Source organism: Pseudoalteromonas arctica (assembly GCF_012927645.1).
Classification (GTDB): Bacteria; Pseudomonadota; Gammaproteobacteria; order Enterobacterales; family Alteromonadaceae; genus Pseudoalteromonas; species Pseudoalteromonas arctica_A.
In genome coordinates, this window is record NZ_JABBMT010000027.1 from 1 (window position 1) to 53,844 (window position 53,844).

Here is a 53,844-nt window from a genome sequence, read left to right on the forward strand (position 1 = left end):
TGATAGCTGATAGCTGATAGCTGATAGCTGATAGCTGATAGCTGATAGCTGATAGCTGATAGCTGATAGCTGATAGCTGATAGCTGATAGCTGATAGCTGATAGCTGATAGCTGATAGCTGATAGCTATGTTATAATTCGCGCAATTTTTTGGTATGAGTTAAACAGTAATGATCTTAGATGACATCCGCATTGTTTTAGTAAACACCTCGCATTCAGGTAACATCGGCTCAGCGGCGCGCGCGATGAAAACCATGGGCTTATCAAAACTGTATTTAGTTGATCCAGCGTGTGAAGTTGATAGCCACGCCAGCGCATTAGCGGCTGGTGCAACTGATGTGCTAGGTAATGCGGTAATAGTTGAGACAGTTGCTGAAGCGATTGCAGGTTGTGCTCTAACTATTGGTACTAGCGCACGTTCACGTACTTTATCATGGCCGATGGTTGAACCACGTGAATGTGGTGAAAAGCTAGTTGCCGAAGCTGTTACTGGTCCTGTTGCGTTAGTGTTTGGTCGTGAAAATAGCGGTCTAACTAACGAAGAGTTACAGTTGTGTAATTATCATGTATGCATTCCTGCTAACCCAGAGTACAGCTCGTTAAACTTAGCTATGGCAGTACAAACGCTATGTTATGAAACGCGCATGGCATTTTTAAATCAACAACCTAAAAAAGTAGAAGAAGACGAAGCGGTATACCCAAGCTCAAAACAAACCGAGTTATTTTACGAACATTTAGAACAAACTTTACTAGAAACTGGTTTTATTATTAAGCAGCATCCGGGCATGGTAATGACTAAGCTACGTCGTTTATTTAACCGTGCTCGCCCAGAAGACGCAGAGCTTAATATCTTGCGCGGTATTTTAACCTCAATAAATAAGTCTACTAAATAAGTGAAAGTTATAAGCTAATACTTGACTAAATTACTCAGGTAATTACAATGAACACAGTACTTGACTAAAACAGTCGGGTATTGAAGTAGAACTAGGAAGACAAAGGCGCTAGGAATAAAACTTGAGCATCTTTGACAGTAAAGTAAATGACTCAATACTGTTTTTGAGAACCTAGAACCTAGAACCTAGAACCTAGAACCTAGAACCTAGGCTTTTTAATACTTGACTATTGTACTCTGGTAATTAAAATTTGCACTCTTTAGTGTGGGGGCTCCATGAAGTTAACATCAAAAGGCAGATATGCCGTCACAGCGATGCTGGATGTTGCGCTACATACAAATGTAGGGCCAGTTCCCCTTGCTGATATTTCAGAACGACAAGAAATTTCTTTGTCGTATCTAGAGCAGTTATTCGCCCGATTACGTAAAAGTGGTTTAGTCAGCTCTGTGCGTGGTCCTGGTGGTGGTTATCTACTTGGTCGTGAAGCGCATGTTATTTCGGTTGGCGATGTGATAAACGCCGTTGATGAATCAATTGACGCAACCCGATGCCATGGCGCAACGGGCGGGTGTCAAAGCGGTATGCGGTGTTTAACTCACACCTTATGGTCAGATCTAAGTACCAGAATAGAAGACTTTTTAAACGGTATTACCCTTGCTGAATTGGTAGAAAAGTCAGATGTGAAGGAAGTTTCATCTCGCCAAGATAACAGCGTTAATAATGCACTCAAGCAATTGGAAAATATTCAAGTAAGCTGCCAACTATAAGTTGGCATCCCGCGGAGAAAGAAATGAAGTTACCGATTTATTTAGATTACGCAGCAACCACGCCAGTTGATGAGCGTGTAGCAAAAGAAATGATGCAATGCCTAACAATGGATGGCAATTTTGGTAACCCTGCATCACGTTCACACCGTTTTGGTTGGCAAGCTGAAGAAGCGATTGATCAAGCTCGTACTGATATCGCAGATTTAATTAACGCTGACCCACGTGAAATCGTTTTCACGTCGGGTGCGACAGAATCAAACAACCTTGCAATTAAAGGCGCAGCACAGTTTTATAAAAAGAAGGGTAAGCACGTTATTACCGCTAAAACTGAGCATAAAGCAGTGATCGACACCTGTCGTGAGCTAGAGCGTCAAGGCTTTGAAGTAACTTATATGGACGTTGAAGAAAACGGCCTACTTGATTTACAAAAATTAGCCGACACAATGCGTGATGACACAGTATTAGTGAGCATTATGCATGTAAACAATGAGCTAGGTGTAATTCAAGATATCGCGACTATTGGCGAAATGTGTCGTGAACGTAAAATCATGTTTCACGTTGATGCCGCACAAAGTGCTGGTAAAGTGTTAATCGACGTGCAACAGCTGAAAGTTGATTTTATGTCATTTTCGGCTCACAAAGTATATGGCCCGAAAGGTATTGGTGCATTATATGTTCGCCGTAAGCCACGTGCACGCCTTGAAGCGCAAATGCACGGTGGCGGGCATGAACGTGGTATGCGCTCTGGTACACTTGCAACACACCAACTCGTTGGTATGGGCACTGCATTTAAAATTGCTAAACAAGACTTTGAAAAAGATCATGCTCACATCAGTGCGCTTCGTAAGCGTTTAATTGATGGCATTATGGCTGATATGGATGAAGTGTATTTCAATGGTACACCGGATCAATCAGTACCAGGAATTGTTAACATCAGCTTTAACTTTGTTGAAGGTGAATCGTTATTGATGGCTGTGAAAGATATTGCTGTATCATCAGGTTCTGCCTGTACATCAGCAAGTTTAGAGCCTTCTTATGTATTACGTGCGCTTGGCCGCAACGATGAATTAGCACACAGCTCAATTCGTTTTAGTATTGGTCGTTTTACCACCGAAGAAGAGATTGATTATACCGTCAATTTAATGAAAAACTCTATCGGTCGCTTACGTGAGATGTCTCCTCTTTGGGAAATGCATCAAGAAGGTGTTGATTTAGATTCAGTTGAATGGGCACATCATTAATTGATGTGCATGTCCGCTAGCAGGTAGTGAGGATAGTATTATGGCGTATAGTGATAAAGTAATCGATCATGTTGAAAACCCACGTAACGTAGGTGTTTTAGACAAAAATGACCCATCAGTAGCAACGGGTATGGTTGGCGCACCAGCATGTGGTGACGTTATGAAGCTGCAAATTAAAGTATCAGCTGAGGGCGTAATTGAAGACGCTAAATTTAAAACATACGGTTGTGGTAGCGCAATAGCTTCATCATCACTTGTAACAGAGTGGGTTAAAGGAAAGACATTAGATGAAGCATCTATGATCAAAAACACTGATATCAGTGCTGAGCTTGAATTACCACCAGTGAAAATTCACTGTTCAATTTTAGCTGAAGATGCAATCCAAGCGGCAATTGCAGATTACAAAAGTAAACAAGCGAAGTAAGAGATAATCATGGCAGTGACATTGACAGAAGCGGCAGTAAACCGCGTAGAATCATTTTTAGCAAATCGCGGAAAAGGCTTGGGCCTGCGCGTAGGCATTAAAACGACGGGCTGTTCAGGTCTTGCATATGTTCTTGAGTTTGTTGACGAGTTATCTGAAGGCGACGAAGTATTTGAATCCCAAGGGGTTAAAGTAATCGTCGACGCTAAAAGCTTAGTTTATATTGATGGCACCGAGCTTGATTACACTAAAGAAGGTTTGAATGAAGGGTTTAAATTTATTAACCCAAATCAAGCTGATGAGTGTGGTTGTGGCGAAAGTTTCACAGTATAAATAGTAAAGTGATTGTACTATTAAGCCCTGCACCTGTAGGGCTTTGTTCTATCTGAATTTTAAGCCAATAGATTGTTGGCATGGTTGGAATTATGCGCTATTTTGAATTGTTTGCGATACCCGTTGATTACAATGTAGATTTGGCAAAAATAACTAAGAATTACCTCGAACTCCAGCGTGCCGTTCACCCAGATCGCCATGCCAATGCCAGCAGCCGTGATAAGTTATTAGCCGTACAAAATACCGCAGAAATTAATGATGCCTTACAAATTTTAAAGCATCCGGTAAAGCGTGCAGAATACATGCTGAGTGAATTGGGTGTTGATATTCGTGCCGAGCAGCAAACACTACAAGATCCACTCTTTTTAATGCAGCAAATGGAATTACGTGAAGAGCTTGAAGAACTAAGCATAAGTGATGATCCAGACACAGCGATTGCTCAGTTCGAGAAGCAAATAAAACAACTAGACAGCCAATACAGTGCGCAACTTGCTGAGCAATTGGCAAGTAATGACGAGCAGCAATGGCTGTTAGCCGCTGATAGCATTCGAAAATTAAAGTTCGTGTATAAATTACGAGATGAATTAGAACGTATTGAAGACAGTTTATTCGACGATTAATTATCTAACTTACTACACCATTGGTAAGTAAAACAAGAGTTAAAGATCATTATGGCATTATTGCAGATTGCTGAGCCGGGGCAGAGCGCGGCACCACATGAACATAAGTTAGCAATTGGTATTGACCTTGGTACTACCAACTCACTTGTTGCGACAGTACAAAGTGGCGAAGCCCGTACATTAACCGATGTTAATGGCGTAGCCATGCTACCGTCTGTTGTACGTTATACCGCTGCTGGTATCACAGTGGGTGAACTTGCTGCTCAAGCTGCAACACAGGATCCTGTAAATACTTTAATTTCAGTTAAGCGTTTTTTAGGCAAAACTCAAGCTGAAATAGAGCAAAGCTACGGTCAATTGCCGTATGACTTTTGTCAGCACGATGGCGCATTAGCGATTACCACCGCAGCTGGCAACATCAGCCCAATTACAGCTTCAAGCGACATACTAAAAGCATTAAAACAACGCGCTAAAGAAAGCTTTGCAGGGCAAGATATTTTAGGTGCGGTGATCACGGTGCCAGCATACTTTGATGATGCACAGCGACAAAGCACCAAAGATGCCGCAGAGCTTGCGGGCATTAATGTACTACGCTTATTAAATGAACCAACAGCCGCCGCCGTTGCTTATGGCTTAGATTCAGGCCAAGAAGGTATTATTGCGGTTTATGATTTAGGCGGCGGTACGTTTGATATTTCAATTTTGCGTTTAAACCAAGGTGTGTTTGAAGTGCTGGCAACTGGAGGTGACTCAAGCCTAGGTGGCGATGATTTTGACTCATTATTAGTGGAGCACTTTAAGCGTGAAACTGGAGTAATGGCACTATCACCCTCAAACTTACGCTTATTCATCAGCAAAGCGAAAGCTTGTAAAGAAGCACTAAGCCAATATGCTAAAGTGAACGTTTGCCTTGAGTTTGACGATGAAAAATACACGGTCGAAGTCACTCGCGACAAGTTTGAAGAACTAGCCATGGTGTTGGTGAAAAAAACACTCCGTTCGTGTCGCCGTGCAGTTAAAGATGCCGGCATTACCAACGATGAAGTACAGCAAGTAGTTATGGTCGGCGGCTCAACCCGTATGCCAATTGTACGTAATCAAGTGGCTGAATTTTTCAATAAAGAGCCACTTACTTCTATCGATCCTGATCGCGTAGTTGCACTGGGTGCAGCATTACAAGCTGATGTATTAATAGGTAATAAGCCTGATTCAGACATGTTATTACTTGATGTATTACCACTGTCTCTTGGCTTAGAAACGATGGGTGGCTTAGTGGAAAAGATTATTCCCCGTAATACCACTATACCGGTTGCGCGAGCACAAGAGTTTACTACTTTTAAAGACGGTCAAACGGCAATGTCTCTGCATGTATTGCAAGGTGAACGAGAGCTAGTTGATGATTGCCGTTCATTGGCTAAATTTAGCTTAAAAGGTATTCCACCAATGGCAGCCGGTGCGGCGCATATTCGTGTGACCTTTAAAGTCGATGCCGATGGTTTACTTAGCGTATCCGCAATGGAAAAATCAACGGGCGTACAAGCTGAAATCCAGGTTAAACCATCGTTTGGTTTGTCAGATGACCAAGTGGCTAATATGCTTAAAGAGTCGATGACTAACGCCAAAGGTGATATGCAAGCGCGTATGCTCAAAGAGCAACAAGTTGAAGCATTGCGTGTTATCGAAGCACTTTATGCATCATTAGCAACAGACAGCGCTTTACTTGCTGAACATGAATTAACTAACTTGAATGCAGAAATTGCGAAACTAGTTACAGTTCGTGAGACAGCTACCGAGCCAAATCAAATAAAAGCAACCATAGAGAAAGTTGATAACGCCAGCAGTAAATTTGCTGAGTTAAGAATGGATGCATCGATCAAAAAAGCACTGCAAGGGCAGTCAGTAGACAACGTTTAAAAGAGGTTAGAATGCCACAAATTATTTTTCTTCCCCATCCGGAGTTATGTCCTGACGGCGCTGCAATTGATGCACCAAGTGGTGAAACAGTTCTGAATGTTGCACTTAAAAACGGTATCAGTATTCCACATGCTTGTGAAAAGTCATGTGCGTGTACCACTTGTCATTTAGTTATTCGTGAAGGTTTTGACTCACTTGACGAAAGCGATGAGCTTGAAGACGACATGCTAGATAAAGCATGGGGTTTAGAGCCTGAATCACGCCTAGGTTGCCAAGCAATCATTCGTGATGAAGACTTAATCGTTGAAATACCTAAGTACAATCTCAATATAGTGAATGAAGAGCATTGATTTAAAGCGCAGCTATAAGTTTTAAGCTTTAAGGTTTATAGAAAACACCGCGCTCAATTTTGAGCGCGGTGTTTTTGTTTGTAGCAGCGACTTTATGTCACGTCTTTATTAAACGCGGAGTAAAACCGCTGCTACGGGTTCAACCATATTTCGGAGGTGTATTTTGAGTGATCTTATTTTTTCAGACTCGTTTATAAATGGTGAGTTTTATAAAACCGATACGCGATTTAGTGTAGATGATCCTGCAACCGAAAAAAGTATCATAGAAGTCAGCGATATTGACCAAACTGGTGTACAACAGGCCATCAACGCCGCTCACGGCGCATTTATTAAATTAAAAGCCACCAATGCCACAACGCGTAGTAATGTATTAATGCGTTGGTTTGAACTGGTTATACAACATAAGCAAACACTTGCAGAATTAATGACTAAAGAGCAAGGTAAACCATTAAAAGAAGCCCTTGGTGAAGTTGAATATGGGGCTGGATTTATTAAGTGGTACGCCGAACAAGCCAAACGTAGTTATGGTGATGTGATCCCCGCCACTGATGACAATCATCGTTTAACTAGTTTTAAACAGCCTATAGGTGTGGTTGCTGGTATAACCCCATGGAATTTCCCGATTGCTATGGTTACGCGTAAAGTTGCACCAGCTTATGCCGCTGGGTGTAGCTTTGTACTAAAACCCTCGGAACATACTCCTTTGTGCGCACTCGCGTTAGCTTATTTAGCTGATCAAGCTGGTTTTGAACAAGGTACATTTAATGTGCTGGTTTCTGAAAATGCTAAAATGGTCGGCGAATTACTCACTGAGTCAGGAGCTGTTCGTAAGTTTACATTTACCGGTTCAACGGGGGTGGGTAAGCAGTTACTTGCACAATGTGCTTCTACTATCAAGCGTACTTCAATGGAACTTGGTGGTAACGCGCCGTTTATTATTTTTGATAATGCCGATTTAGATGAAGCGGTAACAGGACTTATGGGGGCAAAGTTTAGAAATGGTGGGCAAACTTGTGTCGCCGCTAACCGTATTTTTGTACAGCGTAGCGTACTTGATCAAGTTGTCGATAAATTAGCTAAAACAGTTACAGCACTGAAAGTGGGTAATGGGCTTGATGACGCAACAGATATAGGGCCGTTGATTTATCCTGAAGCTAAGCAAAAAGTACAAGAGTTGGTTACAGATGCCAAAGCAAAAGGTGCAGTACAAATAGGTGATAATGTTGAGCTTGGTGGTAACTATCAAGCACCCGTGATTTTAACTGACGTTACCCCTGAGATGGATATTTACCATCAAGAAGTATTTGGCCCTGTGGTCAGCATTATCGCATTTGATGAAGAAGCCGAAGTACTCGCACTAGCTAATAACGTACCCTATGGTCTTGCCGCTTATTTTTATAGCCAAGATATAAAACAAATCTACCGCATAAGCGAAGCATTAGAGTTCGGTATGGTAGGGATCAACGAAGGGCTGATCTCCAACCCCGTAGCTCCTTTTGGCGGTGTAAAACAATCAGGTCTTGGTCGCGAAGGTGGCCATCAAGGGCTCGACGAGTACCTCGAAGAAAAATATGTGTGTATGAAAATTTAAAGCTAGAAGCTGATAGCTTTTATTTCAATTAATGATAGCGCTGTCATTTTATCTTTTATATGATGGAGGTGAATAAATAATAATAAATAACAGATTACGTGGGGGAAATGCGTAGTCTAGGGTATACAACGAGGAGAGAGCAATGGATTTTAAAAAGCGAACTTTAGCAAGTTTGATCGCGATGATGCCATTAATGGCGCAGGCGCAGTTTTCGCAAACTGATGTGAATAACTTTGCCAAAGAGACCAGCCTGACATTTGCTGTGGTTGATAACTTTCATAATAAAGCCGCTGGTTTTTTAGGGACAATTACACTAAACAACCAATCTGATGTTGCACTTCCTGCTGGTGAAAGTGATTGGCAGTTGTATATTCACTCAGTTCGTAAGATCACTACTGAGCTAGTTGCGGGTTTAAATATTGAACACGTAAATGGTGATTTACACCGCATTACCCCAACTAAAAACTTTACAGGGTTGGCTCCAGGTAAAAGCTTAGTGCTTGAGTTTGATGCTCAAGTTTGGGTGGTTGCCTACACTGACTTTATGCCACGTGCTTTTTTTGTCTCTGGTGATAATAAACCAGCTATTTTTGCAAATACTGATAGTGAAGACATGACCCAGTTTGTTGCACCGTTTGAGCGTGAAAATCAACTACGCCGTTATAACGAGCCAAAAGATTTAACGGTATTAGTTACTCCACAAGTTCGCTTTGAGCGTAATCAACAAACGACAAGTCAAGTATCGCAACAAGACGCATTAAAGCGGATCATTCCAAAACCACAAAAAATCGAATTTAATCGCGGTACTGCAACACTTGATAGCAGCTGGCAGATCAGTTTTCAAGGTCAGTTAAAGAACGAAGTCATGGTGTTTATGCAAGACTTGCAAGATGACTATGGCCTAACCTTAAAAGCACAGCCAGATCACATCAAACTAGCAAAAGAAAAACTGTTTAGCTTAAAAGTAAATCCACAGTTGGCCGGTGGTAAATCAGAAAGCTATACTCTCGAAATAGATGACGATCGTATTGAAATTGTTGGTAGTGATAATGCCGGTGTGTTCTATGCCATGCAGAGCTTACTTAATCTACTCCCGGCAAATAGCCAAGGCACTGTAGACGTTCCACAACTTGAAATTGAAGATAGCCCACGTTACGGCTGGCGTGGTATGCACTATGATAATGGTCGTAATTATCACGGCAAAGACGCTATGTTCAAACTTGTTGAGCAAATGGCGCGGTATAAAATGAATAAACTGCACTGGCATTTCTCTGAAGATGAAGGCTGGCGCTTAGAAATTCCAGGATTACCAGAGCTTACTGAGATTGGCGGCTATCGCTGTTTTGACCTTGAAGAAAGAGAGTGTTTATTAACACAGTTAGGCACCGGACCATTTAAATCTGGCTCAGGTAATGGTTACTTAACTCGTAGTGAGTTTGTTGAATTATTAAAGTTTGCCAAAGATCGTCATATTCAGATTATTCCGGAAATTGAAGGGCCGGGGCATGCTCGCGCATCAATTAAAGCAATGGAAGCACGTTATCATAAGCTTGCCGATGAGGCGCAACGAGTAGCCAAAAATAAGCTTGTTAATAAAAAGAATACGGGGAAAGAGGAGCAGCAGGTAGATATCAGTACTGCAACCGAGTATTTATTGAGTGATCCGCAAGACACTTCTGTATATATGACGGTGCAAAACTACAAAGATAACTCGATGAACGTGTGCATGGATTCAACCTACGCCTTTTTTGATAAGGTTACCTACGAATTACAACAAATGTACCGCGAAGCTGGTGTGCAATTGACTAACTTGCACTTTGGTGGTGATGAAGTTGGTGCCGGTTCATGGATTGGTTCGCCAGTGTGCCAAGCAATGTTTGCTGATCCAAATAACGGGATTGCAGGTGCCGCAGACCTTAAACCTTACTTTACACAACGCGTGGCCAAGTTACTTGAGAAACGTGGTATTTCGCCAGGTGCATGGGAAGATGGTTTAATGTATGACCAAACAAACCCATTTAAGCGCGACGAGTTTCCAAACAAAACCTTTACAGCAAACGTCTGGGATAATATTTGGGAGTGGGGTGTAGCAGATAGAGCTTATCGCCTTGCTAATGCAGGCTACCAAGTGATTCTATCGCACGGTACACACTTATACTTTGACCACCCTTATGAAGCTCATCCACAAGAGCGTGGTTACTATTGGGCAACGCGTTATACCGATACTAAAAAAGCATTTAATTATATGCCAGATAATGTGTATGCAAATGCCGATTACACCCGAACACGAGAGCCAATAAATAATCTTGAAGCGCTAGTTGGCCGCCCGCTACCTACACTTAAAAAACCTGAAAACATCTTAGGTATGCAAGGACAAGTTTGGTCTGAAACTATTCGAACCGAAGATCAAGTATTGGCAATGATATTCCCGCGTATTCTTTCTGTTGCTGAACGTGCATGGCATAAAGCGTCATGGGAAGGCGAGCAGGTTGATCGTAAAAACCAAGAAAAGGATTGGGCTCAATTCTCTGCTGCAGTTGGTTTAAAAGAGCTAACTAAATTGGCAAATGCAGGTATAACTTTACATTTACCTGTACCAGGAGGTGTGATCAACAGCGGCAAACTTGAAGTTAACACGCCATTTACATATTTAAATGCCGAGTATAGTTTAGATAAAGGGGCGAGTTGGCAGCAATATACAGCTCCGATCAGTATTTCTAAACAGCAGTCTGTAGCATTACGCAGTAGCTTAAATAGCAAGCTAAAAAGCAGAATTACTTATATAAATTAATATATTAGTAACTAATTATGTTTTGAAAGGGCCGTAAAGGCTCTTTTTTGCATCGTTGAAAAATAAATTGTTACTAGTAATATGACAGTAATTAACGTAAAGTTTTATGGCAGCGCTGTCATTTTTGTTTCGATATTGTCATTTAAATGTCGCCAAGGTGTTATAACTACAGCAACGCTAATCGTCGATTTAAGTTTTTTGAACTTAATTGTAATAAATAATTATAACGATAGCTCGCAACAAGAAGAAGTTTTATGGAAGCCACAGTGTCAAAAATAAATAAACAAAGTAACTTTATACCAATGGCCATTGTTGCCACTTTATTTTTCATCCTAGGTTTTGCAACCTGGTTAAATGGTTCACTAATGCCATATTTAAAACAAGTATTGCAGCTTAGTCCATTTCAAGCCTCACTGATTTTATTCTCGTTTTATATAGCGGTGACGTTTACTGCAGTGCCATCGGCAATGATCATCCGTAAAGTTGGTTATAAAAATGGTATGGCGCTGGGTATGGCGACCATGATGGTAGCAGCTCTGTTATTTATTCCAGCTGCAAAATCTCATGTGTTTGCTCTATTTTTACTTGCACAGTTGATTATGGGAGCAGGGCAAACTTTACTGCAAACTGCAGTCAACCCTTATGTTGTACGGATTGGACCTGAAGAATCAGCTGCAGTACGTGTTAGCATCATGGGGATATTAAATAAAGGCGCTGGGGTGATTGCGCCAATTGTATTTACAGCATTAATTTTAAGCGACTTCACCGGCTTGGTTGGTAAAGATCTATCACAAGCTGAAATCGATTCAATGGCAAATAGTTTAATTTATCCTTATTTAGGGTTGGCGCTATTTATTGGTGTATTGGCATTTGCCGTGACAAAAATGCCCTTACCAGAGCTTATTGATGATGAAGAGCACAGCGCTAAGGGGCAAGTAAAAGAAGCACTTTCTCACCCAAGCCTTGCACTAGGTGTAGTTGCATTGTTCGTTTATGTAGCTGTGGAGGTTATTGCAGGGGATACTATCGGTACTTTTGCGTTGTCGCTAGGTATTGAAAAATATAGCGTAATGACTTCTTATACAATGAGCTGCATGGTGTTAGGCTATATAGTCGGTATTGTGCTTATACCGCGCGTTATTTCGCAGCATGCAGCGCTAAGTGTGTCTGCAATTTTAGGCTGTGTATTAACACTTGCTGTGGTATTTAGTGATACGAGTTCAGTTGTGATAGCAACAGCACTTGATTTAGAAGTGCAATTACCAGATACACTATTGATGATAGCTGTGTTAGGCTTTGCTAATGCCATTGTATGGCCTGCGGTATGGCCGTTAGCATTGTCTGGATTAGGTAAATTAACCAGTGTTGGTTCTGGCCTACTTGTAATGGGTATCGCCGGTGGGGCATTTGGCCCATTATTCTGGGGCTTAGCAAGTGGTGGTGTGGATTCTGCGGCGGCTCAGCAGGGGGCTTATATCGTCATGTTACCTTGTTATTTATTCATTCTTTTCTATGCTGTTAAAGGGCATAAGATGAAGAGCTGGAAATAGCTAAGTTACAAGGTAAAAGTTGAAAGGTTCAAGATAAAAGTTGAACTTTGTAGAACTTAGAACCTAATTTTTGAAAAGAATTTCTATAATGTAGAAATAATCCCGTGTGTAATGCCACCGAAAGGTGGCATTTTTTTGTTTAAAATAAAGTGTTAAAGCCCTAAGTTTGCTCTTGGGGGGAAGGCTTCAGCCGTGATAGTGCTTAATATGAATTAATTAATGGAATGAAATTTTAAGAATGTATTTGATATTGAGATAAGAAGAGAAAAATGGGGCGATTGACGGGGCTTGAACCCGCGACAACCGGAATCACAATCCGGGGCTCTACCAACTGAGCTACAACCGCCACAACACACCTTGTTTGGTGTGGCGCGGATAATACATAAAATAATAAATCTTGTGAAGGGCTAAGGGCAAAAAAAGTGAAAAAAATTTTAAATTGAATGTTTTTGTTTGTAAAATAGTCAGAGTGTGAATGTTTAAATCGTTTTTTATCTGGTTGGGTAAAATAAAAAATTAACCCTAAAGATGTTCTTTTAAAGATAAATAGATTAATTAATTAAATAATAAATTGAAATCAGATATAATTTAACCAACAAACTGTTTAATACTGAATGTCAGGAGTGATAATGGATACAATACTTAACTGGATAAACGAAAACTCGGGTTTGATTTTGCATTATGGCATTCAAGTTGTAATTGCATTGGTGATCTTTTTACTGGGCGGTCGTGTTGCAAAATTTTGCTCTAACCTAACTGAAAAAGCATTCGATAAAAAGAAAGTAGATAAAGCTGTCGGTTCGTTCGTATCAAGCATTGTTTATGCCATCGTATTTATGGCAACAATTTTAATGGCGTTGTCACAAATTGGCATAGAAACCACTTCATTTATCGCTATTTTAGGTGCTGCAGGCTTAGCAGTTGGCCTAGCACTGCAAGGTTCACTATCTAACTTCGCATCTGGCGTACTTATAATCTTACTTCGCCCTTTCAAATCGGGTGATTATGTCGAAGTTGGCGGTAAAGCTGGTACAGTTAAGAAAATCGAAATTTTTTCTACTGAACTACGCACACCAGATAACAAAGTTATCATCATGCCAAATTCTAAAATTATGTCTGACTCAATTATTAATTATTCACGCGAGGCAACTCGCCGTATCGATCTAGTTATTGGTGTTGGTTACGATGCAGACTTACGCAAAGCAAAAGAAGTACTTAAATCAGTACTAGATCAAGAATCACGCATTCTTAAAGATCCAGCTTATAATGTATCAGTGTCTGAGCTTGCAGACTCAAGCGTAAACTTCATTGTGCGTCCGTGGGTTAATTCAGACGATTACTGGCCAACTTACTGGTCTTTAATTGAGAACATTAAAATCGCATTAGATGATGCGGATATCACTATTCCGTTTCCGCAAATGGATGTTCATTTGCACAAGCAAGATTAATCAATATACAAGTAACAAAGGTCATTTTTAATGAAATTAAAGCTTTTATCAATTTTAGTTGCAGCATCAGCTACAACTAACGCATTCGCAGAAGACGCTAGAACATGGGAAGTTACCAGTGAGCTAGGTGCAATTATCACTAGCGGTAATACTGAAACAACTACTCTTAAGGGTGGGCTCAAGGCGTTACATAACTTAGAAAGCTGGAACAACGAGTATAAAATTAACGGTCTTTATAAAGAAGACAACGTTGAAAATGATGCCGGTGTAAAAGAAAAACAGCGTACTAACGAAAAATATTCGTTATCAGCGCAAGGTAACTATAAATTAAATGAAGATCATGCTCATTTATATATTTATGGCTCACATGTTTCAGATTACTTTGGCGCTTATCGCAGCGAGTCAGTTATTTCAGCAGGTTATGGTCAGCGCCTGTTAGATCGCTCTGACATGTGGCTAAATGCTGAAATTGGTCCAGGTTATAAGTATTTTCAATACCCTGATAAAAGTAGTGAAGTAGATGAAAATGGCAACTCTTTAGCCGGCGAGCGTGAAGGTGAAGTTATTGCATTAGGTAAACTTGATTATAATTGGCAAATTTCTGATAACGCAAAGTTTACTCAGTTAGTTGCAGTTGAGTACGGTGATACAAACACTAAAACACGTTCAGAAACTGCGCTTTTAGCTAAGATCAATGGTTCATTACAAATGAAAGTTGCTTACAACATCACCAACAACTCAGATGTTGCTGATGATAAAGAAAGCACAGACACAGAAACATCGCTGACACTGGTTTACAGTTTTTAACAGTTTATCTTTGTTTAGTGACATTTAAATGAAATAAAGGGACGAAAGTCCCTTTTTTATTTGTAGTTAAATAATGTAGAATAGCGAATCATTTGATTGTAGTTCTTGGGATAAACCTACTTGTGATGCTTTTTAAACGATTTTTAATAACTTTTTTACTGTTAACGACTGCATCGGCATTTGCTTTCACGCCGACTGCATCGCAAATTGAACAATTTAAAAAGCTGCCAAAGGCACAGCAAGAAGCACTAGCTGCGCAGTATGGTGTTGATTTAACAAGTATTACTGGTAACAAATTATCGCCCAATGCTGTTGTAGAAGAACAGCAAACAGTTTATCCGCGTCAAGAGCAAGAAGAGCCAGTATTAACAGACGAAGAACGCTTTGATCCACAATTGGATGAAATCAAGCCTTTTGGTTACGAGTTGTTCTCTGGTGAGCCTACGACCTTTATGCCAAGCGAAAATGCAGCTGTGCCAGAAACCTACTTAATAGGTCGAGGTGATCAGCTAAATATTAACTTCTATGGTAAAGAAAGCGAAAGCTATGAAGTGTATGTTGATCGTGAAGGGCGAATAAACATCCCAAATTTAAGCCCTGTCGAAGTGGCCGGCCTGACATTCGGGGAAATAAAAGAACTTATTAAAGCTAAAGTAGAGCAAGAAATTATCGGTGTTAAAGCGTTTGTATCACTAGGACAATTACGCAGTATGCGTATTTTAGTGTTAGGTGAAGCGTATAAGCCAGGTAGCTATAGCGTATCGTCATTGAGTACAGTGTCACATGCGCTTTTTATTAGCGGTGGTGTAACAGATATTGCATCTTTACGTAATATTCAAGTTAAACGTGCAGGTAAAGTCGTTGCAAACTTTGATCTGTATGAATTACTGATTAAGGGTGACAGTCGTAACGATATTATTTTAAAGCCTGGTGATGTGGTTTTTGTTCCACCCGTGGGAGGGCAAGTTGCTGTTGAAGGGTTAGTGAAGCGCCCTGCAATTTTTGAAATAAAAAATAATGAAACGGCCCAAGATATATTAACAATGGCCGGTGGCTTAAAACCAGAGGCTTATGCTCAAAAAGGTATTGTTGAGCGCTTTAATAATTATAATGCTAAAGAAATTTTATCAGTCGATTTTAGCGTTAGTGATATCAACTATATCCCGCAAGATGGCGATAGAATTCGTTTTAATCCAGTAAGTTTACAGATTCAAAACTCAATTACCGTAATAGGTGCTGTTGCACGCCCTGGTAATTATCAATGGCAACAAGGTAAGCATATTTCGGATGTATTTACATCTGTTCGTGGTGATTTGTTACCACAAGCTGACCTTAGTTATGCCTTGTTAGTACGTGAAATTAATATTGCAGGCGATATTGAGGTGTATCAATTTGATATTGCGCAAGCGATTGTAAAAGCCGCTGAACACGATTTAGAGTTGCAAGCAAATGACAAGTTATTAATTTTTAGTCGTTTTGAAGAAAAAGAAGCCGAAAAGTTAGCGCTAACAAATATGGCACTGACCGAAAAACAACAACAACAACAAATTAAAGTTGAGCAGTGGCATAAGTATCAAAAGAAAGAATTCGAAAAATACATTGGAGTTACCCAAAGTGAAGACGCTTTCATAAAGACAGATGATAGTGCTAATGTAACTATTACTCAATTAGCTAAGCAAAGAAAAGCGGATGAAGAGCTTGTTAAGCTTAGGGCTGAAAATTATTCAACTTTTAGCCGCTACAACATATTAAAACCAATCAAAGCAAAATTAAAACAGCAGGCTTCAGTAGCACAAGCTATGCAGTTAATTGAAATAAATGGTCATGTTGCTTATCCAGGTGTATATCCGTTAACAGTTGGCGCTGAAGTTAACGAGCTAATTATAGCAGCAGGTGGGTTACTTGAATCTGCTTACACAGAGCAAGCCGAAATCACTCGCCTACTAGCTGGCGATGCGACAAAAGTAGAGCATATAAAGTTTAATTTGCATAACGCTATGTTAGGGAAGCTTGGTGATAACCGAGTGCTACGTAGTAAAGATAGCCTTAATATTTTCTCAATTCCAAATTGGCAAGAAAATGTAAAAGTTGAGCTAAAAGGTGAAGTTAAATTCCCAGGAACTTATACAATTCGTCGTGGTGAAACATTGGCTAACTTACTAGCGCGCGCAGGTGGATTCTCAGAGTTTGCTGAAGAGAAAGCTGCCATTTTTACACGCGAGTCTATTCGCAGGCAAGAGCAGCAGCAATTAACTAAGTTATCAGAAGATTTACGTCGTGACCTTGCACAAAAAAGCTTTGAGAAAGGTGCCAGAACGTTATCGTACGATGAGATGAACAAGTTACTTATCGACTTAGCAGATATAGAAGCGGTAGGGCGACTCGTTATTGATCTTCCTTTAATCGTTGAAGATAAACAAAAGCTTGTGCTGCAAGATGGTGATGCTTTATATGTGCCAAGTAAGCGCGACTCTATCAGCGTAATTGGCGAAGTTAATTACTCAACCTCGCATTTATACAAACCAGGCATAAGTTTTGAAGAATACATCGCATTGAGTGGTGGCTTAAAGGTTCGCGCTGATGAATCGCGTGCCTATATTATTAAAGCGAATGGTTCAGTGAAAATTCCAAATTCAGGAAGCTGGTTTGCAGTTAATGATTCACAAATGCTAGAAGCTGGAGATACGATTGTAGTCCCTCTTGATTCCGGCTATATGGACAACCTAACCTTGTGGAGTACGGCAACACAGATAGTTTATCAACTTGGTGTAGCTGTTGCTGCGATTAGTAGTATTTAAATAACAGGTTAATTTAAATGGTTAATAAATCTCATGAAATAACTGTGGGTGATTTTTTTAAAAGGTTATTCAACGACAAGTGGTTGGTAGTCTTAATTACAGGGCTAGTATCTATTGCGTTTGTAATATTGGCACTTTATCTGCCCAATAAATATAAGTCAGATGTATTGCTAATGCCTATAGTTGAACAAGATACTAATTTAGCAGGTTTAGGTTCTCAATTAGGTAGCCTAGCGTCGATAGCTGGTATTGACCTTGGCGGGCAATCAGATAAAACAGATCTTGCGATTGCGACATTAAAAAGCAGAACTTTTTTAATGAATTTTATTAATGAGAATCAACTAAAAGTAGAGCTGCTAGGTGTTAAGAGTTGGGATTATGCAACTAACCAATATATCTATGATGATGAAGTATACGATCATGTCAATAATAAATGGGTACGTGAAAGTTCAACTATTAAGCAGGCTGAACCAAGTTTACTCGAAGCATATATTTACTTTATGGAAGAATTATTAGAAGTAGATAAAGATAAAGAAACTGGATTTGTACGGATCACAATTAAGCATGTTTCAGCTCAATTTGCTGAGCGAGTTGCAACCCAATTAATTATAAGTATTGATGAAAAGTTACGAGCGGATGCAGCAAACGAGACAGAAAGAAGTATCGAGTTTTTAAAAGAAGCAATTAAAGAATCTGATAATTCTGATCTAAAGATCTTACTGTATAATCTAATAGATCAAGAAGTGCAAAAGAAGATGCTTACAAAGGTTAAAGAAAACTATGCATTTAAAGTCATAGATAAAGCGGTAATTGCTGAAGAAAAGTATTCTCCTAGAAGAGCTCTATTATGTATTTTTGGTTTTATTTTAGGGGGGGGAATAAGTTGTATCGTTGTCTTCATCCGAGCTTTAAGGTAACTAAAGGTTTTAGATATTATGTATAGTCCTGTTTTAGTTGCACTTGTGTCTACGTACATCAGTATATTATTACTTAACTCATTCGCAGTGAAACTAGGTTTGGTAGATCGACCTTGCACAAGAAAATTACATAAAGGTGAAGTTCCCCTTGTTGGTGGTATGTCAGTTTTCTTTGGTGTTGTAACCTCTTTAATCTTATGCTCTGATTTAAATCAAGTGGTAATATTATTTGTTATTTCTGCTGGAATTATAGTATTTATAGGTGTACTTGATGACAAGTATGATCTAAGCGTTCGCTCTCGCTTGATAGGGCAATTTTTAGTTGGGTCAATTTTAATTTTTGCTTTAGGTGATTACATAACTAATCTAGGGGACTTATTTTCACTAGGCCAAATAAATATTAAGCAGTTTGGTGTCGTATTTACTCTCATTGCAATTCTAGCTGCTATAAATGCCTACAATATGATCGACGGGATTGATGGACTGTTAGGCGCTTTGGCAATAGTGTCATTTACGGGAATAGCTGTTTTAGGTTATGAAAATATGCACTTTTCTAGTTACATTTCAATTATATTTATTGCATCATTACTACCTTTCTTCTTGGCTAATTTAGGTGTATACCCATTTAAAAAGCTAAAAATTTTTATGGGGGATGCTGGTTCAATGCTTATAGGCTTAGCTATTATTTGGGCGCTAGTCTATTCAAGTCAGAAAACATCTCTTGGTGAGCCTATCGTCAGACCTGTCTTTGCTCTTTACGTCGTTGCAATTCCATTGATGGATATGGTTGCAATAATGTTTAGAAGGATAAGTAAAGGTCAATCACCATTTAAACCTGATAGAGATCATATTCACCATATTTTTATGAAAGCTGGTTTTTCTTCTCGTCAAGCTTTAGCTTTTATTACTTTTTCTGCCCTATTTATATTGTCTATTGGCATTTATGGCGAAGTAACTCAAATGAAAGAGCTTTATCTGTTAATCATCATAGCAAGTCTATTTTTACTTTACGCATTTGTAATAAAACGAGCTTGGACCGTAATTAAGTTTTTTAAGCTTATTCAAAAGGGGGTTATATAGATGGAAATATTAAAGCTAATTGGTCGTGAAAAACTACTTTTTATAGATGATATAATTAAAGCTGAAAAAGTATTATCAGAAAAAGTTTCCAAATCTCGTTTTCTAGTACTTGGTGGTGCAGGATCTATTGGTCAAGCTGTCACCAAAGAAATTTTCAAACGTAATCCTAAAAAACTACATGTTGTTGATATAAGTGAAAACAACATGGTTGAGCTAGTTCGAGATATTCGTAGTTCGTTTGGTTATATAAATGGTGATTTTCAAACATTTGCGTTAGATATAGGGTCTATTGAGTACGATGCATTTATTAAAGCAGATGGGCAATATGACTATGTTTTAAATTTGTCAGCCTTAAAACATGTCCGCAGTGAAAAAGACCCATACACATTAATGCGAATGATTGATGTAAATGTATTCAATACAGATAAAACAATACAACAATCAATCGACGCGGGTGTTAAAAAGTACTTCTGTGTCTCTACAGATAAAGCAGCTAACCCTGTCAATATGATGGGTGCATCAAAACGTATCATGGAAATGTTTTTAATGCGCAAGAGCGAGCAGATTTCAATATCTACAGCGCGATTTGCAAATGTTGCCTTTTCAGATGGTTCATTGTTACATGGTTTCAATCAGCGTATAGAGAAAAAACAACCAATCGTCGCTCCAAATGACATTAAACGCTATTTTGTGATTCCACAGGAATCAGGTGAATTATGCTTAATGTCGTGTATTTTTGGTGAAAATCGCGATATTTTCTTTCCCAAGCTGAGTGAATCACTGCACTTAATAACGTTTGCTGATATTGCTGTTAAGTACCTTGCTGAAAAAGGTTACGAACCTCATTTATGTACAAGTGAAGATGAAGCTCGAGAGTTAGTTAAGACATTACCTGCGCAAGGAAAGTGGCCATGTTTGTTTACGAGTAGTGATACAACGGGTGAAAAAGATTTTGAAGAATTTTTCACCGATCATGAAACACTAAACATGGATAGATTCGAAAATCTTGGCATCATTAAAAATGAAGCGCAATACAATGCTGAATTACTATCAGTGTTTGAACAGACTATTTCAGAGTTAAAAGCTGACAGAGCTTGGACAAAAGAGCAAATTGTTCAATTGTTTTTCGCCATGCTCCCCAACTTTGGTCATAAAGAAACAGGCAAGTACTTAGACAGTAAAATGTAAGAGAGCTATTGAGTATGACAAAGCAGTTGATTTCATTTATAAAAGAACTCTATGAAACAAATGAATTTATTCCATTACATGCGCCCACGTTTACGGGTAATGAACAGCAATATGTAGCTCAGACAATCAATAGCACATTTGTATCTAGTGTCGGTAAGTTTGTTGACAATTTTGAAGCACATATTGAAAGTTACACTGCTACAGCTAAAGCTGTTGCTACGGTAAATGGTACAGCAGCATTACATGCCGCACTATATATGGCTGGAGTTAAAGCAAATGATATTGTGATTACTCAAGCACTAACATTTGTTGCAACTTGCAATGCATTACATCATATGGGCGCTCAGCCTGCTTTTGTGGATGTCTCTCCTATTAGTTTGGGGTTATGTCCGAAGGCTTTAGAGTTATTTTTAGATGAATACGCCGTATTAACCGAAACGGGGCCTGTTCATAAAGCTACAAAGCAGCGTATTAAAGCGGTTGTTCCAATGCATACATTTGGCCACCCTGTGGAACTTGATGAGCTTGTCGCAGTATGTGAAAAGTGGAAAATTTGCTTAGTTGAAGATGCCGCAGAAAGCTTAGGATCTTTTTATAAAGGTCAGCATACAGGTACTTTTGGAGATTATGGCGCTATAAGCTTTAATGGTAATAAGATTATTACTACTGGTGGCGGTGGTATGGTGCTGTGTAAAACTTTAGATGCCGGTAAACACACCAAGCATGTCACTACAACGGCAAAAGTTCCACACCCTTATGAGTTTTATCATGATGAAGCGGGTTTTAACTACCGTATGCCAAATTTAAATGCGGCATTAGGGTGTGCACAAATGGAAAGTTTACCTGCTTTTATTGAAAATAAGCGCAGCCTCGCATCATTGTATAGCGACTTTTTTAATGGCTCAGACTATAAATTTTTTACAGAACCACCCTACGCGAAATCAAATTACTGGCTAAATGCTATCATTTGTCCAGACCAACAATCTCGCGAAAAATTATTACAAGAGACCAATTTGAACGGTGTTATGACCAGACCAATCTGGCAATTGATGCATCGCTTAGCGATGTTTAAAAATGCGCTACGAGGCGATCTTTCTTATTCAGAATTTATTGAAGGTCACTTGATTAATATCCCAAGCTCACCAATCAAAAGCTTAGGTAGAGTATAGATTTATGAAAATAGCCGTTTTTACAGGTACTCGCGCTGAGTATGGTTTGCTTTTTTGGCTCTTAAAAGATATTAAGAATGATCCTGAACTAACTTTACAGTTATTAGTATCAGGTATGCATTTGTCTTCTGAGTTTGGCGAAACTTATAAGCAAATAGAGCAAGACGGATTCACTATTGATGAAAAAATAGAAATTCTACTTTCTTCTGATACGGCTGTAGGCACAGCAAAAAGTATGGGGTTAGGAGTGCTTGGTTTTGCTGATGCACTAAACCGTTTAAAGCCTGATGCACTTGTGATTTTAGGTGATAGATTTGAAGCATTGGCAGCAGCACAAACGGCAATGATTTTACGTATCCCGATTCTCCACTTGCATGGAGGAGAAATTACAGAAGGCGCATATGATGATGCAATTCGCCATGCTATTACTAAGTTGAGTTACTTGCATGGTACATCAACAAAAGAATATCAACAGCGTGTAATTCAATTAGGGGAACAACCTGAACGAGTAAGAAATATCGGGGCGATAGGACTAGACCACCTGAAGCGTGGTGAATTTATGACAGTCGATGAAATTGCGAATTCTTTAAGCTTCCGTCTTAGCCAGCCATATTTTTTAGTGACTTATCATCCAGTCACTTTAGGTGATGAACAGCCAGAACAAAGCTTTAATGCTTTACTTGAAGCGTTAAATGAATTTCCAGAGCATCAGGTTATTCTAACTTACCCTAATGCAGATGATGGTGGTCGTCGTATAATACCACTCCTGGAAAAGTACGCTGAGCAGCAGCCAAGAAGAGTGTGTGTAATTCCATCACTTGGCCAAAAACGTTATTTAAGTGCAGTTAAACATGCTTCAGTAGTCATTGGTAATTCATCAAGTGGTGTAATCGAAGTGCCGTCATTTAATATACCAACAGTAAATATAGGCGTTAGGCAAAAAGGGCGATTAGCGGCTAAAAGCGTATTGCATTGTGATGCTACAAAAGCAGCAATAAATGCGGCTATAGTCAGCGCTCTTCAAGGTGACTATAAAGTCGCAGGGAAAGAAATAACGAATCCTTATGGTGCAGGTAATGCAAGTGAGCAGGCAATCGCTATGTTGAAAACCCTAAAATTCGAGCCAAGTAAATCTTTTTACGATCTAAAGTGAGTAACTTCATGACCTTAATTATTGCAGAAGCTGGTGTTAATCATAATGGCAGCGACGAATTAGCATTTGCTCTTGTCGATGCGGCTCATAAAGCAGGCGCAGATATTGTTAAGTTTCAGACGTTTAAAGCTAAAAATTTAGTAACTGAAGATGCACAGCAAGCTGAGTATCAAATAACTAACAGTGGTCAAATAGAATCACAGTACTCAATGCTGAAACGTTTAGAATTAAGCTATGAATCACATCACAAGCTCGTAAAATATTGTAAAAATCTGGGTATTGAATTTTTATCAACGGCTTTTGATTCAGAAAGCCTTTCATTTTTAGTTGATGATCTCGGAATAACACGTTTAAAGCTGCCATCGGGTGAGATCACAAATGCACCGTTAGTGTTAGAGCATGCTCGAACAGGGTGTGACCTTATTGTTTCAACGGGTATGGCTACATTATCAGAAATAGAGCAAGTGTTATCGGTGATCGCATTTGGATATTTAAATAAGCATGGGAACCCGACCGATGAACAACTGCAAGCCACTTATTTTAGTGAAGAAGGCAAAAAATTACTTAATGAAAAAGTAACACTGTTGCATTGCACTACAGAGTACCCAGCGCCTTTTGACGATATAAATCTAAATGCAATGGATACAATGAAAAATGCATTTAAACTAGCAGTTGGGTATTCAGATCACAGTGAAGGCATAATTGTACCAGTAGCTGCAGTAGCTAAAGGCGCTGTATTAATAGAAAAACACTTCACTGTTGATAAAACATTGTCAGGACCCGACCATAAAGCATCGCTTGATCCAATTGAATTAAAAGCGATGGTTGATGGGATTCGTACGGTTGAAAAAGTACTGGGAGATGGCATTAAAGGGCCGCGTCCATCTGAAGTAAAAAATAAAAGCGTTGCGCGTAAAAGCCTTGTCGCAGCAAATAGCATTGCTGCTGGTGAATTATTTAAAGAAGGTAACCTTACTGTAAAGCGCCCTGGAAATGGTATAAACCCAATAAAATATTGGCATTACTTAAATACACCAAGTGGAAAAAACTATAAAGCCGGCGATTTAATTAATGAGTAGTCCTGGTTATTTGATAATCGGCGGCGGCGGGCATGCAGCAGCTCTTGCTGAAATATTAATTAAACAAAACAAACCTTTATTAGGTGTCGTTGCGCCGGATATTATAGCGGGGCATGCGATTTTTGATACTGTTGAGCATTACTTGCAGGATGATGATGTACTTACGTTTGAAGCTGATGGGGTGTTACTCGTTAATGGAATTGGGGCAATGCCGCGACAAACGCTAAGACAGAAAGTGTATAAGCGTTTTAGCGAGTTAGGTTATACATTTGCAACAGTTATTGCAGATTCAGCGTTAGTGTCAGATTATGCCGTAGTGGCTAAAGGTGCACAAATTATGAATAACGCAGTAATTAATATTGGCTGTGAAATTGGTGAAAATACGATAGTAAATACGTCTGTAACCGTTGACCATGATTGCACTATTGGCGCTCATAGCCATCTAGCGCCCGGTACTACGTTAAGCGGACAAGTTAAAGTCGAAAGCAATGTACACATAGCAACAGGTAGTAGTGTTATTAATAATGTAAGTATAGGTAGTAATTCAGTTGTTGGGGTTGGGGCTAATATTACTAAATCAGTACCAAAAAACTCTATAGCATATGGTGAACGTGCAAAGATTAAAGAGCTAGGTGATTTATGATAAAAAATTGGCAAAAAGTAATTGTTTCCCCTACCACAACTATCCGTGAAGTGCTTGAGATTATAGATAAAGAAGCACTTCGTGTAGCTATTGTAGTACTTGGTTGCGACACACTTGTAGGCATCGTTACTGACGGTGATATCCGTCGTGGAATTTTACAGGGTGTTGAATTATCAGCTCCAGTCAGCACAATAATGAATAATAATCCAACAAGTGCTAACGTTTCTTTAAGTAGTGCTGAATTAAAAACACTAATGCAAGAGCGTAAGATATTATCTCTCCCGATCGTTGACGACTCAGGAAAGTTAGTTGGTTTAAAAACGTTGTACGATACGTTGGTTGTTGATAAGCGTGAAAACCCTGTTTTTATTATGGCAGGAGGCTTTGGTACCCGATTGAGACCACTTACAGATCACTGCCCCAAACCAATGCTCAAAGTGGGTGGTAAACCCATGTTAGAAACCCTTATTAATAATTTTAAAAACTATGGTTTTTATAAATTTTATATTTCTATACATTATTTACCTGAAGTGATAGTGAATCATTTTGGCGATGGTAGCAACTTCGGTATTGAAATTACGTATATTCATGAAACAACGCCTTTAGGTACAGGGGGGGCGCTATCACTCTTACCTAAATCACTGCCTAAAGAACCACTAATAATGATCAATGGCGATATTTTAACAAATGTCGATTTTGCCAAAGTTCTCGACTTTCATGTAAAACAGCAAAGTGATGCAACCATGTGTGTGCGTGACTATGAAATAAAAGTACCATTTGGTGTGATTGAAGGTACTGGTCACGAAATTACTAATATTGTAGAAAAGCCAACATACAGGTATTTCGTAAATGCTGGTATTTATGTAATTTCTAACCATATTATCGAGTCATTACCTAATAATGAGCATTTAGATATGCCAACACTGTTTGAGCAAAAACAAAAGGTGGGTTGTAAAACACTAAAGTTTCCGATTCATGAATATTGGCTAGATGTTGGGCGCCACGATGATTTTAATAAAGCACAGTCAGATATCTATGAGTTAGGAATATGAAGTCAAAAGTTTTAGCTGTAGTACCTGCAAGAGCAGGTAGTAAAAGGCTACCTAAAAAAAATACTAAGTTATTAGATGGCTTACCACTCATTGCTCATACACTTGAAGCAATTAAACACTCAACCTTAGTTACCACGACAGTGGTTACTTCTGATTGCCCAGAAGTTTTAAGTATTAGTGAACAATATAGTAATACCTACAGTTTAGAGCGCCCAGCGGAACTTTCCTCTGATACGGCTTCTTCAATTGATGTGCTTATTCATGCAGTTGAACACTCAAAGCAGCTTGGTGAATTCGATGTTGTGTGCTTATTACAACCAACGTCACCGTTGCGTACTTCGCTTGATATTGACAATGCAATAACGCTATATATAGAAAAACGGGCGAAAGGTGTTGTTTCAATGACTGAGTGTGAGCACTCCCCACTTTGGTCGACACCTTTGACAGGTGAAGGGGATTTTAATAAATTTATAAGCAAGCTATCAAATGCTCGTTCCCAAGATTTACCTAATTACTACCGATTAAATGGCGCAATTTATTTAATTGAAAAAAACACGCTATTAAAAGAAAACAAGCTATTTTTAGAACAAGACTACTACCCGTATATTATGGATACAGAAAATTCTGTTGATATCGACAACTATCTAGATTTTCTAGTTGCTGAAACCATCATAAAGTTAAAAAAATAGCTTATGGCTACTCAACACAAGCTACTAGAGCAAATTTTAAATATTAAGTTAAATGCAAACATACTACTGTATTTATCGTTAATGGCGGTAATTTTTGGGTTTGATGGTATTCTTAAAGTTGTAAAACCTAGTTATACCGAAACGGGAAGCTTTAATTTTTTTATTGGTTTTATCATCCTCAGTTTACATTGCTTTTTATATTTAAGAAGTTATTACCTCAATTTGTCAAATTCGATAAAGCCTCAAGAAGTGTATAGCATTGCATTTGGACTGGTGTTATCAGTGATTCTTTTAGGTTATAGCTTGGGGTATTTTGAATTAGGTAAAATTATCCGAGATATATTCTATAATTTCTATTTTATTGTTATTTTTTACGTTATTTATTATTTTAAAAAAACAGAAAAGCTGAAATTTAATACTATTTTAAAACTTAGTTTTTTTATTTACTTTGTGGTTTTTAACTTCTTAGCAGTTGTTCTAGGTAATTTTGACCATGAAGGTAGGTTTACAGGAATGCAGTTAGCCGCTTCTATCTATGGTGGAACAGCATGTTTAATGCTAATCACATTGCTCGAAAGTGACTTAGGGAAATTCAATAAAGTATTTTATTTTAGTATAGGTGTTACTTTTTTACTTCTCTCAGGAACTAGAGGGGCAGTACTATCATTAATCGTTTATTTTTCTTTTAGTTTGTACCGTACATTTGGTAAAAACAAAGTTTTGCAAACTATTATACTGATGTTAGTACTTAGTATTGTTGGTATTATTGTTTTAAAAATAGACCAGATAACAGCTGCAATGTCAGCACTTTCTTCTTTGCGATTTGCATCAACAGCAGATTTAGAAGGGGGGTCTTTAGGTACAAGACTGACTTGGTACTTGATGATTTTAGTTGACCTATATGATCGTTCATTAATTGGGGGGTTCGGTGGCGGTGCCGCAGAAAAGTTAACTGGCCATATAACTCATTTTGACTTACTTCGCTTCTGGTATGATTACAGTATCTTTTTTATTGTAGTGCAGTTAATGCTATTTATATATATGATAAAAGCAATAAACCCCAACTGGTTTTTAATCTTTTTGTACTTATGTGCGCAATATTTGCTTTTCTCATTGCATAATATTTTTCAAGCGCCCACTATGCTGTTGACCTTTGCTTTATCATTGGTCGTGTTAGCGTCAAAAAATAAAAACAAATATGAATAAACTCAAAGGCCCGCTAGCTCTTGCTTTTAGCGAAAGCTTAACAAAATTGATTGGCTTAATGCTGTTGCCAGTCATTACGGATGCATTAACACTTGAAGAGTTTGGCATCTATGCACTATTTTTAATTAATTATATATTTTTTTCAGCTTTATACATTGCAATATTAAACAACTTTATCCTTGTAGGCTATTTTACTCGCCAACATCGTATTGTATACGAAATTAAGTCTGCTATGGTTTTTAACATATTGTTTTTTATTGTGTTATCAATTTTGTTTTTTTCTATATCAAGTGCTTACTATTTTTATGATTACTTTTATGTATTTTTTATATCTAGTTTGTCATGTATTATTGCTCAACCATCTCAGGTTTACCTCACCTTTAAACAGTGTCAGCAAAAATATATATCTTATGCAAAATTTAGTTTAACGTTTGTTTTTTGTTATGTCGTATTGGGTTTTTTAGCTTATTATTTTAATGTTTCAAGCTGGCAAGGTTATGCTTTGTTGGTTTTATCGAGTCATCTATTTCAAACACTTTTGCTGCTTTTTATAGATGCGAGTAATGTGCGCCTTATTTACTTTTCTAAGATGAGCTCATCTAAACGCTACATAAAACACTTTAAAGCTTTAATAGGTAACTCTTTATTTGGATGGGCTAGGGTAAATGTTGATAAGTATTTAATTATTACCATACTGGGTACTTCGGTTATGGCAACTTATTCGTTAGGCTTTCAATTAGGGGCTGTGATTGGCTTATTGAATACAATATTAATAAAGTTACTAAATCCAATTTTGTTTGCATCGTTTAAGAGTCAGGTAAATGCAAAAGCAAGGAAGTTAACGATTATAGTTATTGCTTGTTTTGCAGTTGTTAGTCTTAGTTATACTTTGTTATTACCTTTTATTGTTGATGTCTTTTTTCCAGTATCTTATGAGTCATCAATACAAATAGCGCAATTGGTGAGTGTGGGATACTGCTTACAAGTTATGGTTTCAGTAGTTGGTGCTGTTTTATTTTACGAAAAACGCAATTACCTGATTTCAGCTTTATCAATGGCTTCATTTACATTTTTATTACTTGGGTTAATGATTATATATAGCTTAAATCTATTTTCAGCATATTATGTAGCACTTTTCTTTGTTGGGTCTTGGTGCTTCCATTTAATTTTAACTTTATTTTTTGCTTTAAAAGAGCCAAAATTTATAGGTTTTATAAAAAATGCATAAGAATATTTTTGTTGTTAATACTCAGCTTCACTTATTACTCGCGCAATCAATTATTTCTGGTGATAGGCTTCATAACTGTATTTTAATAAGTTATGAGAAAGATAAGATACATTCCTCTTTATTATTGGAGCATAGTTTATGGAGTGATTTATATGAACTACCAGTTATAGATAAAAAGGCAGCATACAGCTACAAAAAAAAGATCAAAAATTTAAAAAAATTGAATAACGGTTTTTTATTCTGGGGTAATGATTATCAACTAGAAAATCAAGTAGTTGCTCACATAATAAAGCCTGAAAAGATCTATTTGTTTGATGACGGTTTAGCCAGTTATATGGATAACATTAGAGAAGTCACTTTTCAAAAAAAACTAGCTATGAAGCTATTTTCAAGCTTACTACTAGGCAGGGCCTTGAAAAACGTTACCGGAATTGGCCATTATCGTGTAGATGGTAGGTATTGTTTAAGTAAAGAGTTAGTGAAGTATGCAAACCAAGCAAAAGAAATTCACTTATCTTTTTCAGCCAAAGTTATTAATGAGGTAAGGAGTGCAGTTTCAGAGCAACCTATCTGCAAACCTGCTGCGCTACTTTTAACTCAGCCAATAACAGAGTATAACGCCTTATCAAAAGCTGAAGAAGACGCTCACTTAATTAGATTAGCAAAAGAAGCTGATAGACTTGAGGTTGAAACGCTTGTAGTAAAGTACCACCCTGGAGAGTCTATAAAGCGGAGCTTGGAGCGGCTAGATTTAATTAAAAGAAACACTCAAGCAAGTGTGCTTGTAATTGAGCGAATAAATAGCTTACCAATTGAAGTCATAATAAGTGATCAGCAAGATAATCCGTTTAAGTTCGCATTATCCGTTTACAGTACAGCTATATTAACGTTAAAGCTATTACGTAGTGACTTACATTGTATAAGCTCATTGTCAAAAGCCGATGCAGAAAAAAGCGAGGCATTTTTCCAGCTTTTTGAGTTATTTAGAAAGTTTAAAATTAAAGAGGTAAATAGTGAAAGAGTCTTTTAAGCAGTTAGACTCCAAGGTTAGATCAAAGGAGCAGTTGAATAGATTGCTTAAAATTAATGGGAATAAAAAGTTTACTTTAACTACTTTTGTAAATCCCTTTTCATATAATGTACTTTGTGCTGAGCCCAGCCTAATTCAAGCTATGGATATAATATTATCAGATGGTTCTTTACATAAAACTCTCCATAATCTGTTTCACGAAAATAAGGTTGATCGGGTTAGTTTTGATTTTTCATCTATTGCTTCAGAAGTTTTAGCTCAGGCTGCTGAAAGACAAGCAAAGGTAGTACTTATAGGTGCCAAGCCTGGGCTCGTAGATATTGCAAAGAGTAACTTTGAAAAAATGTACCCAGGGTTGAACGTTGTTTATACACATCATGGTTATTTTGAAAACGAGCAGCATCGAGAGCAAGTAATTAATCAGGCAGATCAATGCAAGCCAGAGATAGTAATTGTAGGTATGGGAACGCCATATCAAGAGCACTTTTTAGTTGAATATAGTCAAAAAGCAAATAACGCATGCCAACTTTTTACATGTGGCGGGTTTATTGAGCAATCTTCCATTAAAGCAGATTACTATCACCCTTTAATAAAAAAATTAGGTTTAAGGTGGTTACAAAGAGCTATTATGCATAGCCATGTTCGTAACAGGCTAATCCGTGACTATCCAATATTCGTTCTAAAATACTGTTACACACACGTTAGGCGTAAATAGCTTTCAAGTTATTTTATATAGACAGTACCCTAATTAAATGCGTATAATCTCCACTCTCAATTTGCAGGTGTAAGTAATCGAAGTTAGAGAAGTCAGTGTTTTAAGGATTGATATGGATAGTTGGTACTTATTATTTTGTAAATCAAGGCAAGAGGCTCGTGCCCAAGTTAATTTACAAAACCAAGGGATTGAAGCTTTTTTTCCTCAGCTACAAAAACAGCAGTTAATTAAAGGTCGTCGTACTTTTAAGCAGTCTGCGGTGTTTCCTAGTTATTTATTTGTTCGCTTAAATCCCCACACCGGCAACTTTGCTGCGGTAAAAAATACCTGTGGTATCAGTAGTTTTGTGTCGTATGGCGCATCTTATCAATTAGTTCCAGAACAACTTATCAAAGAATTAAAAAATTTAGAGCTAGCTCAAGATAGTAATAACTTGCCTCAGCCGGGTGATTTAGTGTGCCTAAATAACGGCTCATTTAAAGACGTACAAGCAATATTTAAAGAGTCAGACGGCGACATGCGCAGTATATTATTAGTCAACCTACTCAATAAACAAATAGAAATGAGCGTAGATAATCGCGAATTAAAAAGGGTTAGCTAGGAGTAAGGTTAAAGGTACTAGGGCTTAGCTCCTAAAATCTAGGAGCTGGCTTTAGCCGCGAACTTTTTAATAGTATAAATACTGTAGACATTGACTTTAACCTGTCACCTTTTGTTTTAAAGCTGATTAATCTAGAACCTCACAACTTGATGGATTCACCAGAACGTAGGAACTGTAACCTAGGGGCGGAAGCGTGTCCTAAGGACTAGGCAAGCAAGATGTTTAGAACCTAGAACACTAAATTAACAAAAAAGTTAACTGCTTGCACAGTAAACGTGCAAGCAACCTTGCGAAGCAAAGGTAGCCATGCTTTAATTAGCCAGCAAAAAATAACAGCAATATATTTAAAAATAAGCTGAAAGTTTTAGAATTTAATATTATTTTGGGAATAAACAATGGCGCTAAGCTGTAAGACACTTGTAGCATCACTCACGTTGCTAACAATGACAGGTTGTACAATCATCCCCGGTAGCCATTTCGAAGGAATCGAATCGGGTGAACAAACAAAAAACCTTGAACAAGACCTTGAAAAAGTAAATATTCAAATTATTGACTCATCTTTAATTTATCAGCAAAAACAAGCTCGTAAAAAAGTAAAGTCACCTTCGAGCCTTGATGGTTTAAATGTTAGTGATTACGAATACATACTAGGAGTAGGTGACGTACTTACCATAGGTGTGTGGGATCACCCAGAATTAACCATACCAGCAGCCGTACAACGTACCGCTGAATTTGATGGTTTCCGCGTGCAAGCAGATGGCACCATAACTTACGCTTATGCACCAAATATTCAGGCAGCAGGTAAAACAGTACAGCAAGTACACAGCGAATTGGTGAAGCGGTTAAGTCGTGTGATCGAAGACCCACAAATTGATATTAAAGTGGTTGGTTTTCGTAGCCAAAAAGCTTACGTAACTGGTGAAGTAACTAAGCCTGGTGTATACCCTGTAACCGAAATTCCATTAACTTTAATTGATGCATTAAATAAAGCCGGTGGTTTAACCAAAGAGGCAGACTGGCGTACAGTTACTTTTACTCGTGGTAATAAAACAGAAATTATCAAGCTTGATGATTTTTATGCGCATGGCGATATTTCGCAAAACCGTTTACTACAACACGGCGATATAGTGCACGTTAATCGTAACGATCTACAAAGCGTATTTGTATTAGGTGATGTTAAAAAAGCGGGCTCAGTTGATGTAAACCGTTATGGTTTAAACCTTGCAGAAGCACTCAGTAATTCAGGTGGACTAAACGAAAACACCGCTGATGCGAATGGTGTGTTTGTACTGCGTAAACGCAACTTAGAAACCGATGGCGTGATTGCCGATGTATATCAGTTGCATGCAAAAAATGTAGCGGCGTTAGTACTGGCTGAACAATTTGAATTACAACCCCACGATATTGTTTATGTAACATCGGCACCGCTTGCTCGATGGAATCGCGTAATAAGTTTGTTATTACCATCAATTGCGACGGTTGAGCGTTTTGATGATTTGGGCACTAATTAGGAGATATAATGTTTGATTCTATCTTAGTGGTATGTGCCGGTAATATTTGTCGCAGCCCAACAGCTGAATACGTTTTAAAAAGTAAATTAGCGGGCAAAAATATTAAAGTATCGTCGGCAGGCCTAACCGCACTTGAAGGTAAATCTGCCGATGCTACAGCAAAGCAGATTGCTGCGATTAATGGTATAAACATGGATGAGCACCAAGGCCAGCAGTTAACATCAAGCCTAGTTGCACAAAATAGCGTGATTTTAGTGATGGAACAACGCCATTTAACCGACCTCTGTAGCCGCTACCCAGAAGCACGTGGCAAAACTTTTTTATTGGGTAAATGGCTAGGTGATAAAGAAATCCCCGATCCTTACAGACAAAGTCTAGAAGCGTTTGAACACGTATACGAATTAATCGACAGCGCCAGTCGCGCTTGGCAAAAGTATTTATAAGGATAGGCTAATACATGAATGCTCAGCCCACTGCAATAGCAGCAAACAAACAAAACACAGTACAACAAGCAAGCCAAGAAATAGACTTAATGGCACTGTTAGGTGCTTTGATTGATCGTAAATATTTTATAATTTCCTTAACAACGCTATTTATGGTTTTTGGCATAGTTTATGCGGTTTTTTCGACTCCAGTTTATCAAGCAACGGCAATGATCCAAGTTGAAGAAAGCGGCGGCTCGGTTCCTGGTTTTGACGATATGGCCGGTATGTTTGAAAGTACCTCAGCAGCGGTAACTGAAATTGAACTGCTAAAATCACGTTCAGTTATCGGCGAAGCGGTAGATACGCTGCACCTTGATGTAATAGCCGAACCAAAATTATTCCCATTTATAGGTAGCCGTGCATTTCGTAAATTTACCCCTATGCATGAAGGTGACTTAGCAGAACCTAGTTATGGTGCTAGCTCTTATGCGTGGGGTGGTGAGAGCATTGATGTATTTAGGTTTGATGTACCAAAATCAGCCATAGGGACAGGTTTTACTCTACAAGCACAAGAAAATAATAGCCTAGTATTATTAAACGGCGAAGGCGAACAAATATTAGCTGGTAAAGTAGGGCAAGAGCTTACCAACGGTAAATTTAACTTAACCGTACGCAGCTTAAATACCCGCGCGGGGACTGAGTTTAGCATTTTACGTAAAGACCGTTTAAACACTATTTTAGATTTACAAGCTGCGATTGATGCCAGCGAAAAAGGTAAAGATTCTGGCATTATTAACTTGAGCCTACAAAGCGAAAAACCACATTATGCTGAAACAGTGCTTGATAAAGTGGCGGCTATTTATGTGCGCCGCAATGTTGAGCGCAATAGCGCTGAAGCACAAAAGTCCCTTGAGTTTTTAGAAGTCCAACTACCAGAGATTAAAAAGCAACTTGAGTTTGCCGAGCAGCGTTTTAACGATTATCAAATACAGCGTCAGTCAATTAATATTACCTTAGAAACCCAAGGCGTATTAGAACAAGTAGTTAAACTTGAAACTAAATTACAAGAACTAGAATTAAAGCGCCTTGAAATGAGCCGTAAGTTTAAAAAAGACCACCCAACTTACCAAGGCTTAGTTGAGCAAATTAGTGCTGTGAACGGGCAGAAAAAAGAACTAGTTGGTGAAGTAGGTAATTTACCGGAGACGCAACAAGAATTACTGCGCCTAAAACGCGATGTAGAAGTAAGCAATCAAATTTACACACTCCTCCTTAGTAAAACCCAAGAGCTAGATATAGTACGTGCCGGCACTGTGGGTAATGTACGTGTTATTGATTTTGCAGAGGTGAATACCTCAAAACCTGTTAAACCTAAAAAAGCCTTGATAGTAGTAATGGCAACTATGCTTGGTGGCATGCTGGCAGTGGCAATTGTATTAGTACAAAAAGCCATGCACAAAGGCGTTGAAGACCCTAACGAGATCGAGGCCATTGGCCTGCCAGTTTACGCCAGTGTACCCTATTCAGATTATCAAGATAAACTCACAGGTTTTAGTAAAGCTCGCAAAGCTAAAAATAAGCCTAAATCAATATTAGCACTTGATAACCCAGCCGATCTTTCAATTGAGGCACTACGTAGCCTACGTACTAGCTTACACTTTGCGATGATGGAAGCTAAAAATAACCTAATTGCAATTTCAGGCCCAAGCCCAGGTGTTGGTAAGTCGTTTATATCAGTTAACTTAGCAGCTGTATTGGCGCAAAGCGGTAAAACAGTACTGATAATCGATGCCGATATGCGTAAAGGATATTTGCAAACCCAATTTGGAGTAGAGTCAGAAAACGGTTTAAGTGATTATTTATCGGGCCGTTTAAACCTAGAGCAAGTGACTAAACCAACCCAAGTTGAAGGGTTAAATGTGATCACCCGAGGGCAAATCCCCCCTAACCCATCAGAGCTATTAATGCACAGCAATTTTAGCAAGTTAGTAGCAGAGGTAAGCGCCGGATACGATTTAGTTATAATCGATACACCACCTATATTAGCAGTAACCGACCCGGCAATAGTCAGTGCCCATACAGGTACTACCTTGTTAGTAACACGTTTTGGTCAAAACCATATTAAAGAGATCGAACTGACCCGCAATCGCTTTGAGCAAAATGGCACAGACGTAAAAGGCGTGGTATTTAATGGCGTAGTTAAAAAAGCCAGCAACGCTTACGGTTATTATGGTTACTACAACTACGAATATAAATCGGATAAGTAAGGGAAAGGTGCTAGATCCTAAAACCTAGCACCTATGTATTAAAACGTAGGAGCAGGCTTTAGCCGCGAAAGTGCTAAGTAATATATTCACAAAGAGGTTAAGAGGCGCTGCGCTTAAGAGGTCAAGGTAAGGAGCTAGGTTCTAGAAAAGAGACTAGGAGCTAGGAAAGTAAAATATTTATTTTTGTTTTCTCATTATCTCTCATTCACTTCTCTTTGTGCAAAATGGTCTTCGTAGGAGCAGGCTTTAGCCGCGAAAAAAGTAAAGCTTCACACAGAGAGTACAGAGTTCACAGAGGAAAAAGTTAATGTAGCGGTGGCACTAAGCTCGTAGCTCGTGGCTTTTATCCTCAGTTCCCTCGGTGGTAAAGTGGTTTGTAGGCTCGGGTTTATCCCGCGCTTAAAAAGTAAAAATGGTATTCGTAGGAGCAGGCTTTAGCCGCGAAAGACTTTAACCTCGTACCTAGAACCTAGAATTTAACACCTTAATGCCACACAGTAGCTGATAGTAAATTTGATATAGAAAGGATTGATTTTGAAAATTCTCGTTACAGGTGGAGCTGGATTTATTGGCTCTGCAGTCGTTCGTCATATAATTGAAAATACACAAGACTCAGTTGTTAATTTAGATAAGTTAACTTATGCTGGCAATTTACAGTCCTTGGAATCGATTAAAAGTAGCGACCGTTATTCATTTGAACAAGTAGATATTTGTGATCGCGCAGAGCTTGACCGTGTGTTTAAGCAGCATACACCAGATGCAATAATGCACTTGGCAGCAGAAAGCCATGTGGATCGTTCAATAACTGGCCCTGCTGAGTTTATACAAACTAATATTGTTGGTACTTATACCTTATTAGAGGCTGCTCGAGAATATTGGAATACACTAGATACAGATACACCAGCTAAACAAGCTTTCAGATTTCATCATATATCGACTGATGAAGTATACGGTGATTTACCGCACCCGAGTGATATTTATAATGATGAATGTTTACTGGTGAATGGTGAATTTAGTAGCGATGAATTAAAAATTAAAAATTCAACATCAAGTATTAAAAGTTTACCTCTTTTCACTGAGCAAACCTCTTATGCGCCAAGTAGCCCATACTCGGCAAGTAAAGCATCAAGTGATCATTTAGTACGCGCTTGGTTACGTACTTATGGCTTCCCTACAATCATAACTAATTGTTCAAATAACTATGGGCCTTACCACTTCCCTGAAAAACTGATTCCATTAGTCATACTTAACGCGCTTGAAGGTAAAGACTTACCTATTTATGGTAAAGGCGACCAAATTCGTGATTGGCTCTATGTTGAAGATCATGCACGTGCTTTATATAAAGTAGTGACTGAAGGTAAAGTGGGCGAAACCTACAATATTGGTGGCCATAATGAAAAACAAAATATTGAAGTGGTGCAAACCATTTGTGAAATCTTAGATGAACTAGCGTCAAGTGAAGCGAGAGATGTAAAGTGTAAAGATGGAAAACCCTTAACAACTTACTCTTCTCTAATTACATACGTAACCGATCGTCCTGGGCATGATCGCCGGTACGCTATCGATTCAAGTAAAATGCAAAAAGAGCTCGGCTGGACCCCTGTAGAAACGTTTGAAACGGGTCTCCGTAAAACAGTGCAATGGTATTTAGATAATCAAGTTTGGTGTAAAAATGTTCAAGATGGTTCATACCAAAGAGAGAGATTAGGGATAGATAGTTAAGTGGTAAGTGGAAAGGGTAATAAATATACACTTAGCACCTACTTATATTAAGGGGTTGTATGCGCACTCACGAAAATTTAAGAGCTTGGCAATATAGTATGGATTTAGTGGAAGCAATTTATAAAGAAACAGCTAGCTATCCAAACGATGAAAGGTTTGGTTTAATTAACCAGTTGCGCAGAGCTGCTGTATCTGTACCTAGTAACATAGCTGAGGGTGGAGCTAGGGGTAGTGATGCTGAATTTATACGTTTTCTATATATAGCTAGAGGCTCATTAAGTGAAATGCAAACCCAATTAAAAATTGCTAACCGTCTCGGATTTGCACCATTAAATAAAACAACAGCAGAATTAATAGAAAACACCTTTGCTCAATTGGGTGGGTTAATTAACAGCTTAAAAGCAAGGAAAGAACAATGATATTTAATAGTAAAGTCGAAATTAAAATAAGTGACTGTATTATACCTCACTTAGCATTTAGCACTTAACACTTCATACTTTACAGGTGAAACACTATGAAAGGAATAATATTAGCCGGCGGCTCAGGCACACGCCTTTACCCTATCACTATGGGTGTGTCTAAACAATTATTGCCCATTTATGATAAACCTATGGTCTATTATCCGCTGTCAGTTTTAATGTTAGCGGGGATTCGTGAAATATTGATTATTACTACACCTGAAGACCTTGACTCATTTAAACGCTTATTAGGTGATGGTTCACAGTTTGGCATTGAGCTTAGTTATACAGTACAGCCTAGCCCTGATGGGTTAGCTCAAGCATTTATTTTAGGTGAAGACTTCATTGGTAATGACGATGTTTGTTTAGTTCTAGGTGATAATATTTTTTATGGGCAAGGCTTTACCACTAAGCTAAAACATGCAGTTGAGAATGCAAAAAATGGTCAAGGTGCTACTGTTTTTGGTTACCAAGTAAAAGACCCTGAACGTTTTGGTGTTGTAGAGTTCGACCAAAATAAAAAGGCGATTTCTATCGAAGAAAAACCAACTAAACCCAAATCTCACTTTGCAGTAACAGGGCTTTATTTTTACGACAACTCAGTTATTGAACTGGCAAAAAAAGTTGAGCCATCTCATCGTGGTGAGTTAGAAATTACCTGCCTTAATGAAATGTATTTAAAGCAAAATAAGCTTAATGTTGAAATGCTAGGCCGTGGTTTTACTTGGTTAGATACTGGCACCCATGAAAGCCTGCTTGAAGCAGCGCAATTTGTAGAAACAATTGAACGATGCCAAGGTTATAAAATTGCCTGTTTAGAAGAAATCGCATTTAATAATGGTTGGCTAACGACAGAAGAGCTGGTTGCAAGAGCTAAACTAATGTCTAAGAATGGTTATGGTCGCTATTTAGCTGATTTATTAAAAAACATATGAAATCCTCTACAAATGCTTTGAAATGGAGCGCTATTGAGCGATTAGCTACTCAAGCCATTCAATTGATAGTTATGTTATTTCTGGCAAGGTTGTTAGGGCCAAGTGCATTCGGTTTAGTGGGTATGTTAGCCGTGTTTATAGCCATAAGCCAGGTTTTCACCGATAGTGGTTTGACGGCTGCTTTGATTCGCTATACTGAACGCAAGGAAGCGGATTTCTCAACAGCCTTTTACTTTAATATCTTTGTTGGTTTATTTTGTTACTTAATTCTCTTTTTTGCGGCACCTAGTGTCGCTAAATTTTATGAGCAGCCAGAATTAGTTAATTTAATGAGGGTGCTTGCATTAACTATTGTTATAAATAGTTTTGCAATTGTACAAAGAGCTAAGTTAACTATTGATATGGATTTCAAATCACAGGCTAAAGCGTCATTACTCAGCGTTGTTATCAGCAGTGGGGTGGCCTTGTATATGGCTGAACTAGACTACGGTGTGTGGGCTTTGGTAGGCCAGGCATTATCGAATGCGCTTCTTTTGGTTATCTTATTGAATGTTTTTCATCCTTGGCTGCCAAAAACGGGTTTTAGTAAAAACTCTTTTAATTACTTATTTGGGTTTGGCTCTAAATTATTAACTGCATCACTCATTGACACTGTATTTAAAAACATTTACCAAATTATAATTGGTAAGCAGTTTAGTGCGACTCAAGTTGGTTTGTTTACTCAAGCGAATCAATTATCTCTAATGCCTGCAATGACTATGACTACAGTAATACAGCGTGTTACTTACCCCATGCTAAGCAATATTCAGAATGATGTTAATAAATTTGAAGATACATATCTACTAACATTACGGTTGGCTGCGTTGGTCGTGTTCCCTCTAATGGCGGGGTTGAGCATTTCAGCAGAGCCATTTATTAATGTGGTACTTGGAGCCAAGTGGTTACCTGCGGCAGAATTACTTACTATTTTGAGTTTGGCTTTTATGCTTTACCCAATTCATGCAATAAATTTAAATTTGCTGAAAGTCAAAGGTCGCTCAGATATATTTTTAAAATTAGAGATTATTAAAAAAAGCTTAATAACAGTTATGCTAGTTATTACTATACCCCTAGGGGTCAAAGCTATGTGTATTGGCTTATTAATCCATTCGTTCATTGCGTTTTTTATTAATTCTTTTTATACAGGTCAGTTTAGTCGTTTAAAAACAACTAAACAGTTGGTCGCATTACTCCCCATTTGGGGTTGTGTAATATTTAGTGGATTACTTACTTATATTTTATTTTGGTATGTGGCAACAAACTATACCTCAAACCCAGCCGTTCACTTAGCTATTAACTTAACTGTGATGCCTTTGATTTATATTAGTTTAATTCGTTGGACAGTAAACGATTTATACAAACAAATTTTACATGTGATTTTTAGAAAAAAGGTTGAATTAAAAAATGGATAAAATAACAGTCACTTCACCACTGTTACCGCCTTTAGATGAATTAACCCCCTATCTTGAAGATATTTGGCAACGTAAATGGTTAACTAATAGCGGCCATTACCATCAACAGCTTGAAGATGAGCTGTGCAAGTACCTTGATGTACCTTATATAAGTTTGTTTTCTAACGGGACATTGGCACTTATAACCGCTTTGCAGTCGCTAGAACTGACGGGGGAAGTAATTACAACGCCTTACACATTTGTCGCAACCGCTCATGCAATAAAGTGGAATAACCTAACCCCGGTTTTTGTTGATATTGACCCTGCTACATTTAATATCGATCCGGCAAAAATTGAAGTGGCTATAACCGAGAAAACTTCGGCTATTTTGCCTGTTCACGTGTATGGTACGCCGTGTAATGATGCTGCAATTGACGCGATTGCTAAAAAACATGGTTTAAAGGTTATTTATGATGCTGCACATGCGTTTGGTGTTAAAGAGTGCGGACAATCTGTTCTAAACTATGGTGATTTATCTATTTTAAGTTTTCATGCAACCAAGGCCTACTCGACTATAGAAGGCGGAGCGGTTGTTTGTAAAACGCTAGAGCAAAAGCAAAGGTTAGATCAATTAAAAAACTTTGGTTTTGAGTCTGAAACACAAATCAGTATGTGTGGAATGAATGCAAAACTCAACGAACTACAAGCTGCTTTTGGGCTTGTTGCTTTAAACAAAATAGATGAGTCTATAGCTAAACGAAAATCAATTGCCAACTATTACGATAAGGCATTTAGTACCACAGCAGGTATTAAAACACTCGATAACCACTCGAGCTTAGAACTTAACTATTCATATTACCCTATTTTAATTGACCAAGCTGAATTTGGCTTAACCCGTGATGAGCTACTTGAAAAGTTACAGGCAAACAACATTCTTGCCCGGCGTTATTTTTACCCGTTAGTAACCCAGTTTGAGCTTTATAAGGGGGATGCTAGCAGTACTCCTAATGCTAAATCAATTTCAGAACAAGTGTTGTGTATACCCATTCATAATGCTTTAGCAGAAGAAGAGCAAATGAAAGTTATAGAGGTTATTTGTGGTTAATTTATTAAATGAGGGCGACTTTACACCCTTTTTTAAGCTTTTAAACGAAGTTGATGCTGACTTTTCACCTACATTGTCATCACGAGTCAACTTAGAGCAATATGCTTTAAAGTTGCTAAAAGTTGCAACTGTTTTTGGAGTATATAAGCAGAACCAGTTGGTGGGTGCAATCGCTGTGTATATGAACGATCTAGAGAGTAAAATAGCCTTTTGTCCATTTATTGCTATATTACCAAGCTCTAGGGGCCAGGGGTTAAGTCAACGATTACTTGAACTTGCTATTGCAGAATTAAAATCTAAGCAATTTAATAGCCTATCACTCACCGTTAGAGCCGATAGCCCCGCTAGTTATTTATATAAAAAAGTGGGGTTTAAAGTTACTAATGAATTTAATTATGAAAATAGTTGCATTAAAGGTTTAAAAATGGATTTAGAGTTATTATGAGGTTAACAGCAACGCCACTAATAAAAGTTAACTATTTGGGTGTGAACCTGTTCGTAAAACGAGATGATTTATACCCCATTTCTGGTGGTGGTAATAAAGGTCGTAAAGCGGAATATATTTTAGCTAAATGCATAGCTGAGGGTTGTAATGCAGTTGTAACCTGTGGTGGTGCACAATCAAACCACGTAAGAGCCACAGCAATACGTTGTAAAGAGTTAGGTATTATATGCACAATAGTGATCCACGCCTCTGAGCCGAGTGAGTCTAATGGTAATCTCAAATTATTGCAGCTGCTTGGTGTCAAAATAGTCTATTGCGAGATGGTTGATGTTGCAAAAGTAATGGACGCTGAAATGGCAGAGCATGCAAAGCAAGGCTTAAAGCCATATTATATTTGGGGAGGCGGGCATTGTTTAGAAGGTACGCAAGCATTTTACGATGCTGCATTTGAAGCGCACACACAAGCTAAGCAACACTTTGATTTGGTTTTTCATGCAAGTGGTACTGGTGCAACCCAAGCTGGGTTACATGTAGGATTTAAAAAAATAAATTTAGCGACTCAGGTTATTGGTATTAGTGTTGCTCGGCAAAATCCTCGCGGTACAGAGGCGATCACCCACTCTGTTTTAGAGTTCGTTAATGAAAACGAGTTAGATACTCAACTATCAGAAAATATAATATTTGATGATGAATTTATTGCAGGGGGGTATGAAAAAACTAATCCTGAGCAGTTAAATGTAATTAAAAGCGTGGCTGAACAGACTGGAATCATACTCGATCCCACATACTCAGGCAAGGGATGGTATGGTATGCAACAGTATATTAAAAGTGGAAAAGTGAAGCCGGGTAGTAATGTACTTTTTTGGCACACTGGTGGATTATTAAACTTAATGGCGACTAAGCAAATATGAATATATTATTAACCTCAGTAGGGCGCAGAAGCTACCTCGTTAACTATTTTAAAGAAGCGCTCAAACCGTTAAACGGTAAAGTATTTGCAGCAAATAGCATAGAAACATATGCCTTACAACAAGCGGATGCGTTTACATTAACACCACAAATATACTCGGCTGAATACATAGATTTTTTAATTGACTACTGTATAAAAAATAAAATTACAGTGCTTATTTCACTTTTTGATATCGACTTACCTATATTAGCTAAAAACAAACAGCGTTTTAAAGACATTGGCGTTGATGTTATTGTTTCTGACCCCGAAGTGATTGATATTTGTAATGACAAGTGGAAAACCTATCAGTTTTTAATTCAGCATAATATTAATACACCGACAACCTATATCTCACTTGCAGAGGCTGTTACAGCTCTTAATAATACAGAGCTTACATACCCTGTCATTATTAAACCGCGTTGGGGTATGGGCTCAATTGGTATTTATAAAGCCGATAATTTAGAAGAGCTGCAAGTACTTTATAAAAAGGTACGAAATGAAATTGAATCTTCCTATTTAAAATTTGAGTCTAGCGCCGATATCGACCAAGCAATATTAATTCAGCAGTGCATTACCAGTGATGAATACGGTATTGAAGTTGTTAATGACCTACAAAAAAACTACGTAACAACATTTTGCAAGAAAAAGTTGGCTATGCGCTCAGGTGAAACAGATCAAGCAATCACCATTAAAAATGATAAATTGTCAGTCATTGGTAGGGCGTTGTCATCAGCATTAGGTCATAGTGCAATTCTCGACTCTGATTGTTTGGAAATAGATGGCGAGTTTTATGTTTTAGAGTTAAATGCGCGCTTTGGTGGACAATATCCATTTTCACATTTAGCGGGTGCAAACATCCCTAAACAAATTGTTGATTGGTGTTTAGGTTTAAAAACAAACCATGAGTTTACTTCAATCACAGCTAATACCCTGTCTAGTAAAGATATAAAACCAGTGAAGTTATAATCTTAAGGTTTATTTCGTAAGGAAAGTCTAATAGAAATGTAAGATATTCTTTAGCGTTTATATCTTTATCATTTATGAAAGTATTATTTGGAGTAAATTAAGTGTCAAAAGAGTTGTTCGATATTGATGCATTTAGAAAGCAACCATTACCTAGTGAAGAAGAGGTTATAGCAAAGTGGCAAGGTGGTGTTGAAAAACCAATCGTAAGTGTGTTGTGTATGACTTTTAACCAAAAAAAATACATTGAAGATGCTTTTCGAGGTTTTTTAATTCAAAAAACTGATTTTGTATTTGAAGTGATCGTGCACGATGATGCATCGACAGATGGTACTAGTGATATTGTTAGAGAATATGCAAAACGCTACCCTAAAATTTTTAAACCTGTTATTCAAACAGAAAATCAATATTCTCAAGGTGAAAAACCAACTCTATTGAGTTCAGCGTACGCTAAAGGTGAATATTACGCATTATGTGAAGGTGATGATTTCTGGATAGATGAGAAAAAATTGCAACAGCAATTTGAGTGCTTGAAAGATAACCCTAAAGTTGGATTATGTTTTCATAGTGCAGTAACTATTAACTGTAAAACTACTAGGCAGTTGTTAGGCGGGAAGTATGGGAACAAAAATAGCCTTATTAATTTAAAAGATATTATTAGCAAGTCTCATGGCCAAATTATGACCGCTAGTATATTGTGTAAAAAAGAAGTTATTTCTGAATTTTCGAAATTTGTAAAGGATAGACCATGGTTAACAGTCGGTGATATCTATATTCAGTTTTTTGGTGCAAAAAGAGGCGGTGCCCTTTATTTAAATAAACCCATGAGCATATATAGGGTGTTCGCTGTTGGTTCTTGGAACTCTGCATTGAGTGAAGGTAAGGAATTTCAGCATGCAAAGGCAAGAGTTAGATCTTATAATGACCTAAACATAATCACTGATGGTCAATATAAGGGATGCTTAAATTCAGAAAATAGAAAATGGATCAAAAGATTCCTATTAAATAAAATGTTTTCTGAAGATAAAAAGACGTTATTACTCAAACAAAATGCTCACTACTTCAATGGTTTTGAATACACTTTGCTACATTGCGTATTAAAATTTAAACCTATGTTTATTACTTATAAAATAGTGCTGAAATGCCAGAGAATATTGATAAGGTTTTTTAATTAAGCTTTAAGAGCACCATTTTATTATCTTTTATTCTGTTTTCATAAATCTCTAATGGTAGTTTAATGGGTACTGTTTTAAATGGTAGCTCTATCGAAAAGTGACTAATGGTGGAGGTTTTGAGTGGAAATTGTAATATATTTTATTTTTTTCTTTGCTTGGTTTTTATTTAATTATAAGAGTCATGGGTTTAATGGTGGAACATTTGTCATCTTTTTATATTTATCTAGTATAGTTTGTGCTGGATATATGATTTCATTCAGCTCCATGTTTGATGCAGGTAAATTGGATTTTTTTGCTGTGGTTTCACATGTATTGTTTTTATTTTTGTTTTTATTTCCATTTATATACGCCACGAACCACCATAAATTAATTGATTTAACTAAAACAACACTTAATTTTTTATTTTATATGGTGTTTGTTTTTTCTGTTTTTTCTTATCTAGCATATTTGCCTAAAGTTATAAGTGTTTTTCAGTATGGTAGTTTAGGAGAAGCGCGAGTTGCATTTTATATGGGAACATTAAATGCTGAAGATGTTGGTGGGATTAGTGCTTATATAGGTATAGTTGGACGTACAATTTCGTTGGTTTCTTTGTATTTGTTTTTTTATTTTATAGCTAAAAGTGAAAGTAAAATTAAAGTTTCAATTTTATTTTTTTGTAGTTTTGTTGATGTTTTTGTGAGCTTGTCATATGCGGGGCGTGGTGGGATTACACGATGGATTTTTATGATGGTTTTTTATTATTTCTTATTCAATGATTATTTAAGCCCTGTAATAAAAAACAAAATTAAAACAGCGTTAACCATCTCAATCTTGCCTATGGTAGTTATCTTTCTTGTCGTTTCTTATTCTCGCTTTTCAGGGCGAGAGTTCAGTGTCATAGAATTTATATTAGGGTATTTTGGACAACCGTTTATTTATTTCTCATATATTTTTTATGACTTTTTTGATAACACATATAGTGGGCAGCAAGTGTTTCCTTTATTTGGTATGCCTGCAGAAGGTTTGTATTCAGATAAATTAAATGGAATTGATTATTATATTAATACTTTTTCCACCTTTGTTGGTAGTATTTATAAAGATGTTGGTTTTTTAATAACATTATTAATAGCTATGTTTTTCTCTATTGTCACAATTGTTACTTATAGAGTAGAGAGGTTGAGTACAAAATTGTATAGGCTGATATATTTCGTAATAATAGCTAATATTTTTGTTAATGGTTTGTTTTATTTTCAATTTTCTAGTTCCACATTATTGAAAGGCTTTTTATTATTATTAGTGTTAGGGTATTTTTTACCGTTTTTTATTGAGTTTTTTGCTACAGATAAAAAGTTTAAACGAAATTAAATTAGTGAGTATTTGAAATGTTAAATGTTACAGTTATTATTCCAACCTATTATGATTGGGAACGATTACAGCTTTGTTTACATGCTTTAAGTAAGCAAAGTTATCCTCAAGAGTATTTTGAAATTATAGTTGTTAATAATGCTCCAAAGGATAAAGCGCCCGAAAACCTTATAATACCAAATAATTGCATTTTACTGGATGAGGCTAAACCAGGCTCTTATGCAGCGAGAAATAAAGCTTTAAAAATAGCAAAAGGTGACATATATGCTTTTACTGACTCTGATTGTCAGCCTAAAGAAGATTGGTTAGAAGTCGCCATTAATTTTTTCATTGATAATACTGAAGTCGAACGAATTGGTGGGGAAATAAGTCTTTTTACAAAAAACGAAAAAGCTAATTGGTTTGAAATCTATGAAATGTTTTTTGCGTTTCCACAGAAAGAGTTTGTAACAATTGATGGTATGGCAGCCACTGGTAATATGATTAGTAAAAAAGAAGCTTTTGATAAAGTTGGTAATTTTGATGCTAATTTAATGTCTGGAGGAGATGGGGAGTGGGGTCGTCGAGCTCAGAAAGCTGCGAGTCAAATAAGTTATCTTAAAGATTGTATAGTTTATCACCCTACAAGATCTAGTTCTAAGGATATACTAACTAAAAATAAGCGTTTAGCTGGTGGCTATTTATCGGTTGCAAAAAAAAGAGGTGCTTCTAGTGTCGTTAGCTTATTAGTTAAGGGGCTTATTCCTCCTATTACAGCAATAAAGCGTGCTCTCAATAAAAAAGATCAGCCTAGCAAAAACAAGGCGATTGCAATATTAGTCTGTTACTATTTGAAATTATCAGCAACATTTGAAGTGTTTAGGTTGTTAACTGGTTTAAGTGAGGCCGAAAGGATTTGATTGTTCTTTAAATTTATTGTAAATCAGATTTCTAAATTAGTTAATAGGATGTCTTCCTAACGTAATGTTGAGTTAAATTATGAAAAGTATTGCAGTTATATTACCCACCTTTAAACCTGGAAACTATTTGTTAAAGTGCTTTAGATGTCTTGAAGCTCAAACTATAAATAAAGCTCAATATTGTCTGTATATTGGATTGAACGGTCCTAAAAAAGGTTATGAGGAGTTAATTCTAGCCCTATTAGATAACGCTGAATTTAATTATAAGTACTTCTATTTACCTACAGCTGGCGTGTCTTTTGCGAGAAATACTCTAATTGATGAGTCTATAGAGAACTATCTAGTTTTTTTGGATGATGACGATGAGATATCACCTAATTATTTAGAGAGTTTACTTGCAGTTACAACACCAAAGACTATGGGATTGGCTAATGTTGTTAATTTTACTGAGGATAAAAATACCTATTTTGAAAATTATATTGGCAAATCTTTTGCGAGTCTACCCAAAAAAGGAACGTCTGCTTATCAATATAGAAAATACTTTTCATCCCCTTGGGCGAAGATGCTACATCGAGACATGATTGCGAACATACGTTTTGATACTAGGTTAGCTTTAGGTGAAGATGGCTTCTTCATGGCCAATGTATCAAAAAATATTGAGTCTTTTGAAAAGTGCTCAAACGATACCGTTTATTATGTCAATGTAAGGCAAAATTCATCTAGCAGAAAGAAAATAGATAAAGCGAAAGAGCTGAAAAGAATTATTTATTTAACTGGGTGTTATCTCAAAATGTTACTATGTTGTGAATACAATAGATTATTTATTACTACTAGAGTGGCGGCGACCTTACTTAATTTGAAAAAAATATTTAATTAAATCCTCATACTACTTTTGAAGTCTAAAAGATGCTTTTAATAAATTTATTTTATAGGTTTCTGAAATTATGATGAAAAATAGGATAATTATATGAAGCGTAACATCTTGTTACTTGCACCATATTGCTCTTTGCCTGGAGAGCAGAAATTTAATCGTTTTTTGTATTTAGCAGAATTACTTTCTGTTCAGTATAATGTGACCTTAGTGACAAGTAGCTTTAGACATTATGATAAACAGCAACGGATAGATGAGTTTCCTAAGCAAAAATTTGACATAGTCAAGATATATGAGCCTGGCTATGTGGATAATGTTTCACTGAAAAGGGTTTATAGTCATCGAGTTTTTTTGAAAAATTTTATCGACTGGTTTAATGGGAATTCTGGAGGGTTTGATTTAGTTTATTCAGCATACCCTTTAATTGGTACAAATGTGTTTTTAGCAAAAAACAAAACTAAATTAAATTATAAATTAGTAATAGATATTCAAGATGTGTGGCCTGAAGCTATAGCGTCTGCGTTTCCTTTCATTGTGTCAATACCAAAAGCTTTTCTTCCTTTTACCAAAAAAGCAAATTATTGTTATAAGAATGCAGATGGTCTTGTGGCAGTATCTAAAACATATTTGGATAGAGCGTTATCAGTTAGCAATCCTCAAGCAAGTGAAGTTGTTTATATTGGTAGTGATTCTTTCAAAATTGATGAAGCACCTAAAAAAGAGCTAAAAGGTAATAATATAAAATTAATTTATATTGGTAGTTTAGGTTACAGTTATGACGTTAAAACAGTCCTGTGCGCGGTTAATAAATTAGTTGAACAAGGCTATGGAGTTGAGTTTCATATTGTTGGTGGTGGTAAGCAAGAACCTGCTTTAAAGGCAATCGCTGGTGATAATATTTACTTTCATGGATTTGTTACTTTTAATGAAATGGTTTCTTTGGTTAAAGCTTGTGAACTAGGGGTGAATGCATTAGTTGGTAGCGCGCCACAGTCAATTACCAATAAATTATCTGATTATTTTAGTATTGGTGTGCCAATGCTAAATAGTCAAAAAACACCTGAGCTATTAACATTATTAGAGCATCATCCACATGTAAATTATGAAGCCGGTGATATTAAAAGTTGCGAATTAGCAATTAAAAAGTTTATCGAAACTGAAACGTTACAGACATTTACGCCTAATAAACTCTTTTATAGGAAAAATAGTTATCCAAAAATTATCAATATGGTGGAGAGTTTATGTTTAAAAGATTAATCGATATTTTGTTTGCTTTATCTATGGTTATATTACTTTTACCTATTATTTTAATTGTTGCAATATTAGTTCGAGTAAAACTAGGCTCTCCGATTTTATTCTCGCAACAAAGGCCGGGTCTAAATGGTAAAATATTTAGAATGTACAAATTTAGAAGTATGACTGATGAGCGAGATGAGTCTGGCGCATTACTACCGGATAAAGTTAGATTAACTAAATTTGGTAGCTTTTTGAGGAGTTCGAGTTTAGATGAATTGCCTGGTTTATGGAATATCTTAAAAGGGGATATGAGCTTAGTTGGCCCAAGACCGTTATTAGTTGAATATTTAGAGTTCTACACTGAACGAGAGCAGTTACGCCACTCTCTTAGACCAGGTTTAACCGGATTAGCTCAAGTTTCTGGTCGTAATAATTTAGCGTGGGATGAGCGATTAGAAATAGATGTCGAATACGTTCAGAATCAGAGTTTTTTATTAGATTTAAAAATTCTTTATTTAACATTTATAAAAGTGATTAAAAAAGAAGATGTTGTAGTAGTTCCTTCATCAAAGTTTGGCAAATTGAGTGATGAAAGGAGCAAGAATAACAATGCTTAATTCGCCAGAGTGCTCGTTTAATCTTTCGTTAAATGACTGCACGTTTAAAATAAAGCGTGATGATTTATTACCTGATTTTATGGGAGGTAATAAGGTTCGTAAGAATAGTTATATTTTAAATTCACTGCCTTGCTTACCTGATGTCATTATTACTAATGGTGGCGCAGAATCTAACCATGCTCGAGTTTGTGCATTAATGGCAGCTCGTTTAGGCATTAAGTGCCACCTTGTGTTGCATGGTGAAGAAGATAAGTCTGATTACCTCCACGGTAACAAGTTTTTTATTGAATCTACTAACACCGAAATAAACTATGTAAATAGCCATGAAATAGCGCGAACAATAGAAATTGCAGAAAAAAAATATAAGTCGCGAGATCTGGATGTGTTTGTAATACCTGGTGGTGGGCATTCTCTTGATGGTGCAAGGGCTTATATTGCAGCAGTAGATGAATTAGCAGAAGAGCCTGATTATATTATTTTCCCTAGCGGTACTGGGGCTACTCATGCTGGTTTACTGGCTGGAGTGAAGAAAAAAAATTGGAAAACTCAAGTAATAGGCATTTCTATCGCTAGGCAAGCGGAGCGTGGTGTAGCAGCTATTGATGAATTATATGCACCTCTGTGTGCAGAGCTTAATATTCAACATAATGTTGATGATGTTATTTTTTTAGATGAGTTCACCTTTGGCGGATATGCTAAATATAATGCTGAGTTAATTAAATTTATACGAGAACTTACCAGCCAAACTGGTGTGCCATTTGACCCTGTTTATTCAGGGAAAGCTCTGTACGGGCTTACCCAATTACTCGAACAATCAAAGATCCCAGCCAAGAGCAAGGTACTTTTTTGGCATACCGGCGGTTTATTGAATTTACAGTCAGCTAGGAAAGTTTATGATACAAATATCTAATGATCTTTTTTATCGAAAAATCGAACGTTCAGACTTAGTGCATCGAGTTGAGTGGATCAATAACCCTGAAATAAACAGTACGCTTACTTTTGTTACTCCGGTTAGTTTGGCATCAACCGAAAAGTGGTTTGAATCAACAATTACAGATAATAGTAAATTAAATTTGAGCTTCTTCCTTAAAGAAAACGATGAGTATATCCCATTAGGTTTTGGTGGTTTTATTGGCATAGATAGAAATAATCGCAGAGCAGAACTATTTATTACTATAGGAAATACGACGTACCAAGGAAGAGGTTTAGGCAAAAAAATAGTTACATTTTTAATCCGATTTGGTTTTTCTGATTTGAATTTACGAAAAATTTATTTAACGACATTAGAGAATAATGAGCGAGCAAAAAAATTGTATGAAGCGTGTGGCTTTGTTCAAGATGGCAAATTAAGACAGCATTTTTATCATCAAGGTCGATATCTAGATTGTTACCATATGTCATTATTAAGGAATGATGTTGAATGAAAAATATATTATTTACCTGCGTAGGCCGTAGAAAGTATTTAGTTGATTACTTTAAAGATGAATTAGCAAATAATGGGAAAGTTGTTGGGGTTGACATGTCACCAACGGCTCCAGCTTTAGCTGGCTGTGATAAGTGGCATTTAGTACCAAGTGTATACGATACAAGTTATATAGAACGCTTATTAGAAGTATGTAAGTTAGAAGGTATTGATGCTCTTATTTCGTTAAATGATATGGAGCTACCTATTCTAGCAAAGCATCGCTCTTTATTTGAAAGCGCAGGTGTCACCCTCGTTTTAGCTAACGATAATGCAATTGATATATGTTCTGATAAATATAAAACTTATTTATTCTGTAAAGAAAATAATATTCCCGTGCCAGCTAGTTTTGTAAACTTATCAAGTGCTTTAGCTTCGATTAATGCAAAGTCGCTCGATTTTCCTCTTATCGTTAAGCCTAGATGGGGATCAGCTTCTTTTGGATTGTATGTGGTTGAAAATGAAGAAGAGCTTGTAGAAGCTTACAATACTTGCAAAAAAGCATTAAGTAATTCATATCTGGCACAATTTAAAGAATCAAATGATGATGTTTTAATCCAAGAGTATATTAAAGGGAAAGAATACGGTTTAGATATTTTTAACGATATGAATGGTCAGTATCGTGGTGTTGTTTGTAAAGAAAAATTATCTATGAGGGCTGGAGAAACCGATAAAGCAGTGACTGTAGATGCGAGTCGTTTCTCTGGCTTTGCTACTACCATTGGTGAAAGCTTAAAGCATGTTGGTAATATGGATTGCGACTTTTTAGAAAAAGATGGGCAGCTTTATTTACTTGAATTAAATCCACGATTTGGAGGGGGATATCCTTTTTCTCATGAAGCTGGCGCTAATTTAGTTAAAGCCCTTTTACTTTCCCTTATGAATCGTAACGATGAAATTGTTGTCAATTACGATATAAATAAAACATTTGCTAAATGCGATACAATCGTAGCTGCACGTTAGTTAATAAGAGTGAATATTCAATGTTAAATACCCCGTTTTCTCCTTGGCCTAGCTTCACTCAGCAAGAGGCCGATGCTGTAAGCCGTGTAATTTTATCAAACAAAGTTAATTATTGGACCGGCACTGAAGGCCGCGAGTTTGAAAAAGAATTTGCCACTTGGGCTGATAGTGAATACGCAATCGCACTTGGTAACGGTACGCTTGCATTGGATGTTGCGCTTAAAGCGTTAAATGTAGGTGCCGGAGATGAGGTTATAACCACACCGCGTACTTTTTTAGCATCTGCCTCGAGTATTGTTACCGCCGGCGCAGCGCCTGTATTTGCTGATGTTGACCTTAACAGCCAAGCTATTACTGCTGAATCTATTAAAGCGGTACTTACAGCAAAAACGAAAGCCGTAATTGTTGTGCATTTAGCGGGTATGCCTGCTGAAATGGACGAAATAATGGCGCTGAGTAAAGAGCATGGTTTTTATGTGATTGAAGACTGCGCGCAGGCGCATGGTGCTAAGTATAAAGGTAAATCGGTTGGTAGTATTGGCCATGTAGGCGCGTGGAGTTTTTGCCAAGATAAAATTATGACCACTGGCGGTGAAGGCGGCATGGTAACCACTAACTCTAAAGAGCTATGGTCAGCGATGTGGAGCTATAAAGATCACGGTAAAAGCTTTGATGCTATTTATAACCGCGAACACCCACCAGGGTTTAGATGGTTACACGAAAGCTTTGGCACCAACTGGCGCATGACTGAGATGCAAGCGGCTATTGGCCGTATTCAATTAACGCGTATGAGCGATTGGACTGCAAAACGCCAAGCATACGGCGCACAACTAGACCAAGCGGCAAGTAGTTTTGACTGTATTCGCTTGGTTGAGGTTCCTGATTACAGTGAACACGCTGAATATAAGCATTATATGTTTATAAAGCCAGAACAGTTAGCCAAAGGGTGGGATCGCGACCGTATAGTTAACACTATAGTTGAGCGCGGCGTACCGTGTTTTCAGGGTAGTTGCTCAGAAGTGTATTTAGAAAAAGCTTTTGACAACACCCCATTTCGCCCAGAAAAGCGTTTACCAAATGCTGTTGAACTTGGCGAAACGTCAATTATGTTTTTAGTTCACCCAACCCTTACTGAAGCTGAAATAGCTAAAACAACACAAGTGATGAAAGAAGTGTTTGGGTTGGCGAGTAAGTTATAGGTTTCAGAGAGTAGGAAGAGCTAAGTTTCGAGCCGTCAGCCGTCAGCCGTCAGATCACAGAGGTTATTTGCTTTTTAAATGTTTTGTACCTATAAGTTTTTAAAACACTTTAAAAGAGTAACTGAATGAATTTCGAAAAGTTAGAAGTATGGAAACGTGCCGCACGATTGAGTGCTGATGTATATAAAAAGACAGCATACCTTAAAGATTTTGGTTTTAGGGATCAATTAACACGCTCCAGCCTATCAGTGCCTAGTAATATAGCGGAGGGGATGACTCGTGAAAGCAATAAAGAGCGGCTTAGATTTTTAGACATATCTAGATCTTCTTTAGCGGAAGCTAGAACACAGATTTATATTGGTATAGACATTAGTTATATAGATAAAAATATAGGCGCCCAGTGGATAAATGAAACCATTGAGTTATCAAAAATGTTGACAGCCCTAAAGTCAAAAATAAAATTTGATAGCTGATAGCTGATAGCTGATAGCTGATAGCTGATAGCTGATAGCTGATAGCTGATAGCTGATAGCTGATAGCTGATAGCTGATAGCTGATAGCTGATAGCTGATAGCTGATAGCTGATAGC

General features: G+C 37.5%; 50 protein-coding genes and 1 tRNA gene. 50 read left to right on the forward strand and 1 reads right to left on the reverse strand.

Annotation, left to right across the window (positions count from 1 at the left end):
* The first annotated feature begins 169 nt into the window (after window positions 1-169).
* From trmJ to nagP, 11 genes are all read left to right on the forward strand, one after another.
* The gene (gene trmJ / locus HHO47_RS14565; RefSeq protein WP_169020950.1) at window positions 170-892 is read left to right on the forward strand and encodes a tRNA (cytosine(32)/uridine(32)-2'-O)-methyltransferase TrmJ; all 723 of its coding nucleotides are present in this window, start codon (window positions 170-172) and stop codon (window positions 890-892) included.
* Window positions 893-1,167: 275 nt separating this feature from the next.
* A complete protein-coding gene (iscR, locus tag HHO47_RS14570; RefSeq protein WP_169020951.1) occupies window positions 1,168-1,659 on the forward strand; it encodes a Fe-S cluster assembly transcriptional regulator IscR in 492 nt (163 codons plus the stop codon).
* Window positions 1,660-1,682: 23 nt separating this feature from the next.
* Complete coding sequence (locus HHO47_RS14575; RefSeq protein WP_169020952.1) at window positions 1,683-2,900, forward strand: IscS subfamily cysteine desulfurase; 1,218 nt, start codon at window positions 1,683-1,685, stop codon at window positions 2,898-2,900.
* 40 nt (window positions 2,901-2,940) lie between these two features.
* Window positions 2,941-3,324, forward strand: coding sequence for a Fe-S cluster assembly scaffold IscU (iscU, locus tag HHO47_RS14580; RefSeq protein WP_169020953.1), 384 nt, complete (start codon window positions 2,941-2,943; stop codon window positions 3,322-3,324).
* A 9-nt stretch (window positions 3,325-3,333) separates the two neighbouring features.
* The gene (gene iscA / locus HHO47_RS14585) at window positions 3,334-3,657 is read left to right on the forward strand and encodes an iron-sulfur cluster assembly protein IscA (RefSeq protein WP_169020954.1); all 324 of its coding nucleotides are present in this window, start codon (window positions 3,334-3,336) and stop codon (window positions 3,655-3,657) included.
* 92 nt (window positions 3,658-3,749) lie between these two features.
* Window positions 3,750-4,277, forward strand: coding sequence for a co-chaperone HscB (gene hscB / locus HHO47_RS14590; RefSeq protein ID WP_169020955.1), 528 nt, complete (start codon window positions 3,750-3,752; stop codon window positions 4,275-4,277).
* A gap of 51 nt (window positions 4,278-4,328) precedes the next feature.
* A complete protein-coding gene (hscA, locus tag HHO47_RS14595; RefSeq protein WP_169020956.1) occupies window positions 4,329-6,191 on the forward strand; it encodes a Fe-S protein assembly chaperone HscA in 1,863 nt (620 codons plus the stop codon).
* 11 nt (window positions 6,192-6,202) lie between these two features.
* Entirely contained in the window at window positions 6,203-6,541 is a 339-nt protein-coding gene (gene fdx / locus HHO47_RS14600; protein WP_145236547.1) for an ISC system 2Fe-2S type ferredoxin, read from the forward strand.
* Window positions 6,542-6,704: 163 nt separating this feature from the next.
* Window positions 6,705-8,132 (forward strand): NAD-dependent succinate-semialdehyde dehydrogenase, encoded by a 1,428-nt coding sequence (locus tag HHO47_RS14605; protein ID WP_169020957.1) that lies wholly within the window; start codon window positions 6,705-6,707, stop codon window positions 8,130-8,132.
* Between the two features lie 142 nt (window positions 8,133-8,274).
* Window positions 8,275-10,923 carry a family 20 glycosylhydrolase gene (locus HHO47_RS14610; RefSeq protein WP_169020958.1) on the forward strand — a complete coding sequence of 883 codons (2,649 nt, stop codon included), beginning with the start codon at window positions 8,275-8,277 and terminating at the stop codon, window positions 10,921-10,923.
* Window positions 10,924-11,177: 254 nt separating this feature from the next.
* Entirely contained in the window at window positions 11,178-12,473 is a 1,296-nt protein-coding gene (gene nagP, locus HHO47_RS14615; RefSeq protein ID WP_169020959.1) for an N-acetylglucosamine MFS transporter NagP, read from the forward strand.
* Between the two features lie 270 nt (window positions 12,474-12,743).
* On the opposite strand, the gene HHO47_RS14620 is transcribed toward nagP, so the two are convergent.
* A tRNA-His gene (locus HHO47_RS14620) sits at window positions 12,744-12,819 on the reverse strand.
* A 283-nt stretch (window positions 12,820-13,102) separates the two neighbouring features.
* Between HHO47_RS14620 and HHO47_RS14625 the strand changes: the two genes are divergently transcribed.
* The 39 genes from HHO47_RS14625 (at window position 13,103) to HHO47_RS14815 (ending at window position 53,728) form a co-directional block, all read left to right on the forward strand.
* Complete coding sequence (locus HHO47_RS14625) at window positions 13,103-13,921, forward strand: mechanosensitive ion channel family protein (protein WP_169020960.1); 819 nt, start codon at window positions 13,103-13,105, stop codon at window positions 13,919-13,921.
* A gap of 30 nt (window positions 13,922-13,951) precedes the next feature.
* Window positions 13,952-14,728 carry a DUF481 domain-containing protein gene (locus HHO47_RS14630; RefSeq protein ID WP_169020961.1) on the forward strand — a complete coding sequence of 259 codons (777 nt, stop codon included), beginning with the start codon at window positions 13,952-13,954 and terminating at the stop codon, window positions 14,726-14,728.
* Between the two features lie 125 nt (window positions 14,729-14,853).
* Entirely contained in the window at window positions 14,854-17,526 is a 2,673-nt protein-coding gene (locus HHO47_RS14635; protein ID WP_169020998.1) for an SLBB domain-containing protein, read from the forward strand.
* Window positions 17,527-17,543: 17 nt separating this feature from the next.
* On the forward strand, window positions 17,544-18,443 hold the full coding sequence (locus tag HHO47_RS14640; RefSeq protein ID WP_169020962.1) for a Wzz/FepE/Etk N-terminal domain-containing protein: 900 nt from the start codon (window positions 17,544-17,546) through the stop codon (window positions 18,441-18,443).
* Window positions 18,444-18,461: 18 nt separating this feature from the next.
* Window positions 18,462-19,523 (forward strand): UDP-N-acetylglucosamine--undecaprenyl-phosphate N-acetylglucosaminephosphotransferase, encoded by a 1,062-nt coding sequence (gene wecA, locus HHO47_RS14645; protein WP_169020963.1) that lies wholly within the window; start codon window positions 18,462-18,464, stop codon window positions 19,521-19,523.
* Window positions 19,524-20,711 (forward strand): UDP-N-acetylglucosamine 4,6-dehydratase, encoded by a 1,188-nt coding sequence (locus tag HHO47_RS14650; protein ID WP_169020964.1) that lies wholly within the window; start codon window positions 19,524-19,526, stop codon window positions 20,709-20,711.
* A 14-nt stretch (window positions 20,712-20,725) separates the two neighbouring features.
* Window positions 20,726-21,880, forward strand: coding sequence for a LegC family aminotransferase (locus tag HHO47_RS14655; protein ID WP_169020965.1), 1,155 nt, complete (start codon window positions 20,726-20,728; stop codon window positions 21,878-21,880).
* Between the two features lie 4 nt (window positions 21,881-21,884).
* On the forward strand, window positions 21,885-23,033 hold the full coding sequence (gene neuC, locus HHO47_RS14660) for a UDP-N-acetylglucosamine 2-epimerase (RefSeq protein WP_169020966.1): 1,149 nt from the start codon (window positions 21,885-21,887) through the stop codon (window positions 23,031-23,033).
* 8 nt (window positions 23,034-23,041) lie between these two features.
* On the forward strand, window positions 23,042-24,112 hold the full coding sequence (gene neuB / locus HHO47_RS14665; RefSeq protein ID WP_169020967.1) for an N-acetylneuraminate synthase: 1,071 nt from the start codon (window positions 23,042-23,044) through the stop codon (window positions 24,110-24,112).
* Window positions 24,105-24,755: an acetyltransferase gene (locus HHO47_RS14670; protein ID WP_169020968.1), complete on the forward strand. Its 651-nt coding sequence runs from the start codon at window positions 24,105-24,107 to the stop codon at window positions 24,753-24,755. Before neuB ends, HHO47_RS14670 begins: the two co-directional genes overlap by 8 nt.
* Window positions 24,752-25,807 (forward strand): nucleotidyltransferase family protein, encoded by a 1,056-nt coding sequence (locus HHO47_RS14675; RefSeq protein WP_169020969.1) that lies wholly within the window; start codon window positions 24,752-24,754, stop codon window positions 25,805-25,807. Before HHO47_RS14670 ends, HHO47_RS14675 begins: the two co-directional genes overlap by 4 nt.
* Complete coding sequence (locus HHO47_RS14680; RefSeq protein WP_169020970.1) at window positions 25,804-26,496, forward strand: cytidylyltransferase domain-containing protein; 693 nt, start codon at window positions 25,804-25,806, stop codon at window positions 26,494-26,496. The genes HHO47_RS14675 and HHO47_RS14680 overlap by 4 nt, the downstream gene beginning before the upstream one ends.
* Window positions 26,497-26,499: 3 nt before the next feature.
* Window positions 26,500-27,702 (forward strand): hypothetical protein, encoded by a 1,203-nt coding sequence (locus HHO47_RS14685; protein ID WP_169020971.1) that lies wholly within the window; start codon window positions 26,500-26,502, stop codon window positions 27,700-27,702.
* Window positions 27,695-28,930 (forward strand): lipopolysaccharide biosynthesis protein, encoded by a 1,236-nt coding sequence (locus tag HHO47_RS14690; RefSeq protein WP_169020972.1) that lies wholly within the window; start codon window positions 27,695-27,697, stop codon window positions 28,928-28,930. Before HHO47_RS14685 ends, HHO47_RS14690 begins: the two co-directional genes overlap by 8 nt.
* Window positions 28,923-29,960 (forward strand): glycosyltransferase family 52, encoded by a 1,038-nt coding sequence (locus HHO47_RS14695; protein ID WP_169020973.1) that lies wholly within the window; start codon window positions 28,923-28,925, stop codon window positions 29,958-29,960. The genes HHO47_RS14690 and HHO47_RS14695 overlap by 8 nt, the downstream gene beginning before the upstream one ends.
* Entirely contained in the window at window positions 29,944-30,675 is a 732-nt protein-coding gene (locus tag HHO47_RS14700) for a WecB/TagA/CpsF family glycosyltransferase (protein WP_169020974.1), read from the forward strand. The genes HHO47_RS14695 and HHO47_RS14700 overlap by 17 nt, the downstream gene beginning before the upstream one ends.
* A 112-nt stretch (window positions 30,676-30,787) precedes the next feature.
* Window positions 30,788-31,276: a transcription/translation regulatory transformer protein RfaH gene (rfaH, locus tag HHO47_RS14705; protein WP_169020975.1), complete on the forward strand. Its 489-nt coding sequence runs from the start codon at window positions 30,788-30,790 to the stop codon at window positions 31,274-31,276.
* A gap of 395 nt (window positions 31,277-31,671) precedes the next feature.
* Window positions 31,672-32,787, forward strand: coding sequence for a polysaccharide export protein (locus tag HHO47_RS14710; RefSeq protein ID WP_169020976.1), 1,116 nt, complete (start codon window positions 31,672-31,674; stop codon window positions 32,785-32,787).
* A gap of 8 nt (window positions 32,788-32,795) precedes the next feature.
* The gene (locus HHO47_RS14715) at window positions 32,796-33,230 is read left to right on the forward strand and encodes a low molecular weight protein-tyrosine-phosphatase (protein ID WP_169020977.1); all 435 of its coding nucleotides are present in this window, start codon (window positions 32,796-32,798) and stop codon (window positions 33,228-33,230) included.
* Window positions 33,231-33,244: 14 nt separating this feature from the next.
* Window positions 33,245-35,479, forward strand: coding sequence for a polysaccharide biosynthesis tyrosine autokinase (locus HHO47_RS14720; RefSeq protein ID WP_169020978.1), 2,235 nt, complete (start codon window positions 33,245-33,247; stop codon window positions 35,477-35,479).
* A gap of 534 nt (window positions 35,480-36,013) precedes the next feature.
* Window positions 36,014-37,201, forward strand: coding sequence for a dTDP-glucose 4,6-dehydratase (locus HHO47_RS14725; protein WP_169020979.1), 1,188 nt, complete (start codon window positions 36,014-36,016; stop codon window positions 37,199-37,201).
* A 59-nt stretch (window positions 37,202-37,260) separates the two neighbouring features.
* Window positions 37,261-37,620 (forward strand): four helix bundle protein, encoded by a 360-nt coding sequence (locus HHO47_RS14730; protein ID WP_169020980.1) that lies wholly within the window; start codon window positions 37,261-37,263, stop codon window positions 37,618-37,620.
* A 95-nt stretch (window positions 37,621-37,715) separates the two neighbouring features.
* Complete coding sequence (gene rfbA, locus HHO47_RS14735) at window positions 37,716-38,594, forward strand: glucose-1-phosphate thymidylyltransferase RfbA (RefSeq protein WP_169020981.1); 879 nt, start codon at window positions 37,716-37,718, stop codon at window positions 38,592-38,594.
* Window positions 38,591-40,045: a lipopolysaccharide biosynthesis protein gene (locus HHO47_RS14740; RefSeq protein ID WP_169020982.1), complete on the forward strand. Its 1,455-nt coding sequence runs from the start codon at window positions 38,591-38,593 to the stop codon at window positions 40,043-40,045. Before rfbA ends, HHO47_RS14740 begins: the two co-directional genes overlap by 4 nt.
* A complete protein-coding gene (locus tag HHO47_RS14745) occupies window positions 40,038-41,129 on the forward strand; it encodes a DegT/DnrJ/EryC1/StrS family aminotransferase (protein ID WP_169020983.1) in 1,092 nt (363 codons plus the stop codon). The genes HHO47_RS14740 and HHO47_RS14745 overlap by 8 nt, the downstream gene beginning before the upstream one ends.
* A complete protein-coding gene (locus HHO47_RS19425) occupies window positions 41,122-41,574 on the forward strand; it encodes a GNAT family N-acetyltransferase (RefSeq protein WP_169020984.1) in 453 nt (150 codons plus the stop codon). The genes HHO47_RS14745 and HHO47_RS19425 overlap by 8 nt, the downstream gene beginning before the upstream one ends.
* Window positions 41,571-42,485, forward strand: coding sequence for a 1-aminocyclopropane-1-carboxylate deaminase/D-cysteine desulfhydrase (locus tag HHO47_RS14755; RefSeq protein WP_169020985.1), 915 nt, complete (start codon window positions 41,571-41,573; stop codon window positions 42,483-42,485). Before HHO47_RS19425 ends, HHO47_RS14755 begins: the two co-directional genes overlap by 4 nt.
* Window positions 42,482-43,489, forward strand: coding sequence for an ATP-grasp domain-containing protein (locus tag HHO47_RS14760; RefSeq protein ID WP_169020986.1), 1,008 nt, complete (start codon window positions 42,482-42,484; stop codon window positions 43,487-43,489). The genes HHO47_RS14755 and HHO47_RS14760 overlap by 4 nt, the downstream gene beginning before the upstream one ends.
* Before the next feature lie 101 nt (window positions 43,490-43,590).
* Complete coding sequence (locus HHO47_RS14765; protein WP_169020987.1) at window positions 43,591-44,661, forward strand: glycosyltransferase; 1,071 nt, start codon at window positions 43,591-43,593, stop codon at window positions 44,659-44,661.
* Window positions 44,662-44,781: 120 nt separating this feature from the next.
* Window positions 44,782-46,008 (forward strand): oligosaccharide repeat unit polymerase, encoded by a 1,227-nt coding sequence (locus HHO47_RS14770; RefSeq protein WP_169020988.1) that lies wholly within the window; start codon window positions 44,782-44,784, stop codon window positions 46,006-46,008.
* A 17-nt stretch (window positions 46,009-46,025) separates the two neighbouring features.
* Window positions 46,026-46,907, forward strand: a complete 882-nt coding sequence (locus HHO47_RS14775) for a glycosyltransferase (protein ID WP_169020989.1) — start codon at window positions 46,026-46,028, stop codon at window positions 46,905-46,907.
* A gap of 79 nt (window positions 46,908-46,986) precedes the next feature.
* Complete coding sequence (locus tag HHO47_RS14780; RefSeq protein ID WP_169020990.1) at window positions 46,987-47,784, forward strand: glycosyltransferase family 2 protein; 798 nt, start codon at window positions 46,987-46,989, stop codon at window positions 47,782-47,784.
* A 90-nt stretch (window positions 47,785-47,874) separates the two neighbouring features.
* On the forward strand, window positions 47,875-49,035 hold the full coding sequence (locus HHO47_RS14785; RefSeq protein WP_169020991.1) for a glycosyltransferase: 1,161 nt from the start codon (window positions 47,875-47,877) through the stop codon (window positions 49,033-49,035).
* Entirely contained in the window at window positions 49,020-49,631 is a 612-nt protein-coding gene (locus tag HHO47_RS14790) for a sugar transferase (protein ID WP_169020992.1), read from the forward strand. Before HHO47_RS14785 ends, HHO47_RS14790 begins: the two co-directional genes overlap by 16 nt.
* The gene (locus HHO47_RS14795) at window positions 49,624-50,541 is read left to right on the forward strand and encodes a 1-aminocyclopropane-1-carboxylate deaminase/D-cysteine desulfhydrase (protein WP_169020993.1); all 918 of its coding nucleotides are present in this window, start codon (window positions 49,624-49,626) and stop codon (window positions 50,539-50,541) included. Before HHO47_RS14790 ends, HHO47_RS14795 begins: the two co-directional genes overlap by 8 nt.
* Window positions 50,525-51,055 carry a GNAT family N-acetyltransferase gene (locus HHO47_RS14800; protein ID WP_169020994.1) on the forward strand — a complete coding sequence of 177 codons (531 nt, stop codon included), beginning with the start codon at window positions 50,525-50,527 and terminating at the stop codon, window positions 51,053-51,055. Before HHO47_RS14795 ends, HHO47_RS14800 begins: the two co-directional genes overlap by 17 nt.
* Entirely contained in the window at window positions 51,052-52,056 is a 1,005-nt protein-coding gene (locus HHO47_RS14805; protein ID WP_169020995.1) for an ATP-grasp domain-containing protein, read from the forward strand. The genes HHO47_RS14800 and HHO47_RS14805 overlap by 4 nt, the downstream gene beginning before the upstream one ends.
* A gap of 20 nt (window positions 52,057-52,076) precedes the next feature.
* Window positions 52,077-53,255, forward strand: coding sequence for a DegT/DnrJ/EryC1/StrS family aminotransferase (locus HHO47_RS14810; RefSeq protein ID WP_169020996.1), 1,179 nt, complete (start codon window positions 52,077-52,079; stop codon window positions 53,253-53,255).
* Between the two features lie 125 nt (window positions 53,256-53,380).
* Window positions 53,381-53,728, forward strand: coding sequence for a four helix bundle protein (locus HHO47_RS14815; RefSeq protein WP_169020997.1), 348 nt, complete (start codon window positions 53,381-53,383; stop codon window positions 53,726-53,728).
* Window positions 53,729-53,844: the final 116 nt, after the last annotated feature.

What these genes read in the sequence shown, in the direction of transcription:
- HHO47_RS14805 (WP_169020995.1), top strand. Translation starts at nt 51,052, where the DNA reads ATGAAAAATATATTATTTACCTGCGTAGGCCGTAGAAAGTATTTAGTT.
- HHO47_RS14795 (WP_169020993.1), top strand. Translation starts at nt 49,624, where the DNA reads ATGCTTAATTCGCCAGAGTGCTCGTTTAATCTTTCGTTAAATGACTGC.
- HHO47_RS14775 (WP_169020989.1), top strand. Translation starts at nt 46,026, where the DNA reads ATGTTAAATGTTACAGTTATTATTCCAACCTATTATGATTGGGAACGA.
- HHO47_RS14780 (WP_169020990.1), top strand. Translation starts at nt 46,987, where the DNA reads ATGAAAAGTATTGCAGTTATATTACCCACCTTTAAACCTGGAAACTAT.
- hscA (WP_169020956.1), top strand. Translation starts at nt 4,329, where the DNA reads ATGGCATTATTGCAGATTGCTGAGCCGGGGCAGAGCGCGGCACCACAT.
- rfbA (WP_169020981.1), top strand. Translation starts at nt 37,716, where the DNA reads ATGAAAGGAATAATATTAGCCGGCGGCTCAGGCACACGCCTTTACCCT.
- HHO47_RS14785 (WP_169020991.1), top strand. Translation starts at nt 47,875, where the DNA reads ATGAAGCGTAACATCTTGTTACTTGCACCATATTGCTCTTTGCCTGGA.
- HHO47_RS14815 (WP_169020997.1), top strand. Translation starts at nt 53,381, where the DNA reads ATGAATTTCGAAAAGTTAGAAGTATGGAAACGTGCCGCACGATTGAGT.
- rfaH (WP_169020975.1), top strand. Translation starts at nt 30,788, where the DNA reads ATGGATAGTTGGTACTTATTATTTTGTAAATCAAGGCAAGAGGCTCGT.
- HHO47_RS14690 (WP_169020972.1), top strand. Translation starts at nt 27,695, where the DNA reads ATGAATAAACTCAAAGGCCCGCTAGCTCTTGCTTTTAGCGAAAGCTTA.
- wecA (WP_169020963.1), top strand. Translation starts at nt 18,462, where the DNA reads ATGTATAGTCCTGTTTTAGTTGCACTTGTGTCTACGTACATCAGTATA.
- HHO47_RS14760 (WP_169020986.1), top strand. Translation starts at nt 42,482, where the DNA reads ATGAATATATTATTAACCTCAGTAGGGCGCAGAAGCTACCTCGTTAAC.
- trmJ (WP_169020950.1), top strand. Translation starts at nt 170, where the DNA reads ATGATCTTAGATGACATCCGCATTGTTTTAGTAAACACCTCGCATTCA.
- HHO47_RS14800 (WP_169020994.1), top strand. Translation starts at nt 50,525, where the DNA reads ATGATACAAATATCTAATGATCTTTTTTATCGAAAAATCGAACGTTCA.
- HHO47_RS14655 (WP_169020965.1), top strand. Translation starts at nt 20,726, where the DNA reads ATGACAAAGCAGTTGATTTCATTTATAAAAGAACTCTATGAAACAAAT.
- iscU (WP_169020953.1), top strand. Translation starts at nt 2,941, where the DNA reads ATGGCGTATAGTGATAAAGTAATCGATCATGTTGAAAACCCACGTAAC.
- neuC (WP_169020966.1), top strand. Translation starts at nt 21,885, where the DNA reads ATGAAAATAGCCGTTTTTACAGGTACTCGCGCTGAGTATGGTTTGCTT.
- HHO47_RS14575 (WP_169020952.1), top strand. Translation starts at nt 1,683, where the DNA reads ATGAAGTTACCGATTTATTTAGATTACGCAGCAACCACGCCAGTTGAT.
- HHO47_RS14755 (WP_169020985.1), top strand. Translation starts at nt 41,571, where the DNA reads ATGAGGTTAACAGCAACGCCACTAATAAAAGTTAACTATTTGGGTGTG.
- HHO47_RS14695 (WP_169020973.1), top strand. Translation starts at nt 28,923, where the DNA reads ATGCATAAGAATATTTTTGTTGTTAATACTCAGCTTCACTTATTACTC.
- HHO47_RS14635 (WP_169020998.1), top strand. Translation starts at nt 14,854, where the DNA reads ATGCTTTTTAAACGATTTTTAATAACTTTTTTACTGTTAACGACTGCA.
- HHO47_RS14670 (WP_169020968.1), top strand. Translation starts at nt 24,105, where the DNA reads ATGAGTAGTCCTGGTTATTTGATAATCGGCGGCGGCGGGCATGCAGCA.
- HHO47_RS14720 (WP_169020978.1), top strand. Translation starts at nt 33,245, where the DNA reads ATGAATGCTCAGCCCACTGCAATAGCAGCAAACAAACAAAACACAGTA.
- HHO47_RS14810 (WP_169020996.1), top strand. Translation starts at nt 52,077, where the DNA reads ATGTTAAATACCCCGTTTTCTCCTTGGCCTAGCTTCACTCAGCAAGAG.
- iscA (WP_169020954.1), top strand. Translation starts at nt 3,334, where the DNA reads ATGGCAGTGACATTGACAGAAGCGGCAGTAAACCGCGTAGAATCATTT.
- HHO47_RS14630 (WP_169020961.1), top strand. Translation starts at nt 13,952, where the DNA reads ATGAAATTAAAGCTTTTATCAATTTTAGTTGCAGCATCAGCTACAACT.
- HHO47_RS14715 (WP_169020977.1), top strand. Translation starts at nt 32,796, where the DNA reads ATGTTTGATTCTATCTTAGTGGTATGTGCCGGTAATATTTGTCGCAGC.
- neuB (WP_169020967.1), top strand. Translation starts at nt 23,042, where the DNA reads ATGACCTTAATTATTGCAGAAGCTGGTGTTAATCATAATGGCAGCGAC.
- fdx (WP_145236547.1), top strand. Translation starts at nt 6,203, where the DNA reads ATGCCACAAATTATTTTTCTTCCCCATCCGGAGTTATGTCCTGACGGC.
- HHO47_RS14740 (WP_169020982.1), top strand. Translation starts at nt 38,591, where the DNA reads ATGAAATCCTCTACAAATGCTTTGAAATGGAGCGCTATTGAGCGATTA.
- iscR (WP_169020951.1), top strand. Translation starts at nt 1,168, where the DNA reads ATGAAGTTAACATCAAAAGGCAGATATGCCGTCACAGCGATGCTGGAT.
- HHO47_RS14640 (WP_169020962.1), top strand. Translation starts at nt 17,544, where the DNA reads ATGGTTAATAAATCTCATGAAATAACTGTGGGTGATTTTTTTAAAAGG.
- HHO47_RS14675 (WP_169020969.1), top strand. Translation starts at nt 24,752, where the DNA reads ATGATAAAAAATTGGCAAAAAGTAATTGTTTCCCCTACCACAACTATC.
- hscB (WP_169020955.1), top strand. Translation starts at nt 3,750, where the DNA reads ATGCGCTATTTTGAATTGTTTGCGATACCCGTTGATTACAATGTAGAT.
- HHO47_RS14685 (WP_169020971.1), top strand. Translation starts at nt 26,500, where the DNA reads ATGGCTACTCAACACAAGCTACTAGAGCAAATTTTAAATATTAAGTTA.
- HHO47_RS14710 (WP_169020976.1), top strand. Translation starts at nt 31,672, where the DNA reads ATGGCGCTAAGCTGTAAGACACTTGTAGCATCACTCACGTTGCTAACA.
- HHO47_RS14745 (WP_169020983.1), top strand. Translation starts at nt 40,038, where the DNA reads ATGGATAAAATAACAGTCACTTCACCACTGTTACCGCCTTTAGATGAA.
- nagP (WP_169020959.1), top strand. Translation starts at nt 11,178, where the DNA reads ATGGAAGCCACAGTGTCAAAAATAAATAAACAAAGTAACTTTATACCA.
- HHO47_RS14650 (WP_169020964.1), top strand. Translation starts at nt 19,524, where the DNA reads ATGGAAATATTAAAGCTAATTGGTCGTGAAAAACTACTTTTTATAGAT.
- HHO47_RS14730 (WP_169020980.1), top strand. Translation starts at nt 37,261, where the DNA reads ATGCGCACTCACGAAAATTTAAGAGCTTGGCAATATAGTATGGATTTA.
- HHO47_RS14790 (WP_169020992.1), top strand. Translation starts at nt 49,020, where the DNA reads ATGTTTAAAAGATTAATCGATATTTTGTTTGCTTTATCTATGGTTATA.
- HHO47_RS14680 (WP_169020970.1), top strand. Translation starts at nt 25,804, where the DNA reads ATGAAGTCAAAAGTTTTAGCTGTAGTACCTGCAAGAGCAGGTAGTAAA.
- HHO47_RS14610 (WP_169020958.1), top strand. Translation starts at nt 8,275, where the DNA reads ATGGATTTTAAAAAGCGAACTTTAGCAAGTTTGATCGCGATGATGCCA.
- HHO47_RS14625 (WP_169020960.1), top strand. Translation starts at nt 13,103, where the DNA reads ATGGATACAATACTTAACTGGATAAACGAAAACTCGGGTTTGATTTTG.